At 72.7% G+C, this 56302-nt stretch carries 55 protein-coding genes and 1 tRNA gene (2 of these 56 cut by a window edge); 31 read left to right on the top strand and 25 right to left on the bottom strand.

The genetic code is table 11. From position 1 onward, the window contains the following. A protein-coding gene (locus tag OG417_RS27775; protein WP_329234346.1) for a thermonuclease family protein crosses the window boundary here: on the top strand, positions 1-578 show its 3' portion. 286 nt of this gene lie to the left of the window's left edge; only the last 578 of its 864 coding nucleotides appear in the window; its start codon lies beyond the left edge, outside the window; its stop codon occupies positions 576-578. Between the two features lie 38 nt (positions 579-616). After that, positions 617-1189 (top strand): dienelactone hydrolase family protein, encoded by a 573-nt coding sequence (locus OG417_RS27780; protein WP_329234349.1) that lies wholly within the window; start codon positions 617-619, stop codon positions 1187-1189. A gap of 37 nt (positions 1190-1226) precedes the next feature. Here OG417_RS27780 and OG417_RS27785 read toward each other — a convergent pair whose 3' ends face one another. The 3 genes from OG417_RS27785 to OG417_RS27795 form a co-directional block, all read right to left on the bottom strand. After that, positions 1227-1850 carry a hypothetical protein gene (locus OG417_RS27785; RefSeq protein WP_329234352.1) on the bottom strand — a complete coding sequence of 208 codons (624 nt, stop codon included), beginning with the start codon at positions 1848-1850 and terminating at the stop codon, positions 1227-1229. A gap of 81 nt (positions 1851-1931) precedes the next feature. Further along, the gene (locus tag OG417_RS27790) at positions 1932-2600 is read right to left on the bottom strand and encodes a response regulator transcription factor (RefSeq protein WP_329234356.1); all 669 of its coding nucleotides are present in this window, start codon (positions 2598-2600) and stop codon (positions 1932-1934) included. Then, on the bottom strand, positions 2572-3969 hold the full coding sequence (locus OG417_RS27795) for a sensor histidine kinase (protein ID WP_329234359.1): 1398 nt from the start codon (positions 3967-3969) through the stop codon (positions 2572-2574). Before OG417_RS27795 ends, OG417_RS27790 begins: the two co-directional genes overlap by 29 nt. Positions 3970-4091: 122 nt before the next feature. Between OG417_RS27795 and OG417_RS27800 the strand changes: the two genes are divergently transcribed. The 5 genes from OG417_RS27800 to trxA all read left to right on the top strand — a co-directional run bounded on the left by OG417_RS27800 (position 4092) and on the right by trxA (position 8458). After that, entirely contained in the window at positions 4092-5351 is a 1260-nt protein-coding gene (locus OG417_RS27800; protein WP_329234362.1) for an amino acid deaminase, read from the top strand. Between the two features lie 78 nt (positions 5352-5429). Beyond that, the gene (locus tag OG417_RS27805) at positions 5430-6170 is read left to right on the top strand and encodes an SIR2 family NAD-dependent protein deacylase (protein ID WP_329234365.1); all 741 of its coding nucleotides are present in this window, start codon (positions 5430-5432) and stop codon (positions 6168-6170) included. A 91-nt stretch (positions 6171-6261) separates the two neighbouring features. Next, on the top strand, positions 6262-7206 hold the full coding sequence (locus OG417_RS27810; protein WP_329234368.1) for a S66 peptidase family protein: 945 nt from the start codon (positions 6262-6264) through the stop codon (positions 7204-7206). Next, positions 7203-8063 carry a hypothetical protein gene (locus OG417_RS27815; protein WP_329234370.1) on the top strand — a complete coding sequence of 287 codons (861 nt, stop codon included), beginning with the start codon at positions 7203-7205 and terminating at the stop codon, positions 8061-8063. Before OG417_RS27810 ends, OG417_RS27815 begins: the two co-directional genes overlap by 4 nt. 80 nt (positions 8064-8143) lie before the next feature. Then, positions 8144-8458 (top strand): thioredoxin, encoded by a 315-nt coding sequence (gene trxA, locus OG417_RS27820; RefSeq protein ID WP_329234373.1) that lies wholly within the window; start codon positions 8144-8146, stop codon positions 8456-8458. Between the two features lie 139 nt (positions 8459-8597). On the opposite strand, the gene OG417_RS27825 is transcribed toward trxA, so the two are convergent. After that, positions 8598-10406: a glycoside hydrolase family 15 protein gene (locus tag OG417_RS27825; RefSeq protein ID WP_329234377.1), complete on the bottom strand. Its 1809-nt coding sequence runs from the start codon at positions 10404-10406 to the stop codon at positions 8598-8600. A 193-nt stretch (positions 10407-10599) separates the two neighbouring features. On the opposite strand from OG417_RS27825, the gene OG417_RS27830 reads away from it, so the two are divergent. Next, entirely contained in the window at positions 10600-12087 is a 1488-nt protein-coding gene (locus OG417_RS27830) for an MFS transporter (RefSeq protein ID WP_329234379.1), read from the top strand. A 70-nt stretch (positions 12088-12157) separates the two neighbouring features. Here the strand turns inward: OG417_RS27830 and yczE are convergent, their stop codons facing one another. Further along, positions 12158-12748 (bottom strand): membrane protein YczE, encoded by a 591-nt coding sequence (gene yczE, locus OG417_RS27835; protein ID WP_329234382.1) that lies wholly within the window; start codon positions 12746-12748, stop codon positions 12158-12160. An 87-nt stretch (positions 12749-12835) separates the two neighbouring features. Here yczE and yczR point away from each other — a divergent pair, with 87 nt between their 5' ends. Further along, positions 12836-14254, top strand: a complete 1419-nt coding sequence (gene yczR / locus OG417_RS27840; RefSeq protein ID WP_329234385.1) for a MocR-like transcription factor YczR — start codon at positions 12836-12838, stop codon at positions 14252-14254. 13 nt (positions 14255-14267) lie between these two features. On the opposite strand, the gene OG417_RS27845 is transcribed toward yczR, so the two are convergent. After that, positions 14268-15398 carry a M20/M25/M40 family metallo-hydrolase gene (locus OG417_RS27845; RefSeq protein ID WP_329234387.1) on the bottom strand — a complete coding sequence of 377 codons (1131 nt, stop codon included), beginning with the start codon at positions 15396-15398 and terminating at the stop codon, positions 14268-14270. A 67-nt stretch (positions 15399-15465) separates the two neighbouring features. Here OG417_RS27845 and OG417_RS27850 point away from each other — a divergent pair, with 67 nt between their 5' ends. Continuing rightward, entirely contained in the window at positions 15466-16239 is a 774-nt protein-coding gene (locus OG417_RS27850; protein WP_329234390.1) for a hypothetical protein, read from the top strand. After that, positions 16240-17346: an o-succinylbenzoate synthase gene (gene menC, locus OG417_RS27855; RefSeq protein WP_329234392.1), complete on the top strand. Its 1107-nt coding sequence runs from the start codon at positions 16240-16242 to the stop codon at positions 17344-17346. It begins immediately after the preceding gene. 27 nt (positions 17347-17373) lie between these two features. Here the strand turns inward: menC and OG417_RS27860 are convergent, their stop codons facing one another. After that, entirely contained in the window at positions 17374-18276 is a 903-nt protein-coding gene (locus OG417_RS27860; RefSeq protein WP_329234395.1) for an aldo/keto reductase, read from the bottom strand. Positions 18277-18363: 87 nt separating this feature from the next. Here OG417_RS27860 and OG417_RS27865 point away from each other — a divergent pair, with 87 nt between their 5' ends. Beyond that, the gene (locus OG417_RS27865) at positions 18364-19065 is read left to right on the top strand and encodes a TetR/AcrR family transcriptional regulator (protein WP_329234399.1); all 702 of its coding nucleotides are present in this window, start codon (positions 18364-18366) and stop codon (positions 19063-19065) included. An 87-nt stretch (positions 19066-19152) separates the two neighbouring features. Here the strand turns inward: OG417_RS27865 and OG417_RS27870 are convergent, their stop codons facing one another. Beyond that, entirely contained in the window at positions 19153-20103 is a 951-nt protein-coding gene (locus OG417_RS27870) for an alpha/beta fold hydrolase (protein ID WP_329234401.1), read from the bottom strand. Between the two features lie 75 nt (positions 20104-20178). Then, a complete protein-coding gene (gene fdhD, locus OG417_RS27875; RefSeq protein WP_329234403.1) occupies positions 20179-20994 on the bottom strand; it encodes a formate dehydrogenase accessory sulfurtransferase FdhD in 816 nt (271 codons plus the stop codon). Positions 20995-21075: 81 nt separating this feature from the next. Here fdhD and fdh point away from each other — a divergent pair, with 81 nt between their 5' ends. Genes fdh through nrfD form a run of 3 tightly spaced genes read left to right on the top strand, consistent with a single transcriptional unit; the run spans position 21076 to position 26058 of the window. Further along, the gene (gene fdh / locus OG417_RS27880; protein WP_329262662.1) at positions 21076-24279 is read left to right on the top strand and encodes a formate dehydrogenase; all 3204 of its coding nucleotides are present in this window, start codon (positions 21076-21078) and stop codon (positions 24277-24279) included. Between the two features lies 1 nt (position 24280). Beyond that, on the top strand, positions 24281-25120 hold the full coding sequence (locus OG417_RS27885; RefSeq protein WP_329234406.1) for a 4Fe-4S dicluster domain-containing protein: 840 nt from the start codon (positions 24281-24283) through the stop codon (positions 25118-25120). After that, a complete protein-coding gene (gene nrfD, locus OG417_RS27890) occupies positions 25120-26058 on the top strand; it encodes an NrfD/PsrC family molybdoenzyme membrane anchor subunit (protein ID WP_329234409.1) in 939 nt (312 codons plus the stop codon). Before OG417_RS27885 ends, nrfD begins: the two co-directional genes overlap by 1 nt. Here nrfD and OG417_RS27895 read toward each other — a convergent pair. The 3 genes from OG417_RS27895 to selD all read right to left on the bottom strand — a co-directional run bounded on the left by OG417_RS27895 (position 26045) and on the right by selD (position 29545). Further along, entirely contained in the window at positions 26045-26824 is a 780-nt protein-coding gene (locus tag OG417_RS27895; protein WP_329234411.1) for an LppU/SCO3897 family protein, read from the bottom strand. The genes nrfD and OG417_RS27895 overlap by 14 nt on opposite strands. Before the next feature lie 184 nt (positions 26825-27008). Beyond that, on the bottom strand, positions 27009-28496 hold the full coding sequence (locus OG417_RS27900) for a peptide MFS transporter (RefSeq protein WP_329234414.1): 1488 nt from the start codon (positions 28494-28496) through the stop codon (positions 27009-27011). A 62-nt stretch (positions 28497-28558) separates the two neighbouring features. Further along, on the bottom strand, positions 28559-29545 hold the full coding sequence (gene selD / locus OG417_RS27905; protein ID WP_329234417.1) for a selenide, water dikinase SelD: 987 nt from the start codon (positions 29543-29545) through the stop codon (positions 28559-28561). Positions 29546-29663: 118 nt separating this feature from the next. Here selD and OG417_RS27910 point away from each other — a divergent pair, with 118 nt between their 5' ends. The 4 genes from OG417_RS27910 (at position 29664) to OG417_RS27925 (ending at position 32916) form a co-directional block, all read left to right on the top strand. Continuing rightward, on the top strand, positions 29664-31454 hold the full coding sequence (locus OG417_RS27910; protein ID WP_329234420.1) for an AMP-dependent synthetase/ligase: 1791 nt from the start codon (positions 29664-29666) through the stop codon (positions 31452-31454). A gap of 176 nt (positions 31455-31630) precedes the next feature. After that, positions 31631-31969, top strand: a complete 339-nt coding sequence (locus OG417_RS27915) for a DUF6412 domain-containing protein (RefSeq protein WP_329234423.1) — start codon at positions 31631-31633, stop codon at positions 31967-31969. A 135-nt stretch (positions 31970-32104) separates the two neighbouring features. Then, on the top strand, positions 32105-32806 hold the full coding sequence (locus OG417_RS27920; protein WP_329234426.1) for a YidC/Oxa1 family membrane protein insertase: 702 nt from the start codon (positions 32105-32107) through the stop codon (positions 32804-32806). Positions 32807-32820: 14 nt separating this feature from the next. After that, positions 32821-32916 (top strand) — tRNA-Sec (locus OG417_RS27925). 97 nt (positions 32917-33013) lie between these two features. Here OG417_RS27925 and OG417_RS27930 read toward each other — a convergent pair. Next, positions 33014-34234, bottom strand: coding sequence for a carboxylesterase/lipase family protein (locus OG417_RS27930; RefSeq protein ID WP_442875766.1), 1221 nt, complete (start codon positions 34232-34234; stop codon positions 33014-33016). Continuing rightward, entirely contained in the window at positions 34138-34491 is a 354-nt protein-coding gene (locus OG417_RS54450) for a carboxylesterase family protein (RefSeq protein ID WP_442875582.1), read from the bottom strand. Before OG417_RS54450 ends, OG417_RS27930 begins: the two co-directional genes overlap by 97 nt. An 85-nt stretch (positions 34492-34576) precedes the next feature. Between OG417_RS54450 and OG417_RS27935 the strand changes: the two genes are divergently transcribed. Further along, positions 34577-35179, top strand: a complete 603-nt coding sequence (locus tag OG417_RS27935) for a TetR/AcrR family transcriptional regulator (RefSeq protein ID WP_329234433.1) — start codon at positions 34577-34579, stop codon at positions 35177-35179. A 61-nt stretch (positions 35180-35240) separates the two neighbouring features. Here the strand turns inward: OG417_RS27935 and OG417_RS27940 are convergent, their stop codons facing one another. From OG417_RS27940 to OG417_RS27955, 4 genes are all read right to left on the bottom strand, one after another. Continuing rightward, on the bottom strand, positions 35241-36134 hold the full coding sequence (locus OG417_RS27940) for an RNA polymerase sigma-70 factor (protein WP_329234436.1): 894 nt from the start codon (positions 36132-36134) through the stop codon (positions 35241-35243). Continuing rightward, positions 36131-36424, bottom strand: a complete 294-nt coding sequence (locus tag OG417_RS27945; RefSeq protein WP_329234438.1) for a hypothetical protein — start codon at positions 36422-36424, stop codon at positions 36131-36133. The genes OG417_RS27940 and OG417_RS27945 overlap by 4 nt, the downstream gene beginning before the upstream one ends. Before the next feature lie 106 nt (positions 36425-36530). Then, complete coding sequence (locus tag OG417_RS27950) at positions 36531-37130, bottom strand: hypothetical protein (protein WP_329234441.1); 600 nt, start codon at positions 37128-37130, stop codon at positions 36531-36533. A gap of 37 nt (positions 37131-37167) precedes the next feature. After that, a complete protein-coding gene (locus OG417_RS27955) occupies positions 37168-38619 on the bottom strand; it encodes a pyridoxal phosphate-dependent decarboxylase family protein (protein ID WP_329234445.1) in 1452 nt (483 codons plus the stop codon). A gap of 71 nt (positions 38620-38690) precedes the next feature. Here OG417_RS27955 and OG417_RS27960 point away from each other — a divergent pair, with 71 nt between their 5' ends. Beyond that, on the top strand, positions 38691-39656 hold the full coding sequence (locus tag OG417_RS27960; RefSeq protein WP_329234448.1) for a helix-turn-helix domain-containing protein: 966 nt from the start codon (positions 38691-38693) through the stop codon (positions 39654-39656). Positions 39657-39732: 76 nt separating this feature from the next. Here OG417_RS27960 and OG417_RS27965 read toward each other — a convergent pair whose 3' ends face one another. Both OG417_RS27965 and OG417_RS27970 read right to left on the bottom strand, forming a co-directional pair. Beyond that, complete coding sequence (locus tag OG417_RS27965; protein WP_329234451.1) at positions 39733-40677, bottom strand: GNAT family N-acetyltransferase; 945 nt, start codon at positions 40675-40677, stop codon at positions 39733-39735. Between the two features lie 197 nt (positions 40678-40874). Continuing rightward, a complete protein-coding gene (locus OG417_RS27970) occupies positions 40875-41885 on the bottom strand; it encodes a hypothetical protein (RefSeq protein ID WP_329234453.1) in 1011 nt (336 codons plus the stop codon). Between the two features lie 328 nt (positions 41886-42213). Here OG417_RS27970 and OG417_RS27975 point away from each other — a divergent pair, with 328 nt between their 5' ends. The 4 genes from OG417_RS27975 (at position 42214) to OG417_RS27990 (ending at position 44650) form a co-directional block, all read left to right on the top strand. Then, positions 42214-43005: a protein phosphatase 2C domain-containing protein gene (locus OG417_RS27975; protein WP_329234458.1), complete on the top strand. Its 792-nt coding sequence runs from the start codon at positions 42214-42216 to the stop codon at positions 43003-43005. Beyond that, positions 42998-43813: a hypothetical protein gene (locus OG417_RS27980; RefSeq protein ID WP_329234461.1), complete on the top strand. Its 816-nt coding sequence runs from the start codon at positions 42998-43000 to the stop codon at positions 43811-43813. Before OG417_RS27975 ends, OG417_RS27980 begins: the two co-directional genes overlap by 8 nt. A gap of 199 nt (positions 43814-44012) precedes the next feature. Next, the gene (locus tag OG417_RS27985; RefSeq protein WP_329234464.1) at positions 44013-44258 is read left to right on the top strand and encodes a hypothetical protein; all 246 of its coding nucleotides are present in this window, start codon (positions 44013-44015) and stop codon (positions 44256-44258) included. Next, entirely contained in the window at positions 44255-44650 is a 396-nt protein-coding gene (locus OG417_RS27990; RefSeq protein WP_329234467.1) for a hypothetical protein, read from the top strand. The genes OG417_RS27985 and OG417_RS27990 overlap by 4 nt, the downstream gene beginning before the upstream one ends. Positions 44651-44659: 9 nt before the next feature. Here the strand turns inward: OG417_RS27990 and OG417_RS27995 are convergent, their stop codons facing one another. The 3 genes from OG417_RS27995 to OG417_RS28005 form a co-directional block, all read right to left on the bottom strand. After that, on the bottom strand, positions 44660-45133 hold the full coding sequence (locus tag OG417_RS27995; RefSeq protein WP_329234470.1) for a general stress protein: 474 nt from the start codon (positions 45131-45133) through the stop codon (positions 44660-44662). Between the two features lie 76 nt (positions 45134-45209). Continuing rightward, on the bottom strand, positions 45210-45653 hold the full coding sequence (locus OG417_RS28000; RefSeq protein WP_329234473.1) for a DUF2795 domain-containing protein: 444 nt from the start codon (positions 45651-45653) through the stop codon (positions 45210-45212). A 69-nt stretch (positions 45654-45722) separates the two neighbouring features. After that, on the bottom strand, positions 45723-46619 hold the full coding sequence (locus OG417_RS28005) for an alpha/beta hydrolase (protein ID WP_329234476.1): 897 nt from the start codon (positions 46617-46619) through the stop codon (positions 45723-45725). Between the two features lie 649 nt (positions 46620-47268). Between OG417_RS28005 and OG417_RS28010 the strand changes: the two genes are divergently transcribed. The 4 genes from OG417_RS28010 (at position 47269) to OG417_RS28020 (ending at position 49672) form a co-directional block, all read left to right on the top strand. Then, a complete protein-coding gene (locus tag OG417_RS28010; RefSeq protein ID WP_329234479.1) occupies positions 47269-48144 on the top strand; it encodes a helix-turn-helix domain-containing protein in 876 nt (291 codons plus the stop codon). Positions 48145-48165: 21 nt separating this feature from the next. Then, positions 48166-48285 (top strand): DUF397 domain-containing protein, encoded by a 120-nt coding sequence (locus OG417_RS54455; protein ID WP_442875583.1) that lies wholly within the window; start codon positions 48166-48168, stop codon positions 48283-48285. Positions 48286-48528: 243 nt separating this feature from the next. After that, complete coding sequence (locus OG417_RS28015) at positions 48529-49284, top strand: DUF6082 family protein (protein WP_329234481.1); 756 nt, start codon at positions 48529-48531, stop codon at positions 49282-49284. Positions 49285-49408: 124 nt separating this feature from the next. Continuing rightward, on the top strand, positions 49409-49672 hold the full coding sequence (locus OG417_RS28020) for a GlsB/YeaQ/YmgE family stress response membrane protein (RefSeq protein ID WP_329234483.1): 264 nt from the start codon (positions 49409-49411) through the stop codon (positions 49670-49672). Between the two features lie 77 nt (positions 49673-49749). On the opposite strand, the gene OG417_RS28025 is transcribed toward OG417_RS28020, so the two are convergent. Continuing rightward, positions 49750-51648, bottom strand: coding sequence for a propionyl-CoA synthetase (locus OG417_RS28025; RefSeq protein ID WP_329234486.1), 1899 nt, complete (start codon positions 51646-51648; stop codon positions 49750-49752). Between the two features lie 170 nt (positions 51649-51818). Further along, on the bottom strand, positions 51819-52889 hold the full coding sequence (locus tag OG417_RS28030) for a lytic polysaccharide monooxygenase auxiliary activity family 9 protein (protein WP_329234489.1): 1071 nt from the start codon (positions 52887-52889) through the stop codon (positions 51819-51821). A 408-nt stretch (positions 52890-53297) separates the two neighbouring features. Here OG417_RS28030 and selA point away from each other — a divergent pair, with 408 nt between their 5' ends. Beyond that, positions 53298-54584 (top strand): L-seryl-tRNA(Sec) selenium transferase, encoded by a 1287-nt coding sequence (gene selA / locus OG417_RS28035; protein WP_329234492.1) that lies wholly within the window; start codon positions 53298-53300, stop codon positions 54582-54584. After that, positions 54584-56302: the 5' portion of a selenocysteine-specific translation elongation factor gene (gene selB, locus OG417_RS28040; protein WP_329234494.1), read on the top strand. The gene runs 33 nt beyond the window's last position; the window shows 1719 of its 1752 coding nt (coding positions 1-1719); the start codon lies at positions 54584-54586; its stop codon lies off the right edge, out of view. Before selA ends, selB begins: the two co-directional genes overlap by 1 nt.

The following is a 56302-nucleotide window of genomic DNA, read 5'->3' on the forward strand; positions in this document are numbered from 1 at the left end:
GCGACCGGGAGACCGTCACCAGCGCCACGCCGGACGAGACGCCGGGTCACATCCTGACCCGGTTCGCCGACAAGTACGGGCGGCCGGTGGCGTTCGCGTACGCGGGCCGGAGCGAGGAGACCGACCTCGCGCAGGTGCGGGTCACCACGGACACGCTGCGCGAGAGCGTGAACCACCGGCTGCTGTCCGAGGGGCTGGTGTACCCGACGTTCTACAGCAAGCTGTATCCCGACCTGCGCGCCGAGCTGACCACCGCCACCCAGGCCGCGCGCGCCGAGGGCCACGGCGTGTGGAGCGGCGACGCCACCACGAGCGGGGCGACCGTGACCGGCCTGGCCGACCTGGACGACCACATCGTGATCCTGCCGAAGCTGTTCCGCCGGCTCGCGGACTACCTGGCCCTGGGCGCCGGCGACGTGTCCCTCGACCGGTTCACCGCCTTCCTCGCCGCACGGAACGACCGGCTGTTCGTGATCTCCGAGGCGCACGCGACCGGCCTGGACACCGTCACCGCCGTGTCCGGCCAGAAGGTCCGGCTCACCCACCCGCCCGAGGACCTGGTGTTCATCGAGGCGTGACCTCGACCGCTCGCCGGGACCGCTGCCAGGATGGCGGGATGACCGTCGTTCTGCTGCATTCGCTGTACGGACTGCGGCCCGCGGTGCTCGACGCCGCGGCCCGCATCCGTGCCGCCACCGGGCACGAGGTGGTGGCCCCCGACCTGTACGACGGCCGCACGGCGGACGACGCCGAGAGCGGTATCAGGATCAAGGATGAGATCGGCGGCGACGAGCTGGCCCGGCGTGCCGCCGCCGCTGCAGCGCCGTACGCGCCGGAGAACACCGTGTACGCGGGCTTCTCCCTCGGCGCGAGCCTGGCCCAGCGCCTCGCGCCGGCCGGACCGGGCGCGCGGGGACTGCTGCTGATGCACGGCACCGCCGAGGTCCCCGACGGCACGGTCGCGACCGGCCTGCCGGTGCAGCTGCACGTCGCCGACCCGGACGAGTGGGAGCCGGCCGACTGGCTGGGGGAGTGGCACCAGGGGATGCGCCGCATCGGCGCACGGGCCGAACTGTTCCGCTATCCGGGCGCCGGACACCTGTTCACCGACCCGGACCTGGCCGACCACCACGAGCCGTCGGCGAAGGAGGCCTGGGAACGCGCCCTCGCCTTTCTCCGGGCACTGTGACCGCGGGGCCACGCCGGCTCCGCCAGGCCGAGCCCGGCTACGTGCGGTTCAGGCCCGGCGCAGGCGTCGCCGGGCGGTCCCGCGAGAGCAGGCCCATCCGTCCGGTGGCGAGCAGGGCGCCGAGAGAGGCGAAGGAGATGAGAAGGATCAGATCGGCCAGGTGCGCGAACGCGACCTCGCGCGGGATGCGGCTGATCGGGAACGCGATCGCGCCCGCGGAGACGAGCAGGCCGGTCGCGACGGGCACCGCCCTGATCCGGGCGAGGACGAGGCCCAGCACGAACAGGCTGATCGGGAAGAGCGGGCCTGCGATCCAAAAGCCGAAGAACGCGGCCGGCGGATGCTCGTTGAGCAGCCGTACGGCCTCGGCGTGGGAGACGTGGAAGAGCTCCTCGTTCATGCCCTGCACGCCGAACGCTACGCCGCCGACGCATCCGTAGATCGCCGCCGGCAGGCCGATCGCCGCGTAGTGCGGGACACGCGGTTCGATCAGGCGGAAGACGGCGACGATCCCGGTGATCCAGCACACGGTTGCGATGACGATCAGCACACCGGTGGTGAGGCCCTGCCGGTGGCCGTCCCAGAAGAAAGTGGACAGTGCCTGTACCGCGGGGGCGATGATGAGAGACGCGCCCGCGATCACTCTCGTTGACGTTCGCATGCTCAGAACGCTAGAAATCGCCGCGGCCGATGACATCGCCCGCGAGTCGGGACCCGCCCACTGCGTTCGCAGTAGCGGGCCTCATCCTGGCGGCAACCCGACCAGGCCCCACTGGTAGGCGAAGACGACGAGTTGTGCCCGGTCCCGCGCGCCGAGCTTGGCCATCGCCCGGTTGACGTGTGTCTTGGCGGTCAGCGGGCGCATCCCCAGCCAGTCGCCGATCTCCTCGTTCGTCAGACCCTGCGCCACCAGCGGCACGACCTCGCGCTCCCGGTCGGTCAGTGTCTCCAGCCGCTCCGGAGGAACCCGTACGCGCCCGGCCCGGCGCACGAACGTCGAGATCAACCTGCGGGTGACCCGCGGTGCGAGCAGCGCGTCCCCGGCGGTCACCGTACGCACCGCATGGCGCAGCGCGTCGGGCTCGAGGTCCTTCAACAGGAAGCCGCTCGCGCCCGCGTGCAGCGCCTCGAAGATGTACTGGTCGAGGTCGAACGTCGTCAGTACCAAGACCTTGGTGTCGGCAAGCCTCTCATCGGCGAGGATCGTCCATGTGGCGGCCAGGCCATCGGTTCCCGGCATCCGCACGTCCATCAGGACGACGTCGGGACGGTGGGCGCGGGCCAGCGCGATCGCCTCGTCGCCGTCGGCCGCCTCGCCGACGACCTCGATGTCGTCCGCGCGTTCGAGGAGCCTTCGGATTCCGGCCCGGACGAGCGTCTGGTCATCGGCCAGCAGGACGCGGATGCTCATGTTCTCCTCCCAGAGGCAGCCAGGCGCATACCCGGAAGCCTCGCTCACCCGTGCCGGGGTCTTCGTAGGGCCCGGCGGTCAGGTCGCCATCGAGCACGGCCACCCGTTCGGCCATTCCGCGAAGCCCGAACCCCGCCGGCCCGCGATCTGCGTTCGAGGGGACGGTGGGGGGAGTGGCGCCGTCGTCGCGCACCTCGACGGCGAGGCCCTCGGGACGGTATCGGAGAACGATCTCCACTGAGCGAGGATCGGCATGGTGGACGGCGTTCGCCAGCGCTTCCTGCACGATCCGGTAGGCCGTCACGTCGACGAGGCGGGGCAGCCCCCGGGGCTCGCCCTCGACGTGGATCTCGACACGCGGACCGTGCCCGCCGTACGCCCGCGCCAGCTCGCCGAGGTGACGGACGCCGAGGGTCGCCGGCGCATCCGGGTCCTGGACGGTGGTGCCGTCCCGCAGCACGCCGACGGCCGCCCGCAGTTCTCCCAGTGCCTCGCGGGTGGCCTGGCGCACCACCCCCAGCGCTTCGTCCGCCTGCGTCAGGTTCTCCGTGAGCAGCTCCGCGGCCAGGTTCGCGTGCAGGCTGATCACGGCGAGGGTGTGGGCGGACACGTCGTGCAGGTCCCGGGCGATCCGGGTCCGTTCCTCGGCGACGCGCTTCGCGGCGATGTGATCGCGCTGGGCCGCGAGCAACGCGAGCCGCGCCTCGTACTCGTCCCGTCGACCGCGACGGCTCCGCACGGCGTCGCCGAGGAGCAGCATGGAGACGAACACCACGGTCGTTCCGTCCAGCACCGCGTCGAACACTCCGGCGCGGCCGTGCTGGGTCCGGCCCAGCACGTCGGAGACGATCAGGAACCCGGCGATGGAAAGGGCGAACCACCGGCGCGGCGCGATCGCCGCCGAGTACAGCGCGATCCACAATGGAACGGCGGGCGCTCCGCCCGGGTAGTCCTCGATGTGGTAAATCGTCCACAGCAGGCCGGTGACCGCGAGCGTGACTGAGGGCCACCTTCGCCGCATCGCCAGCGCCAGCACCATCGCCAGCCCGATGCCGTACGCCCCCAGGTCGGGAGCACGGTCACCGGCGGCCGGCGTCCCCGCGCCGATCCGGTAGACGGTCGCCGCCGCGGCCACGAGGCAAAGAGCGGTTTCCCTCGCCCACACCGGGACTGCGGCATACCAGCGCGGCGGACGGGCGAGGAACGCCTCGGCCCGCGACGCGGCCCCGGCGTACCGGCCGCCCGGCCGGGCCGGTCGGCCGAGGAGACCGCTCGCCGATCGCCGTACCGCGGCGTGCCGCCACCGCGGGCCGTCACCCGCTTCCGGCGGACGGCCGGGGAAGGACGTTCCGCCTTTGCCCGCGCTCATCCTCTGATCTTCGACCGCTCGTCGCTCCGGGCCAAGCGGCTGAGAGCGACCCGGGACGGCGGTGAACGCCCCGGCAGGGCATAGCGTGGGGTGGCGCCGCCCGCGAGATCACCGGAGGCGGCATGTCGAGTGAGGGGCGGTGGACCGTGATGGATGCCGGCGCGCTGCGACGGCTGGGTGAGGAACGGATCGACTGGCGGTTCAAGGGAATGCCGGCGGACGCCGCCGGGATGACCGTGGCGGAGCTCGCCGCCGAGCGCCGGAACCTCTTCGACGGCGGTTTCCACCCGCCGCTCGTCGTGCTCGACGCCTCCGCGCTGGAGCACAACCTGACGACCATGCGCGACTGGTGCGAGCGGCGCGGCGTGCTGCTCGCGCCGCACGGCAAGACCACGATGGCCCCGCAGCTGTTCGCGCGGCAGCTCGAGCACGGGGCCTGGGGGATCACCGTCGCCAACTTCGCCCAGCTTCGCGTGGCACGGGCCTTCGGCGTCCGCCGGGTCATCGTCGCCAACCAGCTCGTCGACCCGGCCGGGCTGCGGTGGGTCGCCGGCGAGCTCGCGCGCGACCCGGAGTTCGCGCTGTTCTGCTTCGCCGACTCCGTGCGCGGCGTGGAGATCATGGCGGCGGCGCTGCGCGGCGCGCCGCGCCCGGTGGACGTGCTGGTCGAGCTCGGCGCGCCGGACGGGCGTGCCGGCGTGCGTGACGTCGCCACGGCCGAGGCCGTGGCCCGCGCGGTCCGGGGCGCGGACGGGCTCCGGCTCGCCGGCGTGGCCGGGTACGAGGGCGCGATCGCGCACGGTGCCACGCCGGAGAGCCTCGCGACCGTCGATCGGTACCTGCGGGACCTGCGCGACCTGGCGGGCCGGCTCGACCTGCCCGAGGACGCCATCCTCAGCGCGGGCGGCAGCGCCTTCTTCGACCAGGTCGCGGACGTGTTCGACGGCGCCCGCACCGTGCTGCGCAGCGGCGCCTACATCACCCACGACGACGGCTTCTACCGCGACATCTCACCGCTCGGCCGGGCCGGAGACACGCCGTTCCGGCCGGCCCTGCACGCGTGGGCGCAGGTGACCTCCCGCCCCGAGCCCGACCTCGCGCTGCTCACCCTCGGCCGCCGCGACGTCTCCTTCGACCAGGGCCTGCCCGAGCCGCACACCGTACGCCACGCCGACGGCTCCCGCTCGCCGGCGACCGGGAGCCGGGTGACGGCGCTCAACGACCAGCACGCGTTCCTCCGGCTCGGCTCCGGCACCACGGCCGAGGTGGGCGACTGGGTCGACTGCGGTCCGTCCCATCCGTGCACGGTGTTCGACAAGTGGCAGCTGCTCCCCGTCGTGGACGGCGACACGGTGATCGATCTGGTCCGCACCTGGTTCTAGGGGTGACCCGCGGAAGGTCCCGCGTGGCGTGGCCCCGGGCCGGGTGTCCGGTACCGGTCACGGCATAGGCTCTGGATCATGATCGGCGAATGGCTCCGGAACGCGAGCGCGGTGACCGTGCTCACCGGGGCGGGCATCAGCACCGATAGCGGCATCCCGGACTTTCGAGGTCCGCAGGGCGTGTGGACCAAGGACCCGCAGGCGGCCGCGATGTCCGCCATCGACGTGTACGTCGCCGACCCCGCCGTACGCCGGCGCGCCTGGCGGTCACGGCGCGACCACCCGGCCTGGGGCGCCGAGCCGAACGCCGGGCACCGCGCGCTCGTGGACCTGGAGCGGGCCGGGCGGCTCCGGGCGATCGTCACCCAGAACATCGACGGGCTGCACCAGAAGGCCGGGTCGGATCCGGACCTGGTCATCGAGGTGCACGGCACGATGCTGGAGGCCGAGTGCCTCATGTGCGGGAGACGCACGCCGATGCCGGAGGTCCTCGCTCGCATCGACCAGGGCGAGGAGGACCCGCCGTGCCCGGAGTGCGGCGGCATCCAGAAGTCCGCGACGATCTCGTTCGGGCAGGCGCTGAAGCCGGAGGTCTTCGCCGCCGCGGAGCGGGCGGCGCGCGAGTGCGACGTCTTTCTCGCGGTCGGCTCCTCGCTCGGCGTGCAGCCCGCGGCCGGGCTCTGCGTGGAGGCGGTCGAGAGCGGCGCGCGGCTCGTCATCGTCAATGCGCAGGAAACGCCGTACGACCGTCTCGCCGACGCCATCGTACGCGAGCCGATCGGCACCGTCCTCCCGACACTCCTGTCAGAGACCTGTTGACGACGAATTGCAAGCGTGTGGTTTATGACCTCTTCCGCTTCGGGGTCCACTGGTGTCATGCTCTGACCGACCACATAACAAGGAGACTTACATGGGCGACCTCGGGGGCGGACCACCCTCACTTCGAGCGGGGGACAGGGTCGCCGTGGTCGCTCCGAGCTATCCCGCGGAGCCGGAGCGGCTCGAGCGCGGCTGCGCGGTGCTGCGCTCCCTCGGTCTCGAGGTGATCGTCGGCAAGCACGCCTTCGACCGTGCCCCGTCGGGTTTGACCTACCTCGCCGGATCCGACGACGATCGTGCCGCCGACCTGCAGGAGGCCTGGTGCGACCCGGCGATCTCGGCGGTGTTCTGCGCGCGCGGCGGCTACGGCGCCGCGCGGGTGCTCGACCATCTCGACTGGGACACGATGGCCCGCGCGACGCCCAAGATCCTGCACGGGTCCAGCGACATCACCGCCCTGCACGTCGCGTTCGGCCGCCGCCTCGGCGTGCCGACCTCGTTCGGGCCGATGGTCGTCTCCACCCTGGCCGACGAAGAGCCGGACACGATCGCCCACCTGCGCGAGGCGCTGTTCGGCGCGGGCGTCACGGTGCGCGGTTCGCACGCCCCGCGCGGCGGCCGGGCGCGCGGCACGCTGACGGGCGGCAACCTGGCGCTGCTCACGTCGCTGCTCGGCACCCCGCACGCCCCGGAGCCGGCCACGGGCCGCATCGCGTTCCTGGAAGACGTCAACGAGGCGCCGTACCGCGTCGATCGCATGCTGACCCAGCTCCTTCAGGCGGGCTGGCTCGAGGGCGTCGCCGGCATCGCGCTCGGCACCTGGATCGGCTGCGGCGACCTCGACGCGGTCTTCGCCGACCGCCTCGTGCCGCTCGGCGTGCCGATCCTGGCGGGCATCCCGGTCGGCCACGGTCCCGGGCAGCACACGATCCGGCTCGGTGCCGAGGTGGAGCTCGACGCGGACGCGCGGGTGCTCGGTCCGGGCACGGGCGGCGGCGCGGCTGGGCTCTCCCACTCTGGCGAGGAGACACCGTGACCACCTTCGAGAGGCGCGACCGCCGGCCCACCGCGGCCGACGGTTCCGACCCCGCGCTCGACTCGCTCGTGGTGCTGGTCGCCGAGAGCCACGGCTACGGCTGCCGTGCGGTTCCCGGCGACGTGATGCTCCTCGACGGCCCGCAGCGTCTGCACATCGGCATGCGCAACCTGCGCCAGCTCGCCCGGCAGGTGCCGCGCGACGACTGGCCCGCGCTGGTCGCCGACCACGTCGGCACGATCATCACCGCCATCGAAGAACCCCTGGACCTCAGCGACTTCGCGCTCGTGCGCGGGCTGCTGCGTTCGCGGATCTACCCGGCCGAGGCCCGCACCGGCCGGCTGATCTCCCGTCCGTTCGCGCCCGGGCTGATCGAGGCGATCGTCGCCGACACACCGACGACCGTGCGCACGGTCGTCACCGACGACGTGGTCGGCTGGCCGGTGACCGCCGACCAGCTGTTCGCGGTCGGCCGCGACGGCGTCCGCGCCGACGGCCCGCTCGAATGCGACGTCATCGACGACACCGGCATCCGCGTGCTGGAGGGCTCGACGTTCTACGCCGCGACGCACCTGGTGTGGCTGGAGTCCTACCTCGACCCCGGCCCCTACGGCGCGCTCGCCGTCGCCCCCACCCGCAGCACGATCGCCGCGTGCACGATCCGCAAGGACACCGCGTTGGTCAGCGCCGAGCGCCTGCGCGCCTTCGCCGATGACGCCCACGAGGACGGGCCCGGCTCGCTGACGCCGGACCTGTTCTGGTGGCGCCGCGGCACCCTCACGCTGCTGGAGCGGGCGGACACCGGGCGCGCCCAGCTGCCACAGGACTTCCTGCGGTTCGTCGCCTCCCTTCCCTGATCCGCCGCCGCGCGGGCTTGACCTTGACGCCGGTGTCACGGCTTAGCGTCGGGGCAGCCGAACGGATCAGGGGAGAAACGATGATCGAACTGACGACCGACGACTTCGACGCGCAGGTGCTCCACGGCGACCGGCCCGTGCTGGTCGACTTCTGGGCCGAGTGGTGCCCGCCGTGCCGGATGATCGCGCCGATCCTCGAACAGGTGGAGGCGGAGTACGGCGACCGGCTCACCGTCGCCAAGATCAACGGCGACGACCACCCGGAGATCGCGCGCAGGTACGGGGTGCTCGGCTTCCCCACGCTGAACCTCTACCGCGACGGCGAGGTCGTCCACCAGATCGTGGGCGCCCGGTCCAAGCGGGCCCTGCTCGCCGACCTGGCTCCCCACCTCTGAGGCCGGCCACCGGCACGGGCCGTCGCGAGCGACGGCCCGTGCCGGGGCGCCGGAAGCCGTCCCCGGCCGGCGAGCGTCGCGCGGCCGGCAGGGCCTGGTCGAACGGCCGCTACGGCCGGGGGACTTGGTCGAACGGCCGCTACGGCCGAGCAGCGGCGTGGCGGGCGCCGCGCATGCCGTCGTGGCCTTCGAGGTCGTAGGCGGTCAGCACCAGGGGCACGTGGCTGAACGCCTGCGGGAAGTTGCCGACCTGGCGCTTCAGCCGCGGGTCGTACTCCTCGGCGAGCAGGCCGACGTCGTTGCGCAGGTCCAGCAGCCGCTCGAACAGGTCCCGCGCCTCCTTGCCGCGGCCGATCTGCTGCAGCGCCCCGGCCAGCCAGAAGCTGCACGCGAGGAACGCTCCCTCGCGGCCGGGCAGGCCGTCGACGCCGTGCTCCTTCTCGCCGGTGGCGTACCGCTCGACGAACCCGTCGGTGGTCAGCTCCCGCTGCACCGCCTCGACCGTGCCGATGACCCGGGGGTCGTTCGGGGGCAGGAACCCGACGCGGGGGATGAGCAGCAGCGCCGCGTCCAGTTCGCGTGAGCCGTACGACTGGGTGAAGGTGTTGCGTTCGGCGTCGAAGCCCTTCGCGCAGACCTCACGGTGGATCTCGTCGCGCAGCGCGCGCCACTTCTCGACCGGGCCGCGCCGGTCGAAGTTCTCCACCATGCGGACGGCGCGGTCCACCGCGACCCAGGTCATGACCTTGGAGTGCACGAAGTGCCGGCGCGGCCCGCGGACCTCCCACAGGCCCTCGTCAGGGTCGCTCCAGTGCCGTTCGACGAAGCCCATCATCGAGCTCTGCAGCGACCAGGCGTGCCGTTCCTGCTGGATGCCGCTGTTGATGGCGAGGTACAGCGAGTCGGCGACCTCGCCGTACACGTCGAGCTGGAGCTGTTTGGCCGCGGAGTTGCCGACGCGGACCGGCCGGGAGTTCTCATAGCCCGCCAGCCAGCCCAGCTCGTACTCCTCCAGCCGCCGCTCGCCGGCCACGCCGTACATGATCTGCAGGTCCTCGGGGCTGCCGGCGACCGCGCGCATCAGCCACGACCGCCAGGCCTTGGCCTCGTCGCGGTAACCGCTGCGCAGCAGCGCCTCCAGCGTCATCGTGGCGTCGCGCAGCCAGCAGAAGCGGTAGTCCCAGTTGCGCACGCCGCCGACCGCCTCGGGCAGGGAGGTGGTGGCCGCCGCGACGATGCCGCCGGTCGGGTCGTACGTCAGCGCCTTGAGCGTGGCGAGCGAGCGGACGACGGCGTCACGGTAGCGGCCGGAGTAGGTGCACTGCGCGGACCACTCGGTCCAGAACCGCTCGGTGCCGGCGAGCGCCTCGTACGGGTCGACGTCGCGCGGGGCCGGCAGGTGTGAGGGATGCCAGGTGAACACGAACGGCAGCGAGTCGCCCTCGCAGACGACGAACGTCGCGCGGTGGGCGAAGTCGCGCCCCTCCAGCTCGATCGGGCTGCGCAGCCACACCGAGTCGGGGCCGGCGATGCCGGCGAGGTGGTCGCCGGTCCGCCGCATCCACGGGATGGCCCGGCCGTAGTCGAACCGGATCCGCAGGTCCAGGCGCATCGGCACCCGCCCGGAGACGCCCTCGACGATGCGCACGACGTCCGCCGCGTCGCCGCGCTCGGGCATGAAGTCGACGACGCGGACGGTGCCCTCCGGGGTCTCCCACTCGGTCTCGAGGATGAGCGTGTCGCCCCGGTAGCGCCGCCGGGTCGCCTTGCCCCCGGCGACCGGCGCGATCTGCCAGCGGCCGTTCTCCGGGTCGCCGAGCAGGCCGGCGAAGCAGGCGGGGGAGTCGAGCCGCGGAAGACACAGCCAGTCGATGGACCCGTCGCGTCCGACGAGAGCGCAGCTGAACAGATCACCGATGAGCGCATAGTCCTCGATGGGCGCAGACAATGCGATTCCCCCTTGTGCTGGCTGATTTCGGCCCAGTGCGTACGGTAACGCGGCTCCGCGCCCCGTATCCGGCGAATCTGCCGACCTGACCGGCTGTTTACCTATGCCGATGACGGTAAGTAATCCCTCGGTCGCCGCTTTGGTGGATCGGCCTGGTCGCAAGCCGGAGTGACACCGGATCGGGGGCGGCGGAATGAGCAGTACCGACGAGACCGTACGAAGCCTGGTGCCCGCCCGGATCGACCGGCTGCCCTGGTCGCCGTTCCACACCCGGATGATCGCCGCGCTCGGCGTCGCCTGGGTCCTGGACGGGCTCGAGGTGCAGATCGCCAGCATCGTCGGGCCGGTGCTGCAACGCGCGGACACGCTTCACCTCGGCTCCGGCCAGGTCGGCTTCGCCGGGACGGTCTTCCTGCTCGGCGAGGTGCTGGGCGCGCTGGTCTTCGGCCGGATCTCCGACCGGCTGGGCCGGCGCCGGCTGTTCATCGTCACGCTCGGGCTCTACCTGGCCGCCAACGCCCTGACCGCGCTGTCGTTCGGCTACCCGATCTTCCTCGTCTTCCGGTTCGCGGCGGGGGCGGGGATCGGCGGGGAGTACGCCGCGATCCACTCGGCGATCGACGAGCTGATCCCCGCGCGGTACCGGGGCCGCGTCGACCTCGCCGTCAGCGGCACCTACTGGTTCGGCGCGATCCTCGCCTCGCTGGGCGAGTACGTGCTGCTCGACCCCCGCCTGCTGCCGCCGGACATCGGCTGGCGCGTCGGGTTCCTCATCGGACCGCTGATCGGCATCGCCATCTGGGGCCTGCGCCGTACGCTGCCGGAGAGCCCGCGCTGGCAGCTCGTCCACGGCCGCGCCCGCGAGGCGGAGCGGACGGTGGCGCGGATCGAACGCGAGGTCGAGGCGTCCGGGATCCGGCTGCCCGCGGTCGACGAGAGCCGGTACATCGAGGTACGGGCGCGCGAGCCGGTGTCGTTCACGCAGGTGGCGCGGACGCTGTTCCGTGAGTACCCCAAGCGCTCGGTGCTCGGCGCGGTCCTGATGATCAGCCAGTCCCTCCTGTACAACGCGATCTTCTTCACGTACGGGCTGGTGCTCAAGCACTTCTACGGCGTCGCCGACCACGACGTGCCCAAGTACTTCTTCCCCTTCGCCGTGGGCAACCTGCTCGGCCCGCTGCTCATCGGCCGGCTGTTCGACACGATCGGCCGCCGGCAGATGATCGCGGGCACGTACCTCTTCTCGGGCGCGCTCATGGCCGTCAGCGGTTACCTGTTCGAGCGCGGCCTGCTGACCGCCGTCACGCAGACCGTGCTGTGGTCGGTGATCTTCTTCGTCGCGTCGGCCGCGGCCAGCTCGGGCTATCTGACGGTCAGCGAGGTCTTCCCGATGGAGCTGCGCGCCCAGGCGATCGCCCTGTTCTTCGCGATCGCCCAGGTGTTCGGCTCGTTCGGCCCGACGATCGTCGGGTCACTGATCGGGGACCAGGCGCACCCCGACCGGAGCCGCCTGTTCGTCGCCTACCTGGTCGCCTCCGGCGTCATGGGCGCCGCCGGGCTGGTGGCGGCGTTCTGGGGCGTACGGGCCGAGCGCACCTCGCTGGAGGAGGTCGCCGCACCCCTGTCGTCGGTGCGCCGCCCGCGGGACCATCTCGACGGCAGGCTCGGTCCCGGCGCCTGAGAGGCCGTTGGGGGACCCTCGCGCGCAGCAGGGCACGGGGCTCCCCGACAGCCTCTGAGCCCGCAGCGGGTCAGGCCGCCGCCGGGGAACGCTCGACCGTCAGCAGCGGCAGGAAGACGTGGGCGAGCGGGCCGATCGTCACGGCGTACAGCAGCGTGCCGACGCCGACGGTGCCGCCGAGCGCCCAGCCGAACAGCAGCACGGTCACCTCGATGCCGGTGCGCACGACCCGTACGGAGTGGCCGCGCGCCGCGAGGCCGGTCATCAGCCCGTCGCGCGGGCCGGGACCGAAGCCCGCGCCGATGTAGCAGCCCGTCGCGAAGCCGCCGACGAGGATGGCCGCGACCAGGTATCCCGAGCGCAGCGGAAGGCCGTGCGGGTCGGGCAGCAGCCAGAGGAACAGGTCGGTGAACACGCCGACGAGGATGACGTTGCTGATCGTGCCGAGCCCGGGGCGCTGCCGGAGCGGGATCCACAGCAGCATGACCAGGGCGCCCGCGATGATGATCCAGGTGCCGATCGACAGCCCGGTCTGGCGCGCGAGGCCCTGGTGGAGCGTGTCCCAGGGGTCGTTGCCCAGCCGGGAGGCGACCTGCAGGGCGATGCCGAGGCCGTACAGGGCCAATCCGACGTACAGCTGGGCCAATCGGCGTAGGAGCACGGACCCTTTCCTTCCTTCACGGTGTTCCCGGCCATTACCGCAGAAGAGTGGCTTGAAAGATAAGGGCCAATCATGAAAAGTGGCCCTATGTCGACCAGGTCCATCAACGCCGCCAACCTCGCCCGTCTCCTCGGCGGACCGCCCGCGACACGGCCGTACTACGCCGCGATCGCCGCCACACTGCGCGGCCTCGTGCTCGACGGCCGCCTGCCCCTGCGCACGCGGCTGCCCGCCGAGCGCGACCTGGCCGCCGTCCTCGGCGTGAGCCGCACGACGGTCACCTCGGCCTACGACGCGCTGCGTGCGGACGGGTACGTCGAGAGCCGCCAGGGCGCCGGGAGCTGGACCACCCTGCCGGCGGGCACCCCGCTGTCGGCCCGCCACGCGCTCGCCGAGGACCGCACGCTCATCGACCTCGCCTGCGTGGCGCCCGCCGTGCCGCCCGGCTTCGACGAGTGCGTCGCCGCCGCCGTCGCGGAACTGCCGCGCCACACCGGCGGCCCCGGCTACGAACCGCTGGGCCTGGCCGTCCTGCGCCGGGCGATCGCCGCGCGGTACACCGCCCGCGGGGTGCCGACCCTGCCCGAGCAGATCCTCGTGACGACCGGCGGGCAGCACGCCCTGTGGCTGGTGCTGCAGACCCTCGTACGCCCCGGCGACCCCGTCCTCGTCGAGTCGCCGACGTACCCGCACGCGCTCGACGCGCTCCGCCTGGCCCGCGCCCGGCTCGTGCCCGTGGGCGTCAACGCGGGCTGGGACCTGGAGCTCATCGCCGGCGGCATGCGGCAGGGCGCGGCCCGGCTCGCCTACCTGATCCCCGACTTCCAGAACCCCACCGGCCGCCTCATGGGCGACGACGACCGTGCGGCGCTCGTGGCCACCGCCCGCGCCACCGGCACGTACGTGGTGAGCGACGAGATCTTCACCGAGCTCGCCATCGACGACGTGCCACGCCCCCGGCCGCTCGCCGCGCACGACACCGACGGCCGCGTCATCAGCGTCGGTTCGGTGTCCAAGCTGGTGTGGGGCGGCCTGCGGATCGGCTGGATCCGCGCCGGGCAGGCACTCGTGCGCCGGCTCGCCGAAGCGCGCGACGCGGTCGACCTGGCCAGCCCGGTGCTCGAACAGCTGATCGTCGCCGAACTGCTCGGCCGCGTCGAGCCGATCATCGCCGCCCGCCGCGAGAGCCTGCGGGAACGGCGCGAGGCCCTCATCGCCGCGCTGCGCGAGGAACTGCCCGGCTGGGAGTTCGCCGTCCCGCCGGGCGGCCTGTCGCTGTGGGTGCGGCTGCCCGGCGTCTCCAGCACGGCCCTGGCCGCCGCGGCCGCGCCCCACGGCCTGCACATCGTCCCGGGCACCGCCTTCGGCGTGGACGGAGTGCTGGATGACCACCTGCGCGTGCCGTACGTCCTGCCACCGGAGGAGCTGCGTGAGGCCGTCGCCCGCCTGGCCGCCGCCCAGAACGGCGCGGCCACCGCCCAGCCGCCCCGGCCCGCGTACGTCTAGACGCGCCGTCCGGTCACCGGGGCTCGGCGATGATGGCGGCGAGCAGGGCGGCGCGTTCGGCGAGCGCGGGTACCTCGATCGACTCGTCCTCCGCGTGGGCGCCCCGGCCGCGCGGGCCGAAGCCGTCGAGCGTGGGCAGGCCGAGCGAGCCCGGCAGGTTGGTGTCGCCCGCGCCCGCCGCCGGGCGGCCGGTGATCCGCTGGCCCAGTGCCGCGCCGATGCGTGCGACGCTCTCCAGCAGCGGGTTCTCCTCCCGCTCGGGCCAGGTCGGGCGGCTCGACAGCACCGTGGCCCGCACGACGGCGCCCGGACGGCGCGGCTCGGCCGCGGTCAGCGCGTCGAGCACCCGGCGCTCGGCCTCGGCGGAGGCGAACCGCAGCCCGATCTCGGCCGAGGCGCTCCCGGCGACGACGTTGGCCCGGCTGCCGCCCTCGATCCGCCCGACGTTGAACAGCGTCGTGCCGTCGTCGGGCACCGCCGCGCGCGCCGCCGCCACCTGGTCCAGCAGCTCGTCGATGGCGGAGATCCCCTTGCCGGGGTCGAGCGCCGCGTGCGCCTCGCGCCCGCGGACGCTCAGCAGGACGCGGGTGCTCCCGCGACGCGCGCTCTTCAGCGCGCCGTCCGGGTGTGGCGACTCCAGGCCGAGCACGGCCACCGCGCCGTCGAGGTGGCGTTCCACGACCGCACGGCCGCTCGGGCTGCCGACCTCCTCGTCGGCGACCGTGACCAGGCGCACCCGCCGCGCCGGCGCCGCGCCGGCCTCCGCCAGCGCGCGCATCGCCATCTCGACCGCGACCAGGCCGCTCTTCATGTCCAGGGTGCCCGGCCCGGCGATGGTGGTCCCGTCGTCGGTGTAGGGCATGGTCGCCAGGCGGCCGACCGGCCAGACCGTGTCGTAGTGGCCGACCAGCAGCAGATGCGGGCCGTCCGCGGGGCCGAAGTCGGTGACGAGATGGCCGTCGTCGCGGGAGACACGCCCGCCCGCCTCCCGCTGCCCGGCCTCGATCAGGTCGGCGCACCGGGCGAGCGCCTCGGCGTCACCGGACGGCGACTCGGCGAGCGCGTACGCGCGCAACCGTGCCCGGCCGAAGGGGAGCAGGTCATCCGCCGCGGCGATCAGGCGTCGTGCCAGGTCGTGGTCCATGGATTTGATACTAAACTTGCCGTGAAATCGCCGTATTGATCGTCATTTGCTGCCAGAAGAGAAGACTTTGCCACTCTCTCCGCCGATCACCGTACGACCTCTCACCACGGCCGCCGAGATGCGGGCCGGCGTGGAGGTCTACCGCACCGCGTTCGCGCTGTCCGCCACCGACCCGGCGGTCAGCCCGCGGCTGCTCGCCGCGCTCTCGCGCAACGCCGGCTCGGTGATCGGCGCCTTCGCCGGGGACGAGCTCGTCGGCTTCACCTACGGCTTCCTGGGCTCGGACTCCACGACCGTCTACCACTACTCGCAGGTCGCGGCGGTGCTGCCCGGCTGGCAGGGCCGGGGTGTCGGCCGCACGCTCAAGTTCAGCCAGCGCGAGTACGTCCTGTCCACCGGTGTGACCGTCATGCGCTGGGCCTTCGACCCGGTGCGCACGCACAACGCCCACTTCAACTTCGACGTGCTGGGCGCCACCGGCCGCTGGTTCACCCGCGACCTGTACGGCGTGGAGGACTCCGGCCGCGACCCCGGCATGCGCACCGACCGGCTGATCGTCGAGTGGGACCTGCTGACGGACACCGCACGCGACCTGCCACGCCCGCCGCACGTCGGCTGGGCCGAGGTCCGCCGGGAACCGGACGGCGACGTGCTGGTCGGCATGCCGCGCGACTGGGACGGCCTGGCCTCCAGCGACCGGCGCGCGGCGCACCACCTGCGGGACGACGTCGCCGACGCGCTGACCCGGCTGACGGGGGAGGGCCTGCGGGCGATCTCCTGCCGGGTCTGCGACGGTCACACGGCCGTCTACCGTTTCCGCCCGAGCCGCGAGGAGGGCTGAGTGCCGCGCGTGACCACGGTCGAGGCGTTCCGGCTGAGCCTGCCGCTCGTCCACGCCTTCCAGACCAGTTCCCACCGCAAGACCCATCTCGAGCACATCCTCGTCCGCGTCGCCGACGCGGACGGCGCCGTCGGCTGGGGCGAGATCGCCTCGCCCAGCGACCCGTACTACTGCTCCGAGACCGTCGACATCTGCCGCCTGACGCTCCAGCGCTACCTCGCGCCCGCGCTGCGCGGCGCGGACTGGGATCACCCGGTCCAGGTCGGCGCGTTGTGGAAGCGGATCCGGGGCCACCACTTCGCCAAGGCCGGCCTCGACATCGCCTGCTGGGACCTGTGGTCGCGGGCGGCCGGCACGCCGCTCGCCCGCGCGCTCGGCGGCGACCGCCGGGCCATCGAGGCCGGTGTGAGCCTGGGCATCGAACCGACCATCGACGACCTGCTCGTCCAGGTGGGCCGGTACGTCGCCGAGGGGTACCGCCGGATCAAACTCAAGATCGCTCCGGGCTGGGACGTCGAGCCGGTGCGCGCCGTGCGCGAGGCCCATCCCGGCCTGCCGCTGCACGTGGACGCCAACGGCGCCTACTGCGAGGACCAGAAGGACGTCTTCCGGGCGCTCGACGGCTTCGGCCTGACCATGATCGAGCAGCCGTACGCGCCGGGCGCCCTCGCCGCGCACGCGCGCCTTCAGGCGCGCCTGGAGACGCCGGTATGCCTGGATGAGTCCGTGGACGACCTGGACCAGCTCGACACCGCACTGGAGATCGGCGCGGGACGCGTCCTGAACATCAAGGTCTCACGCATGGGCGGCCTGACCGCCGCGAGCACGGCCCACGACCGCGCCGTGGAGGCCGGCTGGCGCGTCTGGTGCGGCGGCATGCACGAGTTCGGCGTGGGCCGTGCGGCGAACGTGGCGATCGCGTCGCTGCCCGGCTTCACGCTGCCCAGTGACGTGTCGGGGTCGGACAAGTACTACGCGCACGACGTGGTGGACCCCCCGATCCGCGCGGCGGAGGGCTTGGTGCCGGTGCCGGAGACGCCCGGCCTGGGCCACGAGGTCGACGAGTCGCTCGTCCGCCGCCTCGCCTCGGAGACCCTGAGCATCTGACCCGGCCGGCAGCCGGCGAGCGGTTGCTCAGCGGTGGCTCTCCGCCGCGGACCTGAGCGCGTCGAGCGTGGACTGGTGCGGCCGGTCGAGGGCCGCCTTCGACTCGTCGACGAGGCCGGTCAGGCGGGCCACCTCGGCGTCGGTCAGATTCTGCGCGACCTCGGCCGCGGCGGTGTTGGCGCGCAGGTGGTCGGGGTTCGCCGTGCCGGGGATGACGACCATGGCGGGGGAACGGCGCAGCAGCCAGGCCAGCGCGACCTGGGCCGGCGTCGCGCCGAGGCGCTCCGCGGGGGCGGTCAGCTCGTCGTGGCCGGTGAGCCGCCCGGAGGCCAGCGGGAAGTAGGGCACGAACATGATGCCCTGTGCCTCGCAGTCGGCGAGGACCTGGACGCCGCTGCGGTCGAGCAGGTTGAAGCGGTTCTGCACGGCCGCGATCGGCGTCATCTTCTGGGCACGGGCCAGCATCTCCGGCGACGCGCCGGACAGGCCGATGCGGCGGATGAGTCCCTGGTCTCGCAGCTCGACGAGCACGCCGAGCGAATCCTCCAGCGGTACGTCGCTCGGCGGCGCCGGACCGTCGCCGCCGAGCCGCAGGTACGTCAGCTCGCTCGCCTCCGTGCCCAGGTCGACCAGCGCCTCGTGGACCTGCCGGCGGACCGTGTCCGGATGGTCGGTGATGATCCACGACCCGTCGGGGCCGCGCCCGGCGCCGACCTTGTTGCCGACGATCACCCCTTCCGGGAACGGCCGCAGCGCCTCCCCGATCAGCCGGTTCACCGTACGCGGCCCGTAGGCGTTCGCGGTGTCGAAGAACGTGACCCCCAGCTCGACCGCCAGGCGCAGCACCCGCCGCGCCGCGTCGGGGTCGTCCGGCGGCCCCCATACGTTCGGCCCGGCGAGTTGCATGGCGCCGTATCCAAGACGATTCACTGGCTTCTCCTCGATGTATCACTGCCACGCCAGTTCGCGTAGCACTGTCCGTTTCAGTGATACGCCGAATGTCGTAGCATCGCAACCGTGGAGGACGCGAAGACCCGTACCCGGCGGCAGATCCTCGAGGTGGCGGCCGGCATCCTGGAACGAGAGGGCGCCCAGGCGGTCTCCACCCGTTCGGTCGCCGCGGCGGCCGGCATCCGCGCCGCCTCCCTCTACCAGTTCTTCGGCGACAAGGACGGCCTCCTCTCGGCACTGGCGATCCACGGCTTCGACATGTACCTGGCCGAGAAGCGCGGGCTGGCGCACACCGGTGATCCGGTCGACGCCATGCGCCGCGGCTGGGACATGCACGTCGGCTTCGGCCTGCGCCATCCCGCCTTCTACCTGCTGATGTTCGGCACCGACCGTCCCGGCCGCCGAGCCCCCGCCGCCGACGAGGCAGGCGACCTCCTGCTGAAGTACCTCGACCGCGTCGCCGCCGCCGGCCGTCTCCGGGTCCCGCCCGCCCTCGCCGCCCGCCTCTGCCTGGCCGCCGTCACCGGCGTCACCCTGACGCTGGTCGGCGCCCCGGCCGAGGACCGCGACCCGGAGATCTCCGCGCGAATACGCGACGCCCTCATCGACTCCCTCACCACCGACCCGCCCCCCGCCACGGACACCGGTCTCGCGCCCCGGGCCCTCGCCCTCGATGCCGCCCTCACCGCCGCGGACCAGGCCACCCTCCCGCTCCGCCCGACCGAAACCGCCCTCCTGCGCGACTGGCTCGACCGGCTCGCCCGCTGACCCGGACGGTCGCGGGACCTGTCCGGCGCGGCCGCGACACACGCCGCCCCCGATGCGGCGCTTGCGCCGGCATCGCGACCGCGGCGTCTAGCGCGACGCGCCCGTGCCGGCCTGGGCGATGTGCTCGGCGATGAGGCGGGCGATCTCGCCGGGCTGGGTCAGCGGCACCCAGTGCGGGGCGCGGACCGGGCGCACCTGGAGCCGGTCGGCGAACGGCCGGGCGGCCTCGGCGGCCAGCGCCGGCGTCACGAACGCGTCCCCCGTCGCGACCACGATCTGGGTCGGCACGGTCGTACGGCGCTCGCCGGCGGCGCGGCGGCGGGCGAGCATGTTGGCGCGGTAGAGGTTCACCCCGGCGGCGGCGTCCTCGGCGAGCGTCGGTGCCGGGTGCGTGCGGACCGCCACGCCCTCGGTGCGCTCGAGCAGGCCCGCCCAGCGGCGGGCGAGCACGTGTCGCCAGACCAGCTCGGGCACGACGGGGGTCTGGAACGCGGCGATGTACCACGAGTGCGCGAGCTGCCGCGCGACCGCCCGTACGCCGGAGGGCCGGCGCAGGCCCGCGCGCATCCACCGCGCGGCGTGGTCGAGGCACGGGCCGGAGATCGAGGTGAACGAGGCGAACCGCTCCGGCATCGCGCAGACCGCCTCCCACGACTGGATCGCCCCCCAGTCGTGACCGGCCAGATGCACGGGCGCGGTCGGGCTCACCGCGTCGAGCACCGCCCGCATGTCCGCGACGAGGTGCTCGAACCGGTACGCGTCACGCCGCCGGGGCCGCGACGAGGCGCCCGCACCGCGCACGTCGTAGGTGATGACGCGGAACCGTGCCGCCAGCCGCTCGGCGACCCCGTCCCAGACCGCATGGGTGTCCGGAAAGCCGTGCACGAGCAGAACCGCAGGGCCCTGGCCGCGTTCGTGGACGGCCAGATCGACGCCGTCTCCCTGAATCCGCCGCGAGCTCTCCGCAGCCTGCGCATCGGCGTGTGTCCTCTGGTCGCGTCCGCTCCTCGCTCGCTCCGCGGGCGGCTCGTCCCTCACCGCCCACTCCACTCGCTCGGTCGCTTCCGCTCGTTGGACACGGCGTGCAATATATGCCGGTTCGACCCCATCGGGTCAAGCGGTGGAGTCGACGCGGGCGGCGCCGGCGTAGACGTTCATCGACGTGCCGCGCAGGAAGCCGACGAGTGTCATTCCCGCCTCTTCGGCCAGGTCGGCCGCGAGCGAGGACGGCGCCGACACGGCGGCCAGCGCGGGGAGACCCGCGAGCAGCGCCTTCTGCGTCAGCTCGAACGAGGCACGCCCGCTGACGAGCAGGACGTGCCCGGTCAGGGGCACCCGCTTGTCCTTCAGCGCCCAGCCGACCACCTTGTCGACGGCGTTGTGCCGCCCGACGTCCTCGCGCATCGCCAGCAGCGTGCCCTCGGCGTCGAACAACCCGGCCGCGTGCAGCCCGCCCGTGCGGTCGAAGACCCGCTGGGCGTCGCGGAGCGTCCCGGGCAGCCGCGCCAGCGTCTCCGGGTCCAGCCGGACCGGGTCCGCGGGCACGTCGTACCGCGATCGCTGCCGGATCGAGTCGATGCTCGTCTTGCCGCACACCCCGCACGCGCTGGTCATGAGGAACGACCGGTCGACCGAGACCTCGGGCGGCTCGACGCCCTCGGCGAGCGTGACGTCGATGACGTTCATCGTGTCGGTGTCGGCGCAGTAGCGCATCGCCCGGATGTCGTCGGCGGACCGCACCACGCCCTCGCCGTGCAGGAACCCGGCGACCAGGTCGAAGTCGTCACCGGGGGTCCGCATGGTCACCGACAGCGGGCGCCCGGCCAGCCGGATCTCCAGTGGCTCCTCGACCACCAGCGTGTCGGGGCGCCCGCGGGCGCCCCGCTCGTCGATGTGCGCGACCCGCCGCCGTACCGTCACTCGGCCCATGCGCCCGACGCTACTCCCTTGAGCGGCGAAGACGCCGCCGCGTAAGGGGACGGTGGCAAGATCACCGCCAAAGGATGTTCAATAGGGCGCGTGGGCATCGAGTATTGGCCGGTACTCCGCCAGCTCACCGGTTCCGACCGGCTGGGGCGCGGGAAGGCCGCGCGGTCGAAGGGCACCGACGCGCTCCGGGCGCGGACGGACCAGGCCGATCGGGTCGTCGAGTCCGTGTGTCCCTACTGCGCGGTCGGATGCGGGCAGAAGGTCTACGTCAAGGACGAGAAGGTCATCCAGATCGAGGGTGACCCGAACTCCCCGATCTCGCGCGGGCGGCTCTGCCCCAAGGGGTCGGCCAGCAAACAGCTCGTCACCTCCCCGGGCCGGCAGACCACGGTCCTCTACCGGCGTCCCCACGGCACCGAGTGGGAGCCGCTCGACCTCGACACGGCGATGGACATGATCGCCGACCGGGTGATCGACGCGCGGCGGCGCGGCTGGGAGGACACCTGCGACGGCAAGCCCGTCCGCCGCACGATGGGCATCGCCAGCCTCGGCGGGGCCACGCTCGACAACGAGGAGAACTACCTCATCAAGAAGCTCTGGAGCGCGCTCGGCGCGATCCAGATCGAGAACCAGGCCCGTATTTGACACTCCGCCACCGTCCCCGGTCTGGGGACCAGTTTCGGGCGCGGCGGCGCCACGACGTTCCAGCAGGACCTGGTCAACGCCGACTGCATCGTCATCCAGGGCTCGAACATGGCCGAGTGCCACCCGGTCGGGTTCCAGTGGGTGATGGAGGCCAAGGCGCGCGGCGCGAAGGTCTTCCACGTCGACCCGCGGTTCACCCGCACCAGCGCGGTGGCCCACCGCCATGTGCCCATCCGGGCCGGCAGTGACATCGTGCTGCTCGGCGCGCTGGTCAACCATGTGCTGAGCGGCGGCCACGACTTCCGCGAGTACGTCCTGCACTACACCAACGCCGCGTCGATCGTGGGCGAGGACTTCCGCGACACCGAGGACCTCGACGGCCTGTTCTCCGGCTACGACGCCGACAGCCGGGAGTACGACCCGACGAGCTGGGCCTACCAGAACGGCGGTGCCCAGGCCGCGGCCGGCGAGCGGGACGAGGCGAAGACCGGCGACCGGTCCCACGAACACGGGCCGGGCGCGACGTTCGAGGCGTCGCCGTCGCAGACCGGGCACGCGCCGCGGCGCGACGAGACGCTCCAGCACCCGCGCTGCGTCTACCAGATCCTCAAGCGGCACTTCGCGCGGTACACGCCCGAGCTGGTCGAGGAGATGTGCGGCATCGGCCCGGAGCGGTTCGCCGAGCTCGCCGACGCGATCGTGGCGAACTCCGGCCGCGACCGGACCACCGCGTTCGTCTACAGCGTGGGCTGGACCCAGCACACGGTCGGCGCCCAGTACATCCGCACGGCCGCGATCCTGCAGCTGCTGCTGGGCAACATCGGACGGCCGGGCGGCGGCATCCTCGCGCTGCGCGGGCACGCGAGCATCCAGGGGTCCACCGACATCCCGACGCTGTTCAACCTGCTGCCGGGCTACCTGCCGATGCCGTACGCCCACGAGCACGAGAACCTCGACACCTACCTCGAACGCGCGGCCGGCGACACGGGCTTTTGGGGCAACAAGCGCGCCTACATGGTGAGCCTGCTCAAGGCCTGGTGGGGTGACGCGGCGACCGCGGACAACGACTTCTGCTTCGACTACCTGCCGCGCCTGACCGGCGACCACGGCTCCTACCACACGGTGCTGGACCAGATCGCCGGCAAGGTCAAGGGCTACTTCCTGATGGGGGAGAACCCCGCCGTCGGGTCGGCGGGCGGGCGGCTCCAGCGGCAGGGTCTCGCCGCGATCGAGTGGCTCGTGGTCCGCGACCTGAACCTCATCGAGAGCGCCGAGTTCTGGAAGAACTCCCCGGAGATCGCCGCCGGCGAGACCACCCCCGAGCGGATCGGCACCGAGGTGTTCTTCCTGCCCGCCGCCGCGCACACCGAGAAGGACGGCACGTTCACCAACACCCAGCGGCTGCTCCAGTGGCACCACAAGGCGCTGGACCCGCCGGGAGACGCGCGCAGCGACCTGTGGTTCATCTACCACCTCGGCCGGCGCGTACGCGAGCGGCTGGCCGGCTCAACGGACCCGAACGACCGGCCGATCCAGGACCTGACCTGGGACTATCCGGTCGAGGGCCCGTACGGCGACCCCTCCGCGGACGCCGTGCTGCGTGAGATCAACGGCTGCGACGGCGACGGAAAGCCGCTCTCCGGCTTCACCGCGCTGAAGGACGACGGCTCCACCTCCTCCGGCTGCTGGATCTACGCCGGCTGCTACGCCGAGGGCGTCAACCAGACCGCGCGCCGCAGGCCGGGACGCGACCAGTCCTGGGTGGCGCCCGAGTGGGGCTGGGCCTGGCCGGCGAACCGCCGCATCCTGTACAACCGCGCCTCCGCCGACCCGGAGGGCCGTCCGTGGAGCGAGCGCAAGGCCTACGTCTGGTGGGACGGCGAGCAGTGGACCGGGCACGACGTGCCGGACTTCGAGAAGACCAAGCCGCCGTCGTACGAGCCTCCGGAGGGCGCGACGGCGCAGGACGCCATCGCCGGCACCGACCCGTTCATCATGCAGACCGACGGCAAGGCCTGGCTGTTCGTGCCCAAGGGACTCGTCGACGGGCCGCTGCCGACGCACTACGAGCCGCAGGAGTCGCCGGCCGTCAACCCGCTCTACGCGCAGCAGGAGAACCCGACCCGGCAGCTCTACCCGCGGCGCGACAACCGCTACCATCCGGCCGGCAACACGGTGTACCCGTACGCCTTCACCACGTACCGGCTGACCGAGCACCACACGGCGGGCGGCATGAGCCGGTTCCTGCCGTACCTGTCCGAGCTGCAGCCGGAGATGTTCTGCGAGGTCTCCCCGGCGCTGGCGGCCGAGCGCGGGCTGACCAACGGCGGCTGGGCCACCATCGTGACCGCGCGGACGGCGATCGAGGCGCGGGTGCTGGTCACCGACCGGATGGCGCCGCTGCGGATCCAGGGCCGCACCGTCCACCAGGTCGGCCTGCCCTACCACTGGGGCTCCTCCGGCGTCGTGCGGGGCGACTCGGCCAACGACCTGCTGCCCATCGTGCTCGACGCGAACACCCAAATCCAGGAGAGCAAGGCCGCGACCTGCGACATCCGCCCCGGACGCCGTCCTCGGGGCGCCGCGCTCGGCGCCCTCGTACGCCGCTACCGCCGCCAGGCGGGAATCCCGGAGGACTGAGATGAGCAACAGCCTGTACGGGCCGCTGCACGACGTCGCGGAGGACGCCGGGTACGCCGACCCGCCGGCGCGGGCCGGGTTCTTCACCGACACGTCCGTGTGCATCGGGTGCAAGGCGTGCGAGGTCGCGTGCAAGGAGTGGAACGCCGTCCCCGACGATGGGTTCGCGCTCACCGGGATGTCCTACGACAACACCGGCGGGCTCGGCGCGAGCACCTGGCGGCACGTGGCGTTCATCGAGCAGTCCCGGCCCCGCGAGGTCGGCGACGGCGACGGCGGCACCCGCTGGCTCATGGCCTCGGACGTGTGCAAGCACTGCACGCACGCGGCCTGCCTCGACGTGTGCCCGACCGGCGCGCTGTTCCGCACCGAGTTCGCCACGGTCGTCGTGCAGCAGGACGTCTGCAACGGCTGCGCCTACTGCGTGTCGGCCTGCCCGTACGGCGTGATCGACCGGCGTGAGGGCGACGGCCGCGCCTGGAAGTGCACGATGTGCTACGACCGGATCGGCGACGGCATGGAGCCCGCGTGTGCCAAGGCCTGCCCGACCGACTCGATCCAGTACGGGCCGTTGGACGAGCTGCGCGAACGCGCCCGCGCGCGCCTCGACGAGCTGCACGAGCAGGGCGTCGCGGAGGCGCGCCTCTACGGCGAGGACGAGAACGACGGCGTCGGCGGTGACGGTGCGTTCTTCCTGCTGCTGGACGAGCCGGAGACCTACGGCCTGCCGCCGGACCCGGTGGTGACCACCCGCGACCTTCCGGCGATGTGGAAGTGGGCCGGGGGAGCCGCGGCGGCCCTGGCCGGCGCCGTCGCCGTGTCCTTTCTCGGGAGGCGCTGATGCCCAAACGCGGTGGCGAGCGGGCGATGGTCCCGCGCGCGGAATTCGGGTCCTACTACGGGCGGCCGGTGCTGAAACGGCCGCGCTGGCAGGCGCCCCACCTGCCCGGCTACCTCTACTTCGGCGGGCTGTCGGGAGCGGCGGCGGCGATGGCGGCCATGGCGGACGCGACCGGGCGCGGGCGGCTCTCGCTCACCGGCCGGGTCACCGCCGCGACGGCCGCGGCCGCGGGTTCGGCACTGCTCGTCGCCGAGCTGGGCCGGCCGGAGCGGTTCCTGAACATGCTGCGGGTCTTCAAGCCGACCTCGCCGATGAGCGTCGGATCGTGGGTGCTGGCCACACACGGGGCCCTCACCGGGCTGTCGGCCGCCTCCGGGGTGACCGGTGCCGCGCCGTGGCTCGGCCGGGTCGCCGGCGCGGGCGCCGCGCTGACCGGTCCCGTCCTGGCCACCTACACCGGTGTGCTGATGGCCGACACGGCCGTTCCGGCCTGGCACGAGGGCTACCGTCACCTGCCGCTGCTGTTCGCGGGCAGCGCGCTCGCCAGCGCGGGCGCGGTCGGGATGGCGGCCGTCCCGCGCGGGCAGGCCGGCCCGGCCCGGCGGATGGCCCTGCTGGGCGCGGGTCTGGAGCTCGCCGCGGCCGGCACGCTGGAGAAGGGCGCGGGCATGCGCGAGCAGGCCGAGCTCGTCTCCGAGCCGTACCGCACCGGCCGCGCGGGCGCGCTGCTGCGCCTCGGACGCGGGCTCACGGCGGCGGGCGCGGCCGGGGCCTTCGCCGCCGGCCGCAGCCGTACCGCCGCGGTGGTGTCCGGGCTCGCCCTCACCGGGGGCGCGCTGTGCACGAGGTTCGGCGTCTTCTACGCCGGGCTCGTCTCGGCGGAGGACCCCAAGTACACCGTCGTGCCCCAGCGGGCGCGCCGCGCTACTGGCGCTTGAGGCAGAGCACGTAGCTGAGGAAGGTGTACTTCTTGCTCTTGGCCCAGAACGCCGTGGTGTAGCCCGAGACGCTCTTGCACTTGTTCTTGTCCGACGTGCCGGAGAACCGCTTGAGCACCTTGTACGGCGCCGAGTCGCAGTCGGTCTTGAACATCTTCAGGTCCGGCGCCTTGCCGGTGATCCGCACGCAGTCGCCGGCCTGGACGAACATCGACTCGTCCACCGAGGGCGAACCCGACGGCGTGTCGGAGTCGGACGGCGACGGGAAGGTGCTCGGCACGTCGTTCGGCGGCGTGTAGCTCGGCTCCGCGGTCGGCTGCGTGCTCGCCGCTATCGGGTGGACGGGCTTCTTGCCGTCGTCGCCGCTGAGCGCCCAGACGATCGCGCCGCCGCCGCCCAGCACCACCAGCACCGCGACGATCGCGACCACGATGATCGGCCCGGAGTTGCTCTTGCCGGGCGGTCCGGGCAGCGGAGGCGGACCCCAGCCACCGGGACCCATCGGGTCCTGCGGTCCGAAACCGCCGGAGCCGGGCTGGCCCCAGGGCGGCGGACCGCCGGGAGGCTGCTGGGCGCCGTACGGAGGCTGCTGGCCGCCGGGAGGCTGCTGCCCGCCGTAGGGAGGCTGGCCGTACGGGGGCTGTTGCCCGTACGGGGGCTGCTGTCCCGGTTGCCCGCCCGGGTAGGGCGGAGGCTGCTGGGGAGGATAGCCGCCAGGCCCCTGTCCCCGCGGCTGCTGGCCGTAGCCATCGGGTTGCTCATGCACGAACGGCCGCCCCTTCTTTCCCCGCAAAACGTGTCCTCTTACCCAACTAGGACTCGCCCCGCTGCGCAAATCATTCCTTTACCTTCGACGCCGATGTTCGCCGTCAGGATCCCGGCGAATCGCCGCGATGTCCTATTTCGGTCACGTGGCGCCGGAGAAATCACGCGGGGGGTATCGGCGCGGGTCAGCCGCGTGCGGGATGCTCGGCCATCAGTGCCCGCAACGGCCGGATCGCGGCGGCGAGGGCGGCTCCGGTCACGAGCGCGAGAATCGCCAGGGCGAGAAAATAGGCCGGCTCGGACAGGACCGTGCCGGCGAGCCGGGTCAGCTGCCCGCCGATGGCGTCGCCCACGGCGATGGCGAGGTACCACAGCCCGATCATCTGGCCGGCGAACGCCCGGGGCGCGAGCTTGGTCGTCACCGACAGCCCGACCGGACTCAGGCACAGCTCGCCGGTGGTCTGGACGAGGTAGGTGGCGACGAGCCACAGCGCGGAGATCCGGGCACCGCGGGTGGCCTCGGCCGCGGCGAACATCATGATCAAGTACGAGACGCCGACGAGGATCATCGCGGCGGTGAACTTCAGCGGAGTGCTCAGCCGGTCGCCCGCCCGCAGCCACAGGGCGGCGAACACCGGGGCGAGCGCGATCACCATGATCGGGTTGACCGCCTGCAGCCAGCTCGACGGCATCTCCCAGCCGGCCACGGAGAGGTCGGTCTTCTTCTGCGCGAACGTCGACAGCTCCGTGGCCGCCTGGTCATAGACCAGCCAGAACACCGACGCCGCGGCGAACAGCCAGATGTAGGCGCGCAGCCGGACGCGCTCCTCCCGGGTGATCTCGTGGCTGCCGAAGAACATGAACGCGAAGTAGGCCGCGGCGACGCCGAGCGGGACCACGGCGACCGCCCAGGTCACGTTGTCGAGGGTGAGCGTGCCGGTGGCCGCGCCGAGGACGGCGACCGCGACGACGGCGGCGGAGCCGGCGAGAACCGCCGTACGCAGGTGGCGCCGCTCCCGGTCGTCGAGCCGGCGGGACGGCTGCCCCCCGGGCAGGTGCCGCCGGCCGAGGACGTACTGGACCAGGCCCAGAGCCATGCCGATCGCGGCGATGCCGAAACCGAGGTGCCAGGACACCTTCTGCCCGAGCGTGCCCACGACGAGCGGTGCGAGGAACGCGCCGACGTTGATGCCCATGTAGAAGATGGAGAATCCGGCGTCCCTGCGGGCGTCCTCGCCCTCCCCGTACAGGTGGCCGACGAGCGTGGCGATGTTCGCCTTGAGCAGCCCCGTACCGGCGATGATCAGGGTGAGGCCGAGGTAGACGAACCCCGCGCCGCCGGGCACCGCCATCGCGAGGTGCCCCAGCATGATGATCAGCCCGCCGTACAGGACGGACGAGCGCGGCCCGAGCACCCGGTCGGCGACCCAGCCGCCGGGCAGCGTGACCAGGTAGACCATGGCCGAGTACACGCCGACCAGCGCCTTGGCCGTGCCGCCCGCGAGCCCGAGGCCGTGCTGGGCGGCGGGGGCGGCGAGGAACAGCACGAGGATGCTGCGCATGCCGTAGAAGCTGAAGCGCTCCCACATCTCGGTCAGGAACAGGGTCGCGAGGCCCCGTGGATGTCCCAGGAAGCGGCGTTCGCGGCATGCGTCGGTCGCCGATGTGGCCATGCGGTCTCCCCCGAATCTCCGCAGCGGCCATGAGAGTGTGCCTGCTTCGTACCCTCGGCGATCTATCCGCGAACGATCAGGGTGTGCCTTTCCCGCCCGATGAGCTCGCCGACGACCGGGGCGCCCGGGATCTCACCGGCGACGAGGAGACCTCCGGAGGTCTGCGCGTCGGCCAGCAGCAGCCGATCCTCCTCCGCGACCGAGCCGAAGTCGGTGTGGGGGCTCACCCAGGACAGGTTGCGCCGCGTGCCGCCGGAGACGAAGCCGTCCCGTACGGCCTCGCGCGCGCCGTCGAGGTAGTCGACGGCGGAGGAGTCGACCACCGCGGTGACCCCGCTCGCCCGCGCCATCTTGTACAGGTGGCCGAGGAGGCCGAAGCCGGTGACGTCGGTGGCGCAGGGGTGGCCGCGATCGAGCGCGACCCGGGAGGCGCCCGCGTTGAGGGTCGTCATCGCCGCCACGGCCTGGGGGAAGACCTCGCCGGTCGCCTTGTGCCGCGTGTTGAGCACGCCGATGCCCAGCGGCTTGGTCAGGCAGAGCGGCATGCCGGGGCGCCCGGCGTCGAGGCGGAGCAGCCGCGCCGGGTCGGCGAGCCCGGTCACCGCCATGCCGTACTTCGGCTCCGGGTCGTCCACGCTGTGCCCGCCCGCGACGTGGCACCGCGCCTCGCGTGCGACGTCGAGCCCGCCGCGCAGCACCTCGCGGGCGAGCTCCATCGGCAGCGTGTCGCGCGGCCAGCCCAGGAGGTTCACGCCGACCAGCGGACGGCCGCCGACGGCGTACACGTCGGAGAGGGCGTTGGCCGCGGCGATCCGCCCCCAGTCGTACGGGTCGTCGACGACGGGCGTGAAGAAGTCGGCCGTGGCGACCACGGCGTTGCCCTCCTCGATCCGCACGACGGCCGCGTCGTCGCCGTCGTCGAGGCCGATGACCAGGTCGTCCGGGGGCGCGGTGTCGATGAGCCCGGCCACGACCGACTCGAGCTCACCCGGCGGGATCTTGCAGGCGCAGCCGCCGCCGTGGGCGTACTGCGTGAGTCGATAGTTCATGGGGCCCTCCGCGTCGGTTCTCCACGATGGAACTTATCGCGTCGAAGCCCTTGTCCGAATCGCGTTCTACATGGTGCGATGCTGCTTCGTAAGCGAGCACTGACACCGGAGGAGTGCGATGGGCGTGCTGGAGGAACGGGCCGAGGTCGAGAAGGCGATCGCGGGTGCCACGATCGCCGACGCCCTGCTGGAGACGGCGACGCGGCATCCGGACGCCCCCGCGTTCACCCAGGGTGAGCAGACTTTGACCTGGTCCGAGGCCCGGGAACGCGTGCTGCGGATCGCCGCCGCGTTCGCCGCGCTCGGCCTGGAGCCCGGCGACACCGTCGCGCTGATGATGCCCAACCGCACCGAGCACGTCCTGGCCGACCTCGGCGTCGTGCACGCCGGCGGCATCCCGACCACGTTCTACGCGACGCTGGCGCCCGAGCAGATCGCCTACGTCGCCGGCGACTGCGCCGCGCGGTACGCCGTCCTGGACGGGCCGTCCCAGGTCGAGCGCTGGGCGCCGATCCTGTCCCGGCTGCCCGGCCTGCGCGCGGTGATCGTGCTGAACGACTGCCCGCCCGGCGACCCGTACCTGTCGTGGGAGTCGTTCCTGGGCATGGGGGAGCCCGGCGCCGAACGGTGGCGCGACCTCACGCCGGACTCCACGCTGACCGTGCTCTACACCTCGGGCACGACCGGCCGCCCCAAGGGCGTCATCATCACGCACCGCATGGCGCTGTACGAGTGCCGCGTCTCGGACATGACCTCCGAGCTCCCGGCGGGCAGCGTCGGTGTCTCCTACCTGCCGTTCGCCCACATCGCCGACCGGGTGATCAGCCTCTACCTGCCGGTCGTCCGCGGCACGCACGTCTACTTCTGCCCCGACCCGTCCCAGCTCGCGGCCACCCTGGCCAGGGCGCGCCCGCACGGCTTCTTCGGCGTGCCCCGCGTGTGGGAGAAGATGATGGCCGCCATCCAGGCCGTCCTCGCCGCGGAACAGGACGACTCCCGGCGCGCCGCGGTCGCCGCCGCCATGGGCGCCGGGCGGGCCTACGTCGAGTCCTGCGAGTACGGGCGGGAGACGACCCCGGCCGTGCTGGAGGCGTTCCAGCGCGCCGACGAGACCGTGCTCGCCCCGATGCGCGCCCTGATCGGCCTGGACCGGGTACGGCAGACGCTGAGCGCCGCCGCGCCGCTGCCGCTCGACGTGGCGCGCTTCTTCGCCGGCCTGGGCCTGCGCATCCTGGATGTGTACGGGATGACCGAGACGACCGGCGCGGCCACCGCGAACCGGCCGGACTCCTTCAAGCTCGGCACGGTCGGGCGGGCGATGCCGGGCATGGAGATCCGGATCGCCGACGACGGCGAGATCCTCATCCGGGGGACCATCTGCACGCCCGGCTACCTCAACCTGCCGTCGGAGGCCCTGCTGGACGCCGACGGATGGGTGCACACCGGTGACCTCGGCGAACTCGACGACGACGGCTTCCTGAAGGTCGTCGACCGCAAGAAGGAGATCATCATCACCGCGGGCGGGGAGAACATCGCCCCGTCGCTCATCGAGAACCTGCTGAAGGAACACCCCCTGGTCGGCCAGGCCCTGGCCTACGGCGACGGGCGGCGCTACGTGGTGGCCGTGCTGACCCTGGACGGCGAGGTGGCACCGGCCTGGGCCGCGGCGCGCGGCATCGAGGGAGACCTGGCGGACCTGGCCGCCCATCCGCTGGTCCTGGAGGAGATCGCCCGCGCGGTGGAGGCGGCCAACGGACGGCTGGCCCGCGTGCAACAGGTCAAACGCTGGCGCCTGCTGCCGGACGAGTGGACCCCGGAGAGCGAGGAGCTGACACCGACGCTGAAGCTGAAGCGCCGGGTGATCCACTCGAAGTACGCCGACACGTTCGCGGCCCTGTACGAAGCCTGACCGGCCGGCCAAGCGCCCGGCCGTTCGCCACGGCACAGGCCCCCTCGGCGGTCGGCCCAGTCGGCTCACCATCGGGTTCCCGCCCGGCCGAGGGGCGCCGCCCGTCCGTTCGCTCGGCCGCCCGCCTTTCCGGGATCTTCCGGGAACCGGCGGGACGCGGTGAGCGTCGGTAGGGCATGACCCGGATCCTGGCCGTCACCGTGGCGGTGCTGATCGCGGGCTGGGACGCCGCCGACGCGCTCACGCCGTCCGGGGTCCTGCTCGCCGCGGCGGCTCTCGCCGTCGCCGGGCTGGTGCTGCTCGCCGCACGCCGTCCCGCCGTGCGGCTCGCCCCGGAGGGTCCGGCGCGGTCGCTGGCGCTGCGCTCGCGCGCCCGCCGTACCGCCATCGTCCGGCTGTGCGACCCGGACGCCGCGGGCCGCCCACGTCCCCGGGCACCGTCGGCCCGCACGCGGGCCGCCCAGCGTCTGTTTCACCCGACCGCTGCGCCGGGGGCGCGTCTCCGCGCCGCCTGACCGGTTCCCTCCTGCCCGGCGAGACACCGCCGGGCCGGTGAAACACCTGTGGCCGCGGGTCTCCCGTGGCCACCGCCGGACGCGGCCCTTTCGCCTGTCCTCTCCCGAGCACGAGCCGAAGGGTCTCCCCACCGCATGTTCGCACCGTTCGACGCCGCCGTCGGCGTCGCGTACCACCTCGTCACCGGGCTCACGTCCCTGCTGGAGCCGCTCACGGGCGGCCTCAGCGCCGCCGTCGCCATCGTCGTCTTCACCGCCTGCGTCCGCCTGGCGCTGCTGCCGCTGAGCTTCCGCCAGGCACGGGCGAGCCGGGCGCGTCTGCGCCTGGAACCCCAGGTCAGAAAGCTCCTCGACCGCCACCGCGCCGACCCCGTCCGCGCGCGTCAGGAGATCGGCGCTCTCTACCGTGCCGAAGGCACCTCGATGTGGGCCGAAATCGGCCCGTCGCTCCTGCAGATGCCCGTCTTCACCGTCGTCTACCGCCTGTTCCTGTCCCCGGCCGTGGGCGGCCACGCGAACCTGCTGCTGGCCCACACACTGTTCGGCACACCGCTGGGCATGCGCTGGCTCCTGTCCGCGGGCGCCTTCGGCCCGCACGGCCTGGTGTTCCTGGGCCTGTTCGCCCTGCTCGCCCTCACGGCCTGGTGGACCTCCCGCCAGGCGCGGCGCGGACCGGCCCCGCGAGGCGCCCTCGGCCGGGTGACCCGCGTCCTCCCGTACGGCACGTTGCTGATCGCCGCGTACGTCCCCCTGGCCGCCGGCCTGTACCTCCTGACCTCGACCCTGTGGACCGCGGCCGAACGCGCCACCCTCTGGCGCACCCCGGCCACCACCTGAGTAGGCTCACGACCGGAGGCGGGAGGGTGCCTGGTGGCCCCCATGGTCTTCAAAACCACTGCACGGCGCTCGGTGTCGTGGGCGGGTTCGATTCCCGTACGCCTCCGCCACCTTCTCTAGTGCGGCGCCGGCCAGCGGAAATCTGGTGTCTGTGCCTTCCGTGCGCGCGTCCGGACGGCCACCGGCTCGGGAAGTCGGGATCCTCGTCTACGCGAGGTCGAAGGGGGCCGGGTCGTGTCGCTCCCAGATCCGGCGGGAGGCCTCTTCCGGGTAAGGCAGGGTCTTCGACTCGATATCCAGGACGCGAGTCAGCTGTTCCTCGGGTCCGTGGGCGGGCCACCCGGGGTCGCCGGCCGTGGCGAAGCGGACCCATGCCCGTTGCAGCTCACGGGATACCGCCGAGACCTCCGGCGTCGGCCGGTCGCCGAAGAGGTGCCGACCGGCGAGGCTGTCCAGCGTGCCGAACGCCAGGGGAACGTCGAGGCTGTGGCAGGCGCCCAGGACTCCGCCGGACGCCGGGGCCGCCAGTCGCAGCTCGAAGAGAAAGGACGTGCCTCCAGCCGCGTGGTTCGCCTGGGCCAGCCGCAGTGAGGGCATCCGGAAGAGGGCATCGGAGTACACCAGTTCGAGCAGTTCTTCAGGGGTGGCCTGCGGGTAGGCGGCACGGTAGGCGTCGGCGCCGTCCGGTGCCGGGGCGAACAGATCCAGGGCCGTCCGTGCCTCGTCCTCCGTGAAGGTGCCCAGCCGCCCCATCATGACGCTGAAGAGCCGGAATTCGTCGCGGGTGTGGCCGACGAGGAGCTCGATTCCGTCCGTACGGCCGTCGGCCAGCGCCCTCCAGGGTGTTTCGGTGAGCACCACGCCGTCGAGGACCGGGCACACGGCGACACCGATCTTTGAGAGCCGGCCCCAACGCTTGGGAAGGTCGGCGCCCAGGGCGGTGAGTTCGCCGGCCAGGCGTGAGGGGTCGATGCCGGACAGGGCTCCGGCGTCAGGTGCCGCACCGACCCGGCCCGCGAGCGTGGCGGTGACGTCTTCCGCCAGCGCGCGGGTGCACAGCGATCCCGGCACCGAGTGCACGATGGCCCTGCGGAACAACCCCCGCGCCCGCTTCATCGTCAGCAGGGCCGCGATCGACCCCGCCCCGGCGGACTGTCCCGCCACCGTGACCTGGTCAGGGTCTCCGCCGAAAGCGGCGATGTTGCGCTGTACCCATTCCAAGGCCGCGATCTGGTCGAGGAGCCCGCGATTGGCCGGGGCGCCCTCGACAAGGGCGAAGCCCTCGGCCGCCACCCGGTAGTTGATGCTCACCACGACCAGGCCCGCGCCGGTCAGGGCCGCAGGGTCGTACATCGGGTCGCTGGAGGCCCCCGCGATGTAGGCGCCACCGTGGATCCACACCAGCACGGGCAGCCCGGCCGTCCCCAGGCCGGGGTGCTGACGTTGAGGGTGAGCCAGTCGTTCCCGGCTGAGCTCTCGGCCGTCGGTCCCGCCTGCGGCACCACGGGGCCGAACTCGGTCGCCTGCCGTGTTCCGTCCCACTCCTCGACCGGGACAGGCGCCTGGAAGCGCAGCGGCCCGATCGGCGACCGAGCGTAGGGGATGCCGCGGAACACCGCGTGCTCTCCCCGCCGGCGCCCTTCGACGAGGCCCTCCGCGGTCCGTGCTCCTGGACGCTCGAACATGCCACACCCTTCCTCCGCGAACCGGCTCCCAGCTTTTACCGGTCACCTGTAATATGTCAACTGTATTGGAACAAGGGGGTGGACGATGCCCAGGCAGGTGGATCACCGTGAACGCCGCGAGACGATCGCCCGAGCACTGTGGCGCCTAGTGGAACAGCGCGGCATCGCGCACGCGAGCGTCCGCGAGATCGCCAAGGAGGCGGGCATCTCCCACGGCGCGGTGCAGCACTACTTCGCCACCCGGGAAGAGATGTTGGTCTTCGCGATGGACTTCGCGTCCGAGCAGACATCACTGCGCGTCGCCGAAGGCGTCAGGGAGCTCGGCGACCCGCCGCACCCCCGTGACGTGCTCCGAGTGATGCTCACGGAGATGCTCCCTCTGCATCCCGACGCACGTGCGACGAGCCGGATGAGCGCCGCCTACGTCCTGGAGGCACTGCACAACGCCAACATCCATGCACGCGCACGCGACGGGTTGACCCACGGACGCGACCTCGTCGAGCAGATCGTCCGTCAAGCGATCGCCGATGGCCACATCGGCCCCGACCGCGACCCGGCGACAGAGACGAACCTGCTCCTGACGCTCACCGGCTTGACCCCGCTCATCGAACTGGACGTGATCGAGCCCCAAGAGGCCCTGACCGCCGTCGACCGGCACCTCGACCGGCTGTTCACCGACAAGGCCTGACCGCGCCCGATCGCCGGCCGGCCACGTTCCGGCACGGACGGGCCCTGAGACCGGCGAAGCCTCAGCTCTGCGTGACGTCCGACGCGCTCGTGTGGCGCCGCCCGGTCGCCAGGTGTCGCAGCTTGTCCGGGTTGCGGACGATGTGGATCTCGGTGATCCGACCGTCCGCGACCTCGGCGCAGGCGACGGTGTCCGGGCGGCCCGCGACCGTGAGCAGCAGGCCGGGACGGCCGTTGACGTCCACCGCGTGGAGCCGGGGGTCGGCCATCGGCTGGGAGAGGACGGCGGCGAGGAAGCGGGCGACGTTCTTCGCGCCGCGCTGCGGACGGACGGCGGCCTTCACCTTGCCGCCGCCGTCGCTCCAGGCCGTCACATCCGGGGCGAGCAGCTCCATCATCCGGTTGAGGTCGCCGCCGAGACAGGCGGCCAGGAACTCGTCGGTGACCTGCCGCCGTACCTCGGGCGGCGTGTCGTAGCGCGGCCGGCGGGACCGAACGTGTGACCTGGCCCGGTGGCCGACCTGCCGTACGGACGCCTCGCTGTGCTCCAGCATTCCGGCGATCTCCTTGAACGAGAAGCCGAAGACCTCCTTGAGCACGAAGACCGCTCGCTCCAACGGCGAGAGGGTGTCGAGCACGACGAGCATGGCGAGTGAGACGGACTCGGCCAACTCCACCTCCTCGGTCGCGTCGGGCCGGGTGACCAGCGGCTCGGGCAGCCACGGGCCGACATACCGCTCGCGGGTGGCGGTGGCCGAGGCGAGCCGGTTGAGCGCGAGGTTGGTGATCGTACGGGTCAGATAGCCGACCGGGTTGTCGATCGGGGTGGACACCTGACTGCAGCGCAGCCAGGTGTCCTGCACCAGGTCTTCGGCGTCGGCGACGCTGCCGAGCATCCGGTAGGCGATGCCGAACAGCATGCGCCGGTGCTCCTGGAAGGTGGTCGCGTCGATCACGCTTGCGACGGTACCGCGCAGGCGGCGTCGGCCTCCCAGTGACCGAAGTCCATGCACCATGAGCAGCCGATCCTGGCGGCCGATGCCATGACGGCGAGGTGCTTGAGACCCGGGTCGAGCTTGTTCCACCTGGCCGCACCGCGCTCCTGCCGGACGTAAGTGAGCAGCACCCGCGCGTTGTGTCCCACGGCCAGACCGGGGTCGAGCACCTTGCCGTAGGTACGCCGGGAGTACCAGGAACCGATGCGGTTGAGCAGGGTGTCGGGCGGAGTGAGTGAGATCCGGGCCATGGCGAGTTCCTCCATCGTGTCGCACCGGTGACTCGAGCGGGCCTTCCGAAGCCGGGGAAGGCTTCCGCAGGTGTGACAGGTGGGCCCGCCGGAGTGTGACACGCGGTCATTCGCCTTCGGCGCCGTCGTGCCCCGGCGGCGCCGTGACCTGGACGATCGTCGCGGTTCCGGCCACCGGTCTTCCCTCGTGCATGGTGATCGGCGCACCGGGTTCGAGGTGCCGCCAGTCGGCCGGTGTGAGAGGCGCGAGCCGGATCACGCCGTGCCCGCCGGGGGGAATCTCCGGTGCGGACTCCACCCAGACGCGCGCCACGTGCAGTCCGGCGTCGGGGGACGGCGCGCCGATGGCCCACATCGGCCGCAGCCGTCCCTCGCCGGGAATCGGCAGGCGGCGCCCGCCGGCCGCGTCGGGCGGAACGAGCCGCAGCTCGGCCCGGATGACGCCGTGACGCGCCTCCCAGCCGCGCCACCGGCACCAGGCCACTTCCCGGTCCAGCCACATCCGGCCGGCGGCCCGTTCGAGCAGCGACCAGAACTCGACGGTCTGCCACGGAGAGTCCGGGAAGTCGCCGAGGATCCCGAGAGCGGAGTCCCACTCGGTGAGACGCAGGTACTCCCGGACGTCGCCGGCGGAGAGCCCGGCGTCGCTCCGCGCGTCGCCCGGGACGAGCGCGCAGGCGCGCGCGAGAAGCTCAGGAACATCCATGCCCGGATTCTCCGCCTTCTCCGGAGGCGGCACGCCATCACGGGCGCGAGCGCGTACGTGCGTCGTTCACGGCCCGGACGAGCGCCTCGATGTCGGCGGCGGTGGTGTGGTGGCTGATGACGCAGGCGCGCAGCGCGGCGCGGCCGTCCAGGGTGACGGGGCTGATCCAGGCGTGCCCGCCGGCCACGACCGCGTCCGCGAGCCCGGCGTGGTGGGCCCGGGACGCGTCGCCGGGCAGCCCGGCGGCGCGGGGGTCGGTGAAGCAGACGACGGGCAGCGGGGTGTCGTTGACGATGGTCCAGCCGCTGTCGAGGAGCCGGCGACGGAGGACGCCGGCGAGGCCGGCGTCGTGTTCCAGCTGGGCGGCGTAGCCGGTCCGTCCGGCGACGGCGAGGCTGAGGAACAGCTTCAGCCCCATGAACCGGCGCGACCACTGCTGGCTGGAGGTGTAGGGGTCCACGGTGTCGGCGACGGCGCCCGGCATGTAGGAGGTGGTGACCCGGAACGTCTCGGCGAGCCCGGCGGCGTCGGTGCACAGCAGGGCGCCCGCGCCCATCGGGACGCTGAGCCACTTGTGCGCGTCCACCGTGATCGAGTCGGCGCGCTCGATGCCCGTCAGGGCCCCGGCCAGCCGGTCGGACAGCGCCGCGGCGCCGCCGTAGGCCGCGTCGACGTGCAGCCGCAGGCCCTCCGCCGCGCAGAGGGCGGCGAGTTCGGGCAACGGGTCGATGACGCCCGCCCCGGTGGTGCCGGCCGTGCCGACCACCAGGAAGGGCAGGTCGCCGGCCCGGCGGTCGTCCGCGATCATGGCGGCCAGCCGGTCGAGGTCCAGCCGCAGGCCGGCGTCGACCGGCACGAGGCGGACCGCGTCGCGCCCGATGCCGGTGGCGTGCGCGATCTTCAACCAGGCCAGGTGGCTCTCGGCGGACGCGTACAGCGTCGGCCGGCCGGGCAGCGCGCGCAGCCCGCCGGTGCCGTACCGGGGCCAGGTGCGGGTCAGCGCGAGCAGCACGGCCGTCAGGTTGGCCTCGGCGCCGCCGCTGGTGAACGACCCGGCCACCTCGTCGGCCGGGTATCCGAGCCGGCGGCCGAGGAAGCGCATCAGGTGCGCCTCGATCTCCACCGCCGCCGGGGCGTGCGACCACGCCGCGAGCTGCGGGTTGGCCGCCGCGGCGAGCGTCTCGCCGACGACGCCCATCACCGTGGGCGCCGGGTTGAACAACCCGAAATAGCGCGGGTGCGCCGTGTGCACGCTCGTCTCGCGCAGCAACGCCACGACCTCGTCGACCGCCGTCTCCGGCGGGACGGGGACGGCGAAGTCGTACGCGCTCACCGCCTTGCGCAACGCGCCCGCGTCCACCGGCCGGCTGACGGGCCGTGCCGGCAGCCGGGCGCGTTCTTCGCCGAGTACGTCCAGGACATGCCGCCACACGCGGGCGGCCGTCTGGGCGGAGGGATCGAGGAACGACTCGGACGACTCATCTGCCATGCGCCTCAGCCTCGCGGCCGAGCGCGCGACGGCCAAGTGGCGGGAACGACAACGACCGCTAAATTCGTGACATGAACGCGCGTGCCCGAACCCCCACGGTCGCCCTCGCCGTCACGGACGGAGTGCCGATCTTCGAACTCGCCATCCCGTGCGAGGTGTTCGGCTACCCACGGCCCGGCCTGACCGACACCTGGTACGACTTCCGGGTGTGCGCGCCCGCCGGCGCCGTCCGGACCGCGGCGGGCTTCGCGCCCGTCACCGCGCACGGCCTCGACCGCCTCGCCGACGCCGACACCGTCATCGTCCCGGCGTGCCACAGCGTGCACGACACCCAGCCCGCCGAGCTCGTCGACGCCGTCCGCGCCGCGTACGACAACGGCCGGCGGATCGTGTCGCTATGCTCCGGGGCGTTCGTGCTCGCCGCCGCGGGCATCCTCGACGGGCGGACCGCGACCACCCACTGGATGCACGCCGATCTGCTCGCCCGCCGCCACCCCGAGGTACGCGTCGACGCGTCCGTGCTGTACACCGACGACGGCGACGTGCTCACCAGCGCGGGCACCGCGGCCGGTCTCGACCTGTGCCTGCACATCGTGCGTACCGACCACGGCGCCGCGGTCGCGAACGCCCTGGCGAAGCGGCTCGTCATGCCGCCGCACCGTCCCGGCGGCCAGGCCCAGTACATCGACGCCGGTCCCGTGCCCGACGACGCCGACGAGCTCGGCCCGCTGCTGGACTGGGCCCGCGAACGCCTGGACCGGCCGCTGACCGTCGCGGCACTCGCCAGGCGGGCCGGCCTCACCGAGCGCACCCTCATCCGCCGCTTCCGCGCCGCGACCGGCACCGCCCCGATGACCTGGTTGCGCAACATCCGGCTCGACCACGCCCGCTCCCTGCTGGAGACGACCGCGCTGCCCGTCGACCAGATCGCCGAGCGCTCCGGCCTCGGCAGCCCGGCCAACCTCCGCCACCACTTCACCCGGACCGTCGGCGTGTCGCCCAGCACGTACCGGCGTGCCTTCTCGGCTCGCGCGTGACCCTCAGGCCGCGGCGAGAAGGGCGCGCGGGCCGCCGGAGACGGCACGTGAACCGACTCCGGCGGCCACGGGAGCGCTAACCCCACGTCATGTCGAGCTGGTGCTCGTACACGGGGTAACCGGCCCGTGCGAACGCCTTCGCCATCGGGGTGTTCCCCACATCCGTCGAGGCCCGGATCCGGTCCACGCCCTCCGCGGCGAGCACGCGGGTGCCCTCGCCGAGGATCTCGTCGACGTACCCCCGCCCGCGGTGGGCCGGGCGTACCCCGATGTAGGCGATGGCCGGGTTGTAGCCGTTGTGCGCGGGGATGACGAACCCGACGGGCTCGCCGTCCGGCAGCGTCGCGATCCGCCACCACTCCCGCGGGCTCGGGTAGCCGGTCAGCTCGTCCTCGTACTGCGCCTCGGCCGCCGCGCGGGCCGGCATGCGCGTCAGGTCGGCGCGGCCGTGGGCGTCGAGCGTGCCGTTCAGCACGTCGGCCATCAGCCCGATGAGCTCCTCGGCGTCGCCGACGGGGCGGAAGACGAGCCGGCCGTCCGGCTCGGGGACCGGACCGCCGCGTCGCCACTCCATCCGCAGACGTTCGACGAGGGGACGGGCGCCCAGGTCCTCCAGGACGGACCTGCGCTCCTCGACCATCCGGCGCGGACCGGGCGACTCGCGCCAGTCCGGTGGGACGAAACGGGTGTACTCCGGGATCGGGGCGCCCGGCGGGACGACCTCGGCCATCGCCGCCCTCAGCAGGCGGGTGCCCGCGTCGAGCCGGTCCGGCGCGGTGTCGTCGAGGTCGAAGACGTCGAGGAGGAACGGGGCGTCGTGGTGCGGCCGGCTCCACCAGGCGGCCCGCGCGACGAGACGGTCGCCGCGCAGGGCGACCCACATCCAGGAGGGCCTGCGTCGCCCTTCGGCGAGGTCGGCCGCGAACTGGTCGTTCGTCTGATAAGGGAGCCGGGTGAAGAGCGGGAGTTCTTCCGGCCCGGTGAGCGGGCGCAGGGTCAGGTCGTTTCGTTCTACGGTCAAGCCACTCTCCAATGGAGGCGTGCGCCCGTCCGTGCCGGGATCAGTGGTGGTCCACGTCCCGTGAGGGGCGGAGCGCGGTGATCAGCGGATGCATCGGCCTGCCCTCCTCTCGTACGTCGCGGGCCTCATACGAGGCCGGAACGTCAGTCCTACCCTCGCCGGAGCCTGTCCGCAAACCCTTTTCCTCCTGACCCCGGTCAGTCGAACCTGACGTTCGCCAGGGCGGTCCGCGCGACCCGTTCGACCGTGCGCGCGGCGTCGGGTACGGACGTGGGCGCGATGAGGCGGACGGTGACGATCACGTTGGCCCGGCGGGCGATCAGGTCGGCCGTCGTCAGGCCGATCCCGGCGGTGCCGTCGGTGATCTCCCGTGCCTCGTCGGCGAGGCCGCGCACCGGCGCGGCGGTCCGGTCCGGGATGCGGGCCCCGGCCACCGTACGGCGGAAGCCGTCGTGCGCGGTCGCGCTGGCGCTCTCGAACGGGCCCTTGCGGGTCAGGCCCAGGCCGACCGAGAAGGTCCCGACGACGCCGGTTCTCCAGGTACAGCCCTCCTGGCGTTCGATGGGGCCGAGCAGGAGCAGGTCGGCGTCGGGCGTACGGTCGCCGGGCGGGAGGAGCGCGTGGGCGGTCGAGGCGAACATGGCGCACAGGCCGGGCAGCCGCCCGGCCTCGTGGCGCCACGGCCACGAGGGATCGTTCCACGGCGCCTCCATCGCGGTCAGCAGCGCGAGACAGCCGACCCACACGGCGCCGGCGGCGGCGACGGCGCCCAGCCGGTGACGCGCGGCGCGTACGGGACGGCCGCTGCGCCGGGCCAGTTCGGCCACGGCCGCGTCGAAGACCGGGTCGGCGCGGTACCGGAACCGCGCGGGCGCGAACAGCACCCGCGGCCGGTCGGTGATGACCTGCACCTTCTCCAGCAGAAGCCCACGGCGGAGCTCGACGCCCGTCACCTCCGGCCAGGGGATCGGCGGGCCGGCGGCGCTGCTCGGCCACCGCGCCTGCAGGTCCGCGGCGGTGAGGGCCAGCCGGCTGCGCGCCAGGACGGCCGGGTAGACGGAGAGGGCGGCACCCGTCGTTACCGCCATCACCATCGCGGGGGAGTAGGCGAGGAACGCCGCCCAGACGCACACCGCCGTGGCGGTCACCGCCAGCGCGCTCCACACCGTGCACCAGCACCGGAACCGGCGCGAGGAAGCCAGAATCACCGAAGCCATGGACCTGTCTCAGGGGTTAACCGCCGGGTCGAACTTTGTCATAATCCCTGTCATTTCGCCCGTAAGGTAATGCGCTGGGCGAGTCGCGCTCCTTCGTCCGCGCCGCCGGGGCCGGTGCCGATCGGCGCCGGGAACCGGGCCGCGGACGTGCCTCACCGGCGGCCCCACCGGGTCATGTCCGCCGGCTCGGCGGCGGTCGGCCCGTACGCCCGGCCGGTTCGTCACCGGCCCTCGCTACCATCGCGGACGACATGAGCGAACAGAGCGAGCGAATCGATCAATACGCGCGCCCGGTCACTCCTCCGGCGCGGGAGGTCTCGTGATCGCTGCCGATGAGACGCCGGCCGTCCCGCGTCCGGCGCGGGTGGGTTACGCGACGCGGGCCGCGCCCGGCTCGGTCAACGAGGATTACGTGGTGGCCGGCCCCGGCTGGGCGGTCGTGCTCGACGGCGCCACCGCGCCCGCCGGCGTCGACAGCGGCTGCGTGCACGACGTCGCCTGGCTGGTGCACCGGCTCGCGGCGGCGCTGAGCGCCCGCCTGGCGGCCGAGTCCGCCGGCGGCCTCCCCGACGTCCTGGCCGAGGCGATCAAGGACGTCTGCGCGGCGCACGGTGACACCTGTGACCTGGCCAACCCCGACAGCCCCTCCTCGACGGTCGCGATCGCCCGCTGGGACCGCGGCGAGCTGGAGTGCCTCGTGCTCGCCGACTCGCCCGTCGTGGTGCGGCGCACGGACGGCTCGGTCGCCGTCGTGGAGGACGACCGCCTCACGCGGCTGCCGGGCGGCCCTCCGTACACACTCGAGACGGTCCGCTCCCACCGCAACCGGCCGGGCGGGTTCTGGGTCGCGAGCACCAGCCGCGCCGCCGCGTACGAGGCGGTCACCGCGACGTTCCCATGGGAGGACGTCGACACGGTCGCGCTGCTCAGCGACGGCGTGACGCGGCTGGTCGAGCGCTTCGGCCACACGTGGCCGGACCTGCTGCGGCAGCTGCGGAGCGCCGGGCCGGGCCGCGTGATCGACCTCGTACGGGAGGCCGAGCTCGCCGCGCCGGCCGCGCGCGGAAAGCCCCACGACGACGCCACCGCCCTGGTCGTGACGCGTGGCTGAGCCGGCGGTGCCGGGCCCGTCCCGGCACCTCGGCGCGCTCGGCCTGGCCCGCGACCCCATCGGGGATCCGCTGGTCTACCCGGGACGGCCGCCGCCGGAGTCCGGGCTGCTGACCGGCGACCGCTTCCTCGCGCTGCGGGAAGAGCCCGGCGCCCCGCCGGGAGGCCGGCGGCTGCCCGGCGGGGAGACCCTCGACGACGCGCTGATCGCCGCGGGCGGGCCACGGGTCGCGGACCGGCATCCCGTTCTGGCGGTCGGGTCCAACGGCTCGCCCGCCCAGGTGCACCGCAAGCTCACGGGACGTGCCCCGATCCTGGTGCCGATGACGTACGCCGACGTGACCGGTCTGGTCCCCGGCGTGTCCGCGCATGTGAGCCGGCCCGGGTACGTCCCGGCGGCCCCGGTGCTCGAGCCGGGCGCCACCGCGCGGCTGATCGTCCTGTGGCTCGACGACGACCAGCTCGCCGTCGTGGACGCCACCGAGCCGAACTACCGCCGCCTGCGCGCTCCGGACGCCGTGCTCGTCTCACTGGACGGCGTGCCGGTCGGCTGCGGACTGTACGCCGGGCGGCACGGCTGCCTCACCGACCGGAGGGGCCGGCCGTTCCCCCTGACCACGCAGGCCACGCTGCTGGCGGCACTGCTCGCCGACCTGCCCGCGCTGGGCCGCCTCGCCGGCACGGACGACTCCGCCGAGCTGGCCGCGCGCGTCCGCCGCGACCCGGCGCTGCGCGAGGACATCCGGCTGCTGTGGCGCCGGGAGAACCGGGTCCTCGAGCAGGCCGGACTCACGCCCGACGGCGCCTGAGCACCTAGACGAACGGCTCACCGCCGGATCCGCGGTCGTCCCGCCCGCCTGAGACCTTCGTCCAGGAGCCCGCCGGGCGGCACGTGCCCCGCCGTACGACGCTCGCCGCGCACGGGATTTCGGGGCGATCGCTGACGCGCGGAACCGGATTCACCAGCGAAGCCATACTTTTTCGCGGCTTTGGCCATACCATGGATCCATGGCCACGGAGAAGATCACGGTGACTGTACCCGCGGAGGTGCTGGAGAGCGCCCGCGCCGCCGTCGCGTCCGGAGCCGCGCCGAGCGTCTCGGCCTACGTCTCCGAAGCCGTACGCGACCGCGCGGCGCGCGACCGGCTCGTCGCCGCCGTGGAGAGCCGCTGGGGACCGTTCGACGACGAGGCGACCGACTGGGCGCGCCGGATATTCGAGAGTGGCGACGGGGACCCCCGGCGGACTCGGTGAACCTCTCCGGCCGCGTACTGGACGTTCCCGCACTGGTGGATCTCGCGACCGGCCGCAGCCAGCACATGCGCGCGCTGGTCGGCTTCGTCGCGGCCCGTGGCTACAGCCTGGTGGCGCCCGCGACCGCCCTGACGAAGGCCGCCGCCGTGGCCGACGAGCGCGGCCTGCAGGAGCTCGCCTGGGCGGTGGAGAGCGCCTCGGTGGTCGTGCTGGCCCTCGACGAGCGCAACGCGTTCGCCATCGGTGACGCCGCCCGCCAGGCCGGCATCCGCGACATCGTCGACGCGCACGTGGCACGGGCGGCCGCCGACCGGGGCTGGCCGATCGTCACCAGCGCGGAAGCGGCGGCCAAGTGGAAGACCCTCGGCCTGGCGGTGCAGAGCCTGCCCTGAGCAGCTTCGTCAGTGAGCGCTCTCGGGGGTGGACAGCACGGCCGACAGGAGCCGGCGCGCCTCATCCGCGAACGCCGCGTCGACCAGGAGGTCGTAGCGGTCCGCCACCACCGACCGCATCGACGTGTACGCCCTCTTCTGGAGGAAGTAGGCGACGGCCGAGAAGGCCGCGCCGAACAGGATGCCCACGATGATCCCCGAGATCACCGCGCCCTCCACCACCCGGGGTGTGACGATCCAGAAGACGATGCCGATCAGGAGACCGATCCACGCCCCGGTGCTCGCGCCGGTCAGCAGCGCGCGGCCCAGCGTCCAGCGGCCGAGGACGCGCTCCTCCAGTTTCAGCCCGGTGCCCACGATCGTGACGTGTTCGACCGGGAACTTGTGCTCGGCGAGCAGGTCCACCGCGTGCTGGGCGGCCTCGTGACTGCTGTAGGTGCCCAAGACGACCTTGTGCGGTCCGACGGTGCTCCGTTCGCTCATTCTCCGCCCCCCGTCTTCCGTTCATCGGTTACGGCGACTGACGCGCCGCCATGCGCGGCGCCGAAGTCAGGCGCGGTCATTCCTCTTCTGCGGCGACGGCATCGGCGACCTCCTCGGGCCGGTCGTACCGGCGGTCCGGAATGCGCCGTAGCGCCTCGACCACCGGCCATGGGGCGTCCTGACGCCCGGCGTGCGCGGCGAGATCATCACGGCGCGCCGGATAGGACATATCGCCGAGATAACCGCTCACCAGCTCCGCGAACGCCCGGCTCACCTCGGCGGGCCGCGAGTATCGCCGGTCCGGGAGCTCACGCAGGGCCGCGATCACGCGGTCGCATTCTTCGCGGGCGTGCGCGAGAAGTTCGTCGCGAGTGGCGGGAAAATCGGCCTTGTGAAGGTGCCGCTGCAACAGTGCCGGACTGATCAATTTGGTATCGCCCATGAATTCGGTCGCCCCCCGATTGTCGAACAACGCATCGAGAAACGCGCCCACGCCACGATGAAATCGGCCGGGCGTCATTCGACCTCATTTACGGAGTCTACCTTCGCCGCCGTACCCCGGGGAAGTCATCCCAGGTCAGGCGGTGTATCACGCGGATGCCAGCCGGCCGCCGAGAAAGGCGAGCTGCGCCGGCAGGCGCCGCAGCCAGAACGCGCCGTCATGGCATCCGCGCGTCATCGCCCCGGCGGGACGCAGCCGGTCGCGCAGCCGTCGCACCATCGGGGCGAACGGGTCGCTCGTCCCACAGTCGACCCACGCCGGGACGCCGCGGAGCCTGCCCAGCCCGTGGAACACATCGTGCCGGGCGAAGTCCTCCGGGCCGTCGAAGGCCTGATGGTTGGTCCTGCGGGCGTTCGCGTACGACGGGAAGAGCGCGGGCGACGCCGCGACCATCGCCGCCATGCGCGGGGCGCCCACCGTCTCGGCGAGCATCAGCGCCCCGTACCCGCCCATGGACCAGCCGATCACCCCGAACCGGTCGGTCCGCGCGCCCTTACGGCGCAGGAGCGGCAGCAGCTCGTCCGTGATCATCGCCATCGGGTCATCCCCGCTCGCTCGCGGGTGCCAGTAGGAGTTCGGCCCGCCGTCGACCGCCACCAGCGCGAACGGCGGCGTGCTCCGCGCCCGTACGGCCTCGGCGAGATAGCGGTGGAGCCGCAGTCCGCGGGCGGCGCTCGCCCCGGTGCCGCCGTTCCCGTGCAGCGCGACGGCGACCGGGAGGCCGCGCGGCGAGGTGACGCCCGCGGGCAGCACGACGGTCGCGGTGACGTCGGTGTTCCGGCGTCTCGAGTGGAAGGTCAGGGAGCGGACGACGCCCGCGGTGGCCGGCGCCTCCGGCAGTGTGCGGCACCGCCCGATCGCCCGGTCGAAGGCGACCTTGCCCGGCAGGACGTCCTCCTCGACGAGGATCGACCCGGTGCCGCCGGCGACCGCGACGCCGCCCAGCGCCGCGCCCCCGAACACGAACGCCCGCCTCGACACCATGCGAAGGCCTCCTCCGATCGATCATCAGAGGTACCGACGCGAGCCGTCCCGGGCCGGTTCCCCCTCCGCGCGTACCCGGGTGTGCGCGGACGGGGCCGTGCCGGCGGCGTACGGGCAACGCGGCCGATCCCGCCTCTCGGTGGGGGATCCGCGCTCGTCGCGGCCGTCACCGGCCTGAGGACTTCGCACAAGAGACCGCCGGGCGACCCAGGCCCCACCGCTCGCGGGAATGCGCCACCTGCGCGAACGTGCGATCCGTGGCGCGGCTGTCACCGTTCGCACGTCCGTACGGCCGGACATCCAGTACGATCCTGCACCGCCACACCTCGCCGGTGGGGCGCCCGCCCCTGCGGCATTCGTGCGCCCACGCCTCAGGTGTCACGATGGTTCTCACAGGGAAGGAAAGTCACACGAATCTCTGGTGTGAACCTCTATGGCTCCACAATCTTCGCAAGGTGTCCGATAGCGGATTGGGCGCTTGGCTGTTTGGTGTGTTGTCCGCTAAGGTCGTCTCGTTCGCAAGTTTCACTAAAAGGTGTAGCGGTGGTTTCTTGACTCCGTTACTTCCTGCCTCTATAACAGTTGCGGCAGATTTGTAGATTTCGGCTGACGGGAACACGCCATCGGCCCGGGTGGGAGAGGATTCAAGGTGCCCCGGCCCGGAAGCGCCACTGTCCGTAATCGTCGGCTCGCGGCTGAGCTGAGGCGTTTGCGGGAGACCGGCAATCTCACCGGTGACGACGTCGCCGAGCGGCTGGGATGGTCCGCCTCCAAGGTCAGCCGCCTGGAAAATGCGCGCCAGGCTCCGCGTTTCGCCGACGTCCGCCGGCTGCTGGACCTGTACGGCGTCGAGGGCTCCTACCGCGAGCAACTGCTCCAGCTCGCCCGTGATGCCGTACGCCGCGGTTGGTGGGAGGCGTTCTCCGACGCGCTGCCGGAGCAGTACGCCTCCTATATCGGCCTTGAGATCGAGGCCGAGAAGATCTGGCAGTGGGAGACACAGGTCGTGCCCGGTCTGTTGCAGACCGAAGCGTACGCACAGGCCGTCGAGCAACGCTCGCACTCGACCGAGGTGATCCCGCCGAGCCGGGTCGACGCACGCGTGGAGGCCCGCCTGGCCCGCCAGACGGTGCTCACCCGTGAGACGCCCCTCCAGCTGTCGGTCGTGCTGGACGAGGCCCTGCTGCTCAGGCGTTACGGCGACGCCGCCGTGATGGCCGAGCAGCTCCAGCACCTCGAAGAGCTCTCCGTTCTCCCTAATTTGAGTCTCCAAGTTCTTCCACTTGATGGACCTCATCCGATCGCGACGGGGTCCTTCACGCTTCTGCAATTCCCGTTGGTGGGCGGGATCAAGTTTCATGACGTCGTGTATATCGAACACCTCAACGGGTGCTCATATCTAGAAGAGGCAACCGAAACCTACCGGTATAGGCTTAGTTTCGAACGACTCAGTGCAGGGGCGCTCGGGCCAACGGAGTCCATGGAGCGAATATCCAGGATTGCCCGGGAAGTGTGGACACCTTGAAGAGGAGGGAGGTGAGCCGTGATGGATCAAGAAGTGGGGCGTCCTGGCCTCGACTGGAGAAAGAGCTCTCGTAGCATGGCGAACAATCAGTGCGTTGAAGTCGCTTCGACGACTTCGGCGGCTGAGTCGTCGCGGGTTTAATATATGGTGAAATAATAACTGTGCGACGGTGTGCCGTGATATCGGATCGTGGCAGCCATTTGCACTCTAAGGCCCACTTCCTTTCGATAGCTCTGTCTGGTGGAGGAGGTGGGCCGATATTTTTCTGGACAACCGATGTCCAGCGTGATGAGTCGTCCCTCCGGGGGTCTGTCAAGAATCCGCACTCGTCGTCCGCTGAGTTCGGCGTGAAAGTCCCTCGGCCACACTGCTGGAGGGTTTCGCGTGAACAGTAAAAGAGACCGGCGTTGGCATCTTCCGGAATGGTTTGCCCGTGCGGTCCGTCTCGTTGTTTGGATCATGGCCGGTGTTGTCGGTCTGGCTGCCGTGCTCATGTCCCCGTTCGCGCTGCGGGCGATCGATCAGGTGACAGGGTTGAACTGGCTCGAACTCGCCGACGTCGGCCAGACCTATGAAGCTGTCGCCGCCTTGCTCACCGTACCGACCTTCGGAGGTGTGGTGATCTCCCTGCTAGTCCAGCGCCGGGAGGTCCATACAGGTCAGGAGCAGACCGCCCTCCTGACGCAGATCGAACTGGCGCGCATCGCCATCGAGAATCCCGACCTCCTGGCGGTGGACGGGAGCACATCGGCATCAGAGTCGCTCGGCCGAGCGCGTCGCGACACGCTTATGAATCTCTGGATGAGTAAGTGGCGTTCTCTGTTCGCCTTGGGCAACCTGACTGAGCGAGAGCTGCGTGAGATTCTGAGCAGATTCTTCCGCGGGGGCGATGCGCGCGAGTGGTGGAGGACGGCGCGCGACAGCTATCGGATCGGTGTGGGGAGTAGACGGCAGCGGCGATTCGGCAAAATAGCGGATGAGCAGTATGTACATGCCTCCTCTATGCATATCGGTACGCCGAACACCGAGCATACGGTATCTACCAGCCTGAACCCCGTCAGGGCCGGGGCCGTCTGCCTGATCGCGGCCGTGTTAGGTGGGGCTTCGGGCTGGTTTCTCAGACGGCACCATGCTCGTTGAGGGACGCCAATGCGGACGGCCGGCCACGATCTTCTCCCATGATGGTGTCACTCCTCGATGTCATGGGTATGCGTTCGGTAATGGAGTGCTCGCCAGAGGTTCTGCGTCGAGTCGGGGGGTCGCCATGACGATTGGCGGGATCATCACCGCGATCATCTTCGGTGCGATTATCGGCGCGATCGCGCGGTTGCTGGTGCCCGGGCGGCAGAACATGCCGATATGGCTGACCATCGTGGTCGGCATCGTCGCCGCCTTCATCGGCACGTGGATCGCCCACCTGCTCCACCTGAGGACGCACGGCTTCAACTTCTGGGAGACGATCTTCCAGATCATCGTCGCCGTGATCGGGGTCCTGCTTGTGACCACGCTGTGGCCCAGGAGAACCTAGTGCCCGGCTCGTGACAGCGGCCGCCGCCCGCAAGGCAGCGGTGTCATCCGGCGTTCCGGGCCGGGGGCGACGGCGGATCAGCGTGTCTCGTGCGCGGTGGGCGGCCGGAGGATGGGGCGCAGGCGATCCAGCACGGTGGCGTCCTCGATGGTGGACGGCACCGGCACGTCGTCGCCGTCCGCGATGCCGCGCATCGTCCCGCGGAGGATCTTGCCCGACCGCGTCTTCGGCAGGGCCGGCACCACCGAGACCTCCTTGAAGGCCGCGACCGGGCCGATCTGCTCACGTACCGCGCGCACGAGTTCGTCGCGCAGCCGTGGCTCGTCCACGTCCGTGCCGCTCTTCACGACGACGAAGCCGCGCGGCACCTGCCCTTTCAACGCGTCCCGTACCCCGACCACCGCGGCCTCGGCCACCGACGGGTGGGCGCACAGCACCTCCTCCATCGCCCCGGTCGACAGCCGGTGCCCGGCCACGTTGATGACGTCGTCGGTGCGGCCCATCACCCAGACGTAGCCGTCCTCGTCGATCGAGCCGCCGTCGCCGGTCAGATAGTGGCCCGGGAACCGGGACAGGTAGGACTCGATGTACCGCTCGTCGTCGTTCCACAGCGTGAGCAGCGTCCCGGGCGGCAGCGGCAGCCGGATCGCGATGTCGCCCTCGGTGCCGGGCGGGGCGATCGACCCGTCGGGCAGCAGCACCCGCACGTCGAAGCCGGGTACGGCGACGGTCGGTGAGCCGGGTTTGACGGGCATCGGCTCCAGGCCCCGCAGGTTCGCCGCGACCGGCCACCCGGTCTCGGTCTGCCACCAGTGGTCGATCACCGGGCGGTCGAGGATCCGCCTGGCCCAGTCGTACGTGCCCGGGTCGAGGCGTTCCCCCGCGAGGAACAGGGTGCGCAGCGCCGACAGGTCGTGCCCGGCGAGGAGACGGCCCTCCGGGTCCTCCTTCTTGACGGCCCGGATCGCGGTGGGCGCGGCGAACAGGGCGTTCACCCGGTGCTCGGCGGCCACCCGCCAGAACGCCCCGGCGTCCGGCGTGCCGACCGGTTTGCCCTCGTACAGCACCGTCGTACAGCCCGCGAGTAGGGGCGCGTAGACGATGTAGGAGTGCCCGACCACCCAGCCGACGTCCGAGGCGGCCCAGAACACGTCGCCGGCCGAGACGCCGTAGACGTTCGGCATCGTCCACCGCAGCGCGACCGCGTGCCCGCCGTTGTCGCGGACGACGCCCTTGGGCCGGCCGGTCGTGCCCGAGGTGTAGAGGATGTAGAGCGGGTCGGTGGCGGCGACCGGCACGCAGTCGGCCGTGCTCGCCTCCGCCATCGCCTGGTCCCAGTCGACGTCGCGGCCGTCGACGAGCGGCGCCGGCGCCTGCGGGCGTCGTACGATCACGCAGTCGCCGACCTTGTGGTCGGCGAGTTCGAGCGCCTCGTCCAGCATCGGCTTGTACTCGATCACCCGGTTGCCCTCGATGCCGCAGGACGCGGACACCACGACCTTGGGCCGGGCGTCGTTGATGCGGACGGCCAGTTCGCGGGGCGCGAAGCCGCCGAACACCACCGAGTGCACCGCGCCGATGCGCGCGCAGCCCAGCATCGCGATCACCGCCTGCGGGATCATCGGCAGGTAGAGGACGACCCGGTCACCGCGTTCGACGCCGAGACCGCGGAGCACCCCGGCGAACCGCGCCGTCTCATCCCGCAGTTCCCGGTAGGTATAGGTCTGCCGCGTGCCGGTGACCGGGCTGTCGTAGATGAGCGCAGGCTGGTCGGCGCGGCCCTGCTCGACGTGCCGGTCGACGGCGTTGTCGCAGGTGTTGAGCTCCCCTCCGGCGAACCACCGGTAGAACGGTGCGGCACCGTCGTCCAGCACCCGCTCGGGAGGAGTGCGCCAGCGGATGTCACGGGCGGCCTCCGCCCAGAACCGTGCCGGATCGCCGAGACTGCGTTCGTACGCGGCCGTGTAGGGGCCCATGTCGCACCTCCGCCAAAGGGGGACTCCACTATGGCGATCGCATGCGCCACTTCGTCAAGACATCTCCACGGGCCGGGAGGCGCGGAACGCGTGTCCCGCGCCTCCCGGCCCGTGGCGGGTGGCCGGCGTTGACGATCATTCGCCGCTGAGGCCTGGCCGGGCGGCGATCGTCAGGACGGCGGGCCGTCGGTGAACTCGACGTCGCAGCAGGAGACGAAGAACTCGCCGGTCATCCTGCCGTTGTCGTCGATCGGCCCGCCGTGGCCGCCCCAGATGTTGACGATGACGTGCCGACCGACCTTGGGCGGCAGCGCTTCGGTGGTGTGGCGGGTGACGCCGGGATCGCCGTGAATCTCGGTCATGAACGGGGTCGGCTCGAAGTCCTCCCAGGTCAGTGGCGTGCTGGGGTCCCAGTCGTCCCTGGTGACGAACCACTGGTGAGTCCAGGTCTCGCCGATGTGGTGGGCGGTGTAGGCGTACGAGAAGGCGTACTCGCCGGACGAGGACGCCAGCGTTGCGGTGGGCCAGTCGCCGACCAGGTCGAGCCCGGCGAAGGCGGGGTTGGCCGCGGAGGCGAGGTCACCGCCGCGGAAGAACTTGCGGTATTCGAGGTAGGAGCCGTTCCAGGGGGGATCGGCCTTCATCGCCTCCGCCGGCGGGACGACCTCCTGCCAGGTGCGGCTGGTGTTCAGCTGCCGTGCGCGTTCGCAGATCTCGGCGGGATCGTTGTCGCGGATCGTCCGTACGGCACGGCTGGGAGGGGAGCCGGCGCTTCCGTGCCGGGTGTTCCGGCGCGGCGGCGCGGCGGCCCGGGGGCCGCGGATCGGGTCGACGTACCGGCGGCTGTCGCCGGGGCGGACGGCGACGGTGACCTCGTCGGTGAACGCGCTCCACGAACCATCGGAGAGCTTGGCGCGGACCTTGACCCGGTACTGCGGATAGGGATGGGCCCCCAGGCAGACCCAGTGGGTGCGCGCCAGCTGCCAGCCCGGTGCCCACGACGGCCAGTACAGAACGGCGGTCTGCCGGATCTGCCCGTCGTTGAGCCAGACCTCGTAGTAGTGCGGATAGGGGGCGTCGCCGTCGTTCCAGTCGGCCGGCGGCGGCCAGTCCGCCCCGTCGTTGTCGCCGACGGTCCAGGACAGCTGGAGGCCGTACAGGGTGACGTCGCCGTCGGTGCGATGGGCGGCCGTGGCGTGGAGGGTGTGCGGTGCCACGACCTCTGGGAGGGTTTCGGTCATCCGATCGCGTTCCTTGTCTGCCGGTTCGGTCGGGTTCGACGATCCGCCTGGCGTCTCACCGCGAGCGAGGGGCCCGGCCGCCGGCACGGCATCGCCGTCTCGGGCGGCATGCGAATGACGCCACGGCCACGCCCGTCGTCCGGTTCCCCCGTCTCGCCGCGAGGGACGAGCCGTCACCCTCAGTATCCGTACCCGTGCGGTCCGTGTCGACGGAAAGTCTTCCTTTCGCCGCCCGCGGCAGCTCGAACCGCCGCGGGGACGGGGACCGGCCGTCCGGAACCCCACGCACGCGTCCGGTCGTCGAAGCCTTCCGGCTCGATGCGGTCCGGCGGAACCGCCACGCGGCCGATTCGCGCTGCGGCGTCGCCGCGCGTGGCGCGCGCCCGTCCGCGGTCATAGATTTCAGGGATGGACACCCGACGCCGCGTGCCGCGTACCGACGCCGTGCTCGCCGATCCGCGCCTCGTCGAGGCGGCCGGCCGGCTGGGGCGGCGCATCGTCAAGGCGGTCGTCGCCGGGGCGCAGGAACGCGCCCGCGCCGGCGCGATCCCCGCCGAGGACGTCGCCGACGCCGCGGTGGCGTCGCTGCCGGCGACGGCCGCGAGCCTGCGGCCCGTGATCAACGCCACCGGCGTGCTGCTGCACACCAACCTGGGCCGCGCGCCCCTGTCGGAGGCCGCGTGCGCGGCGCTGACCGAGGCCGCCGGCTGCACCGACGTGGAGTTCGACCTGGAGACCGGTGGGCGCGGCCGGCGCGGGCGCGGCGCGCTCGCCGCCTTGGCCGCCGCGTGCCCGGCGGCGGAGGCGGTGCACGTGGTGAACAACAACGCCGCCGCGCTCGTGCTCGCCGCCACCGCTCTGGCCCAGGGCCGGGAGATCGTCATCAGCCGCGGCGAGATGGTGGAGATCGGCGACGGTTTCCGGCTGCCCGAGCTGCTGGCCTCGACCGGCGCCCGGCTGCGCGAGGTGGGCACCACCAACCGCACGACCGCCGCCGACTACGCCGAGGCGGTCGGCCCGGACACCGGCTTCGTGCTCAAGGTGCACCCCTCCAACTTCCGGATCGAGGGGTTCACCGCGGAGGCGCCGGTGCGGAGCCTGACCGGCCTCGGCGTGCCCGTCGTGGCCGACATCGGCTCCGGCCTGCTCGCGCCCGAGCCGCTGCTGCCCGCCGAGCCCGACGCCGCGACGGCGCTGGCCGACGGCGCCGACCTGGTCACCGCCAGCGGGGACAAGCTCCTCGGCGGCCCGCAGGCCGGGCTGCTGCTCGGCCGGTCGGAGCTGGTCGAACGCCTGCGGAGGCATCCCCTCGCGCGGGCGCTGCGCGTCGACAAGCTCACCCTCGCCGCGCTGGAGGCCTCGCTACGCGGGCCGGAGCCCCCGGCCGTACGAGCCTTGCACGCCGACCCGGTCGCCGTCCGCGAGCGTGCGGCGCTGCTCGCCGAGGAGCTGGGCGGCCACGACGCGCGGGTCGTCGACTCGGCCGCCCGGGTCGGGGGCGGCGGCGCGCCCGGCGTCGAGTTGCCGAGCGCGGCCGTCAGCCTGCCGGAGGCCTGCGCCGTGCCGCTGCGCCGCGCCGGAATCGTGGGCCGGGTCGAGGACGGCCGCGTGCTGCTGGACCTGCGCGCGGTCCCGGCCGAGCTGGATCCCGCCGACCTCGCCGCCCGCGTGCGCGCCGCCCTCGGGGAGCGCTAGTGCACGTCGTCGCGACCGCCGGCCACGTCGACCACGGCAAGTCGACCCTCGTCCGGCTGCTCACCGGGATGGAGCCCGACCGCTGGGCCGAGGAGCGCCGCCGCGGCATGACGATCGACCTGGGATTCGCCTGGACGGCCCTGGAACGGGGGGAGCGGCTGGCGTTCGTGGACGTCCCCGGGCACGAACGGTTCGTCACGAACATGCTGGCCGGGGTCGGGCCGGTCCCGGCCGTCATGATCGTCGTGGCGGCGGACGAGGGCTGGATGCCGCAGTCCGCCGAGCACCTGGCCGCCATCGACGCGCTGCGGGTCCGCCACGGGCTGCTCGTCGTCACCCGCTCCGACCGTGCCGACCCGGCCAAGGCCCTCGCCCAGGCGCGCGCCGAGATCGCCCGCACCTCCCTGGGCGACGTGGAGGCGGTCACGGTCAGCGGCGCCACCGGCCAGGGGCTGCCGGACCTGCGCGCCGCGCTCGGCCGCCTCATCACCCGCCTGCCCGCCCCCGACCCCGGCGCCCCCGTGCGCGTCTGGGTCGACCGCGCGTTCACCATCAGGGGCAGCGGCACGGTCGTCACCGGCACCCTGCCCGCCGGCACCGTACGTTCCGGAGGCGAACTGCTCCTCGACGGCCGCCCGGTCCGTGTACGCGGTCTGCAGACGCTCAAGGAGAACGCCGCCGAGGTCTCCGCCGTCGCCCGCATCGCGATCAACCTGCGGGGCGTCGAGCGCGACGAGGTCTTCCGCGGCATGGCGCTGCACGCCGGCGAGTGGACCGTCACGGACCTCCTCGACGTCCGGGTGGAGGACGCCGCCCGGCTGCCGCGCGAGCCGGTCCTGCACATCGGCTCGGCCGCCGTGCCCGTACGCCTGCGTCCGCTCGGCGACGACGCGGCGCGTCTCACCCTCGCCCGGCCCCTTCCGCTGCACATCGGCGACCGGCTGCTGCTGCGCGACCCCGGCGCCCGCCGGGTCACCGGAGCCGACGTCCTCGACGTGCGCCCGCCGGTCCTGCGGCGGCGCGGAGCGGCGGCCGCCCGCGCCCGCGAACTGGCCACCGGCGTGCCCGGCGCCGCGGAGCTGGTGCGCAGACACGGCCTGATCCGCCGGTCCGAGCTCGTCGCGATGGGCCTGACGCCCGAGAGCGAGCCGGTGGCCGGCGACTGGCTCGCCGATCCCGCGCACTGGGCGTCCCTGCGCCGCCGGCTCGCCGAAGAGGTCGCGCGGCACGCCGCGGCCGACCCGCTGGCGCCCGGCCTGCCGGTCGAGGCCGCTCGCGCCCTGCTGGACCTGCCCGACCGGCGGCTCGTGGACGCGCTCGCCGGGCCGCCGCTGCGCCTGGAGTCCGGCCGGGTGCACGCCGGCGGCGCCGCGGGCCTGCCCGCCCCGGTCGCCGAAGCCGTACGGCGGCTGCGCGCCGACCTGGAACGCGCCCCGTTCCGCGCGCCGGAGGCCGGCCGGCTCGCCGAGCTCGGGCTCACCGGGCGTGCCCTGGGTGCGGCCGTGCGGGCCGGCGCGCTGCTGCGCGTCGCGGAGGGCGTCGTCCTGCTGGCGGGCGCCGACGACCGGGCGGCGGACGTGCTCGCGTCGCTGCCGCAGCCGTTCACGGTCAGCGAGGCGCGCAAGGCCCTCGACACCAGCCGCCGCGTGGCCGTGCCGCTGCTGGAGCACCTGGACCGCCGCGGGCTCACCGTCCGCACCGGCGACCGCCGTACGCTC

It is taken from the genome of Actinoallomurus sp. NBC_01490 (assembly GCF_036227085.1).
Taxonomy (GTDB): domain Bacteria; phylum Actinomycetota; class Actinomycetes; order Streptosporangiales; family Streptosporangiaceae; genus Actinoallomurus; species Actinoallomurus oryzae.

Coding starts and splice junctions, on each gene's coding strand:
- OG417_RS27780 (WP_329234349.1), top strand. CDS start 617: ATGACCGTCGTTCTGCTGCATTCGCTGTACGGACTGCGGCCCGCGGTG.
- OG417_RS27785 (WP_329234352.1), bottom strand. CDS start 1,850: ATGCGAACGTCAACGAGAGTGATCGCGGGCGCGTCTCTCATCATCGCC.
- OG417_RS27790 (WP_329234356.1), bottom strand. CDS start 2,600: ATGAGCATCCGCGTCCTGCTGGCCGATGACCAGACGCTCGTCCGGGCC.
- OG417_RS27795 (WP_329234359.1), bottom strand. CDS start 3,969: ATGAGCGCGGGCAAAGGCGGAACGTCCTTCCCCGGCCGTCCGCCGGAA.
- OG417_RS27800 (WP_329234362.1), top strand. CDS start 4,092: ATGTCGAGTGAGGGGCGGTGGACCGTGATGGATGCCGGCGCGCTGCGA.
- OG417_RS27805 (WP_329234365.1), top strand. CDS start 5,430: ATGATCGGCGAATGGCTCCGGAACGCGAGCGCGGTGACCGTGCTCACC.
- OG417_RS27810 (WP_329234368.1), top strand. CDS start 6,262: ATGGGCGACCTCGGGGGCGGACCACCCTCACTTCGAGCGGGGGACAGG.
- trxA (WP_329234373.1), top strand. CDS start 8,144: ATGATCGAACTGACGACCGACGACTTCGACGCGCAGGTGCTCCACGGC.
- OG417_RS27830 (WP_329234379.1), top strand. CDS start 10,600: ATGAGCAGTACCGACGAGACCGTACGAAGCCTGGTGCCCGCCCGGATC.
- yczR (WP_329234385.1), top strand. CDS start 12,836: ATGTCGACCAGGTCCATCAACGCCGCCAACCTCGCCCGTCTCCTCGGC.
- OG417_RS27845 (WP_329234387.1), bottom strand. CDS start 15,398: ATGGACCACGACCTGGCACGACGCCTGATCGCCGCGGCGGATGACCTG.
- fdhD (WP_329234403.1), bottom strand. CDS start 20,994: ATGGGCCGAGTGACGGTACGGCGGCGGGTCGCGCACATCGACGAGCGG.
- OG417_RS27885 (WP_329234406.1), top strand. CDS start 24,281: ATGAGCAACAGCCTGTACGGGCCGCTGCACGACGTCGCGGAGGACGCC.
- nrfD (WP_329234409.1), top strand. CDS start 25,120: ATGCCCAAACGCGGTGGCGAGCGGGCGATGGTCCCGCGCGCGGAATTC.
- OG417_RS27900 (WP_329234414.1), bottom strand. CDS start 28,496: ATGGCCACATCGGCGACCGACGCATGCCGCGAACGCCGCTTCCTGGGA.
- selD (WP_329234417.1), bottom strand. CDS start 29,545: ATGAACTATCGACTCACGCAGTACGCCCACGGCGGCGGCTGCGCCTGC.
- OG417_RS27910 (WP_329234420.1), top strand. CDS start 29,664: ATGGGCGTGCTGGAGGAACGGGCCGAGGTCGAGAAGGCGATCGCGGGT.
- OG417_RS27915 (WP_329234423.1), top strand. CDS start 31,631: ATGACCCGGATCCTGGCCGTCACCGTGGCGGTGCTGATCGCGGGCTGG.
- OG417_RS27920 (WP_329234426.1), top strand. CDS start 32,105: ATGTTCGCACCGTTCGACGCCGCCGTCGGCGTCGCGTACCACCTCGTC.
- OG417_RS54450 (WP_442875582.1), bottom strand. CDS start 34,491: ATGTTCGAGCGTCCAGGAGCACGGACCGCGGAGGGCCTCGTCGAAGGG.
- OG417_RS27935 (WP_329234433.1), top strand. CDS start 34,577: ATGCCCAGGCAGGTGGATCACCGTGAACGCCGCGAGACGATCGCCCGA.
- OG417_RS27945 (WP_329234438.1), bottom strand. CDS start 36,424: ATGGCCCGGATCTCACTCACTCCGCCCGACACCCTGCTCAACCGCATC.
- OG417_RS27950 (WP_329234441.1), bottom strand. CDS start 37,130: ATGGATGTTCCTGAGCTTCTCGCGCGCGCCTGCGCGCTCGTCCCGGGC.
- OG417_RS27955 (WP_329234445.1), bottom strand. CDS start 38,619: ATGGCAGATGAGTCGTCCGAGTCGTTCCTCGATCCCTCCGCCCAGACG.
- OG417_RS27960 (WP_329234448.1), top strand. CDS start 38,691: ATGAACGCGCGTGCCCGAACCCCCACGGTCGCCCTCGCCGTCACGGAC.
- OG417_RS27985 (WP_329234464.1), top strand. CDS start 44,013: ATGGCCACGGAGAAGATCACGGTGACTGTACCCGCGGAGGTGCTGGAG.
- OG417_RS27995 (WP_329234470.1), bottom strand. CDS start 45,133: ATGAGCGAACGGAGCACCGTCGGACCGCACAAGGTCGTCTTGGGCACC.
- OG417_RS28000 (WP_329234473.1), bottom strand. CDS start 45,653: ATGACGCCCGGCCGATTTCATCGTGGCGTGGGCGCGTTTCTCGATGCG.
- OG417_RS28005 (WP_329234476.1), bottom strand. CDS start 46,619: ATGGTGTCGAGGCGGGCGTTCGTGTTCGGGGGCGCGGCGCTGGGCGGC.
- OG417_RS54455 (WP_442875583.1), top strand. CDS start 48,166: ATGGATCAAGAAGTGGGGCGTCCTGGCCTCGACTGGAGAAAGAGCTCT.
- OG417_RS28020 (WP_329234483.1), top strand. CDS start 49,409: ATGACGATTGGCGGGATCATCACCGCGATCATCTTCGGTGCGATTATC.
- OG417_RS28025 (WP_329234486.1), bottom strand. CDS start 51,648: ATGGGCCCCTACACGGCCGCGTACGAACGCAGTCTCGGCGATCCGGCA.
- OG417_RS28030 (WP_329234489.1), bottom strand. CDS start 52,889: ATGACCGAAACCCTCCCAGAGGTCGTGGCACCGCACACCCTCCACGCC.
- selA (WP_329234492.1), top strand. CDS start 53,298: ATGGACACCCGACGCCGCGTGCCGCGTACCGACGCCGTGCTCGCCGAT.